53 protein-coding genes (1 of these 53 cut by a window edge) are annotated in these 55,909 nt (G+C 68.0%); 23 read left to right on the top strand and 30 right to left on the bottom strand.

The genetic code is table 11. The features are described 5' to 3' along the window. The 4 genes from ACZ5IK_RS14250 to ACZ5IK_RS14235 all read left to right on the top strand — a co-directional run. On the top strand, positions 1-676 hold the 3' portion of the coding sequence (locus tag ACZ5IK_RS14250) for a PfkB family carbohydrate kinase (protein ID WP_465488073.1). The gene continues 203 nt to the left of window position 1, outside the view; only the last 676 of its 879 coding nucleotides appear in the window; its start codon lies off the left edge, out of view; it ends in the stop codon at positions 674-676. Continuing rightward, complete coding sequence (locus ACZ5IK_RS14245; protein ID WP_465488072.1) at positions 673-1,320, top strand: nucleoside/nucleotide kinase family protein; 648 nt, start codon at positions 673-675, stop codon at positions 1,318-1,320. The genes ACZ5IK_RS14250 and ACZ5IK_RS14245 overlap by 4 nt, the downstream gene beginning before the upstream one ends. Next, positions 1,317-2,063: an SDR family oxidoreductase gene (locus tag ACZ5IK_RS14240; protein WP_465488071.1), complete on the top strand. Its 747-nt coding sequence runs from the start codon at positions 1,317-1,319 to the stop codon at positions 2,061-2,063. Before ACZ5IK_RS14245 ends, ACZ5IK_RS14240 begins: the two co-directional genes overlap by 4 nt. 184 nt (positions 2,064-2,247) lie before the next feature. Then, on the top strand, positions 2,248-2,655 hold the full coding sequence (locus ACZ5IK_RS14235) for a VOC family protein (RefSeq protein WP_465488070.1): 408 nt from the start codon (positions 2,248-2,250) through the stop codon (positions 2,653-2,655). Here ACZ5IK_RS14235 and ACZ5IK_RS14230 read toward each other — a convergent pair. From ACZ5IK_RS14230 to ACZ5IK_RS14220, 3 genes are all read right to left on the bottom strand, one after another. Next, on the bottom strand, positions 2,652-3,323 hold the full coding sequence (locus ACZ5IK_RS14230) for a DedA family protein (RefSeq protein ID WP_465488069.1): 672 nt from the start codon (positions 3,321-3,323) through the stop codon (positions 2,652-2,654). The genes ACZ5IK_RS14235 and ACZ5IK_RS14230 overlap by 4 nt on opposite strands. A gap of 150 nt (positions 3,324-3,473) precedes the next feature. After that, positions 3,474-5,750 (bottom strand): MFS transporter, encoded by a 2,277-nt coding sequence (locus ACZ5IK_RS14225; protein ID WP_465488068.1) that lies wholly within the window; start codon positions 5,748-5,750, stop codon positions 3,474-3,476. Between the two features lie 3 nt (positions 5,751-5,753). Next, entirely contained in the window at positions 5,754-6,272 is a 519-nt protein-coding gene (locus ACZ5IK_RS14220) for a MarR family winged helix-turn-helix transcriptional regulator (RefSeq protein WP_465488067.1), read from the bottom strand. 234 nt (positions 6,273-6,506) lie between these two features. On the opposite strand from ACZ5IK_RS14220, the gene ACZ5IK_RS14215 reads away from it, so the two are divergent. Beyond that, positions 6,507-6,932 (top strand): PPOX class F420-dependent oxidoreductase, encoded by a 426-nt coding sequence (locus tag ACZ5IK_RS14215; RefSeq protein WP_465488066.1) that lies wholly within the window; start codon positions 6,507-6,509, stop codon positions 6,930-6,932. 61 nt (positions 6,933-6,993) lie between these two features. On the opposite strand, the gene ACZ5IK_RS14210 is transcribed toward ACZ5IK_RS14215, so the two are convergent. Further along, the gene (locus ACZ5IK_RS14210) at positions 6,994-7,521 is read right to left on the bottom strand and encodes a TetR/AcrR family transcriptional regulator (protein ID WP_465488065.1); all 528 of its coding nucleotides are present in this window, start codon (positions 7,519-7,521) and stop codon (positions 6,994-6,996) included. Between the two features lie 91 nt (positions 7,522-7,612). Here ACZ5IK_RS14210 and ACZ5IK_RS14205 point away from each other — a divergent pair, with 91 nt between their 5' ends. Together ACZ5IK_RS14205 and ACZ5IK_RS14200 are read left to right on the top strand one after the other, a co-directional pair. Further along, the gene (locus ACZ5IK_RS14205; protein ID WP_465488064.1) at positions 7,613-9,097 is read left to right on the top strand and encodes an MFS transporter; all 1,485 of its coding nucleotides are present in this window, start codon (positions 7,613-7,615) and stop codon (positions 9,095-9,097) included. Between the two features lie 18 nt (positions 9,098-9,115). Next, positions 9,116-10,504: an FAD-binding oxidoreductase gene (locus tag ACZ5IK_RS14200; RefSeq protein WP_465488063.1), complete on the top strand. Its 1,389-nt coding sequence runs from the start codon at positions 9,116-9,118 to the stop codon at positions 10,502-10,504. A gap of 68 nt (positions 10,505-10,572) precedes the next feature. Here ACZ5IK_RS14200 and ACZ5IK_RS14195 read toward each other — a convergent pair whose 3' ends face one another. From ACZ5IK_RS14195 to ACZ5IK_RS14180, 4 genes are all read right to left on the bottom strand, one after another. Then, on the bottom strand, positions 10,573-11,289 hold the full coding sequence (locus ACZ5IK_RS14195) for a DedA family protein (protein ID WP_465488062.1): 717 nt from the start codon (positions 11,287-11,289) through the stop codon (positions 10,573-10,575). A 54-nt stretch (positions 11,290-11,343) separates the two neighbouring features. Beyond that, the gene (locus ACZ5IK_RS14190; RefSeq protein ID WP_465488061.1) at positions 11,344-11,763 is read right to left on the bottom strand and encodes a hypothetical protein; all 420 of its coding nucleotides are present in this window, start codon (positions 11,761-11,763) and stop codon (positions 11,344-11,346) included. Positions 11,764-11,780: 17 nt separating this feature from the next. Beyond that, positions 11,781-12,983, bottom strand: a complete 1,203-nt coding sequence (nagA, locus tag ACZ5IK_RS14185; protein ID WP_101611346.1) for an N-acetylglucosamine-6-phosphate deacetylase — start codon at positions 12,981-12,983, stop codon at positions 11,781-11,783. A 91-nt stretch (positions 12,984-13,074) separates the two neighbouring features. Next, positions 13,075-13,650, bottom strand: coding sequence for a SigE family RNA polymerase sigma factor (locus ACZ5IK_RS14180; RefSeq protein ID WP_101611345.1), 576 nt, complete (start codon positions 13,648-13,650; stop codon positions 13,075-13,077). A gap of 163 nt (positions 13,651-13,813) precedes the next feature. On the opposite strand from ACZ5IK_RS14180, the gene ACZ5IK_RS14175 reads away from it, so the two are divergent. Beyond that, positions 13,814-14,098 (top strand): YciI family protein, encoded by a 285-nt coding sequence (locus ACZ5IK_RS14175; protein WP_465488060.1) that lies wholly within the window; start codon positions 13,814-13,816, stop codon positions 14,096-14,098. A 4-nt stretch (positions 14,099-14,102) separates the two neighbouring features. On the opposite strand, the gene ACZ5IK_RS14170 is transcribed toward ACZ5IK_RS14175, so the two are convergent. The 6 genes from ACZ5IK_RS14170 to ACZ5IK_RS14145 form a co-directional block, all read right to left on the bottom strand. Continuing rightward, the gene (locus tag ACZ5IK_RS14170; protein ID WP_465488059.1) at positions 14,103-15,107 is read right to left on the bottom strand and encodes a PDR/VanB family oxidoreductase; all 1,005 of its coding nucleotides are present in this window, start codon (positions 15,105-15,107) and stop codon (positions 14,103-14,105) included. Further along, positions 15,104-15,982: a metal-dependent hydrolase gene (locus ACZ5IK_RS14165; RefSeq protein WP_465488058.1), complete on the bottom strand. Its 879-nt coding sequence runs from the start codon at positions 15,980-15,982 to the stop codon at positions 15,104-15,106. Before ACZ5IK_RS14165 ends, ACZ5IK_RS14170 begins: the two co-directional genes overlap by 4 nt. Further along, the gene (locus tag ACZ5IK_RS14160; RefSeq protein WP_465488057.1) at positions 15,979-17,448 is read right to left on the bottom strand and encodes a flavin-containing monooxygenase; all 1,470 of its coding nucleotides are present in this window, start codon (positions 17,446-17,448) and stop codon (positions 15,979-15,981) included. The genes ACZ5IK_RS14165 and ACZ5IK_RS14160 overlap by 4 nt, the downstream gene beginning before the upstream one ends. A gap of 81 nt (positions 17,449-17,529) precedes the next feature. After that, entirely contained in the window at positions 17,530-18,003 is a 474-nt protein-coding gene (locus ACZ5IK_RS14155) for a pyridoxamine 5'-phosphate oxidase family protein (RefSeq protein WP_465488056.1), read from the bottom strand. A gap of 6 nt (positions 18,004-18,009) precedes the next feature. Further along, positions 18,010-18,900: an SDR family oxidoreductase gene (locus tag ACZ5IK_RS14150; protein ID WP_465488055.1), complete on the bottom strand. Its 891-nt coding sequence runs from the start codon at positions 18,898-18,900 to the stop codon at positions 18,010-18,012. Positions 18,901-19,048: 148 nt separating this feature from the next. Further along, complete coding sequence (locus ACZ5IK_RS14145) at positions 19,049-19,960, bottom strand: aldo/keto reductase (RefSeq protein ID WP_465488054.1); 912 nt, start codon at positions 19,958-19,960, stop codon at positions 19,049-19,051. A gap of 50 nt (positions 19,961-20,010) precedes the next feature. Here ACZ5IK_RS14145 and ACZ5IK_RS14140 point away from each other — a divergent pair, with 50 nt between their 5' ends. Both ACZ5IK_RS14140 and fbaA read left to right on the top strand, forming a co-directional pair. Continuing rightward, on the top strand, positions 20,011-20,832 hold the full coding sequence (locus ACZ5IK_RS14140) for an LLM class F420-dependent oxidoreductase (protein ID WP_465488053.1): 822 nt from the start codon (positions 20,011-20,013) through the stop codon (positions 20,830-20,832). 83 nt (positions 20,833-20,915) lie between these two features. Continuing rightward, the gene (gene fbaA, locus ACZ5IK_RS14135) at positions 20,916-21,947 is read left to right on the top strand and encodes a class II fructose-bisphosphate aldolase (RefSeq protein ID WP_378236838.1); all 1,032 of its coding nucleotides are present in this window, start codon (positions 20,916-20,918) and stop codon (positions 21,945-21,947) included. Between the two features lie 79 nt (positions 21,948-22,026). Here the strand turns inward: fbaA and ACZ5IK_RS14130 are convergent, their stop codons facing one another. Then, positions 22,027-23,244: a hypothetical protein gene (locus ACZ5IK_RS14130; RefSeq protein ID WP_465488052.1), complete on the bottom strand. Its 1,218-nt coding sequence runs from the start codon at positions 23,242-23,244 to the stop codon at positions 22,027-22,029. A gap of 231 nt (positions 23,245-23,475) precedes the next feature. Between ACZ5IK_RS14130 and ACZ5IK_RS14125 the strand changes: the two genes are divergently transcribed. Then, positions 23,476-23,883 carry a DUF3151 domain-containing protein gene (locus ACZ5IK_RS14125; protein WP_465488051.1) on the top strand — a complete coding sequence of 136 codons (408 nt, stop codon included), beginning with the start codon at positions 23,476-23,478 and terminating at the stop codon, positions 23,881-23,883. A 73-nt stretch (positions 23,884-23,956) separates the two neighbouring features. Here ACZ5IK_RS14125 and ACZ5IK_RS14120 read toward each other — a convergent pair whose 3' ends face one another. After that, entirely contained in the window at positions 23,957-25,183 is a 1,227-nt protein-coding gene (locus ACZ5IK_RS14120) for a lipase family protein (RefSeq protein ID WP_465488050.1), read from the bottom strand. Positions 25,184-25,317: 134 nt separating this feature from the next. On the opposite strand from ACZ5IK_RS14120, the gene ACZ5IK_RS14115 reads away from it, so the two are divergent. Beyond that, on the top strand, positions 25,318-25,899 hold the full coding sequence (locus tag ACZ5IK_RS14115) for a TetR/AcrR family transcriptional regulator (protein WP_465488320.1): 582 nt from the start codon (positions 25,318-25,320) through the stop codon (positions 25,897-25,899). On the opposite strand, the gene ACZ5IK_RS14110 is transcribed toward ACZ5IK_RS14115, so the two are convergent. From ACZ5IK_RS14110 to ACZ5IK_RS14100, 3 genes are all read right to left on the bottom strand, one after another. Beyond that, on the bottom strand, positions 25,896-27,215 hold the full coding sequence (locus tag ACZ5IK_RS14110) for a GGDEF domain-containing protein (RefSeq protein ID WP_465488049.1): 1,320 nt from the start codon (positions 27,213-27,215) through the stop codon (positions 25,896-25,898). The genes ACZ5IK_RS14115 and ACZ5IK_RS14110 overlap by 4 nt on opposite strands. A gap of 202 nt (positions 27,216-27,417) precedes the next feature. Beyond that, positions 27,418-28,671 (bottom strand): MFS transporter, encoded by a 1,254-nt coding sequence (locus ACZ5IK_RS14105; protein WP_465488048.1) that lies wholly within the window; start codon positions 28,669-28,671, stop codon positions 27,418-27,420. A gap of 438 nt (positions 28,672-29,109) precedes the next feature. Further along, entirely contained in the window at positions 29,110-30,240 is a 1,131-nt protein-coding gene (locus ACZ5IK_RS14100) for an LLM class flavin-dependent oxidoreductase (RefSeq protein ID WP_465488047.1), read from the bottom strand. Positions 30,241-30,363: 123 nt separating this feature from the next. Here ACZ5IK_RS14100 and ACZ5IK_RS14095 point away from each other — a divergent pair, with 123 nt between their 5' ends. Then, the gene (locus ACZ5IK_RS14095; protein WP_465488046.1) at positions 30,364-32,253 is read left to right on the top strand and encodes an FAD/NAD(P)-binding protein; all 1,890 of its coding nucleotides are present in this window, start codon (positions 30,364-30,366) and stop codon (positions 32,251-32,253) included. On the opposite strand, the gene ACZ5IK_RS14090 is transcribed toward ACZ5IK_RS14095, so the two are convergent. The 7 genes from ACZ5IK_RS14090 to ACZ5IK_RS14060 all read right to left on the bottom strand — a co-directional run bounded on the left by ACZ5IK_RS14090 (position 32,250) and on the right by ACZ5IK_RS14060 (position 39,933). Next, complete coding sequence (locus ACZ5IK_RS14090; RefSeq protein WP_465488045.1) at positions 32,250-33,287, bottom strand: LLM class flavin-dependent oxidoreductase; 1,038 nt, start codon at positions 33,285-33,287, stop codon at positions 32,250-32,252. The genes ACZ5IK_RS14095 and ACZ5IK_RS14090 overlap by 4 nt on opposite strands. After that, positions 33,284-34,861 carry a dipeptide ABC transporter ATP-binding protein gene (locus ACZ5IK_RS14085; RefSeq protein WP_465488044.1) on the bottom strand — a complete coding sequence of 526 codons (1,578 nt, stop codon included), beginning with the start codon at positions 34,859-34,861 and terminating at the stop codon, positions 33,284-33,286. Before ACZ5IK_RS14085 ends, ACZ5IK_RS14090 begins: the two co-directional genes overlap by 4 nt. Continuing rightward, on the bottom strand, positions 34,858-35,673 hold the full coding sequence (locus ACZ5IK_RS14080) for an ABC transporter permease (RefSeq protein ID WP_465488043.1): 816 nt from the start codon (positions 35,671-35,673) through the stop codon (positions 34,858-34,860). Before ACZ5IK_RS14080 ends, ACZ5IK_RS14085 begins: the two co-directional genes overlap by 4 nt. Continuing rightward, positions 35,666-36,616, bottom strand: coding sequence for an ABC transporter permease (locus tag ACZ5IK_RS14075; RefSeq protein WP_465488042.1), 951 nt, complete (start codon positions 36,614-36,616; stop codon positions 35,666-35,668). Before ACZ5IK_RS14075 ends, ACZ5IK_RS14080 begins: the two co-directional genes overlap by 8 nt. Further along, on the bottom strand, positions 36,613-38,220 hold the full coding sequence (locus tag ACZ5IK_RS14070) for an ABC transporter substrate-binding protein (RefSeq protein WP_465488041.1): 1,608 nt from the start codon (positions 38,218-38,220) through the stop codon (positions 36,613-36,615). Before ACZ5IK_RS14070 ends, ACZ5IK_RS14075 begins: the two co-directional genes overlap by 4 nt. Before the next feature lie 208 nt (positions 38,221-38,428). Then, positions 38,429-39,067: an HNH endonuclease family protein gene (locus ACZ5IK_RS14065; protein ID WP_465488040.1), complete on the bottom strand. Its 639-nt coding sequence runs from the start codon at positions 39,065-39,067 to the stop codon at positions 38,429-38,431. A 185-nt stretch (positions 39,068-39,252) separates the two neighbouring features. Then, entirely contained in the window at positions 39,253-39,933 is a 681-nt protein-coding gene (locus ACZ5IK_RS14060) for a hypothetical protein (RefSeq protein WP_414943406.1), read from the bottom strand. Positions 39,934-39,987: 54 nt separating this feature from the next. Between ACZ5IK_RS14060 and ACZ5IK_RS14055 the strand changes: the two genes are divergently transcribed. Further along, positions 39,988-41,274, top strand: a complete 1,287-nt coding sequence (locus ACZ5IK_RS14055) for an adenylosuccinate synthase (protein WP_101611320.1) — start codon at positions 39,988-39,990, stop codon at positions 41,272-41,274. Positions 41,275-41,372: 98 nt separating this feature from the next. Here the strand turns inward: ACZ5IK_RS14055 and ACZ5IK_RS14050 are convergent, their stop codons facing one another. Beyond that, positions 41,373-41,867: an OsmC family protein gene (locus ACZ5IK_RS14050; protein ID WP_101611319.1), complete on the bottom strand. Its 495-nt coding sequence runs from the start codon at positions 41,865-41,867 to the stop codon at positions 41,373-41,375. Between the two features lie 122 nt (positions 41,868-41,989). Between ACZ5IK_RS14050 and ACZ5IK_RS14045 the strand changes: the two genes are divergently transcribed. Together ACZ5IK_RS14045 and ACZ5IK_RS14040 are read left to right on the top strand one after the other, a co-directional pair. Beyond that, positions 41,990-42,925, top strand: coding sequence for an LLM class F420-dependent oxidoreductase (locus ACZ5IK_RS14045; RefSeq protein WP_465488039.1), 936 nt, complete (start codon positions 41,990-41,992; stop codon positions 42,923-42,925). A 141-nt stretch (positions 42,926-43,066) separates the two neighbouring features. Continuing rightward, positions 43,067-44,284, top strand: coding sequence for an MFS transporter (locus ACZ5IK_RS14040; RefSeq protein ID WP_465488038.1), 1,218 nt, complete (start codon positions 43,067-43,069; stop codon positions 44,282-44,284). Here the strand turns inward: ACZ5IK_RS14040 and ACZ5IK_RS14035 are convergent. Both ACZ5IK_RS14035 and ACZ5IK_RS14030 read right to left on the bottom strand, forming a co-directional pair. Next, positions 44,268-45,806, bottom strand: a complete 1,539-nt coding sequence (locus ACZ5IK_RS14035; protein WP_465488037.1) for an amino acid permease — start codon at positions 45,804-45,806, stop codon at positions 44,268-44,270. The two genes, ACZ5IK_RS14040 and ACZ5IK_RS14035, sit on opposite strands and share 17 nt — an antisense overlap. Positions 45,807-45,977: 171 nt before the next feature. Then, complete coding sequence (locus tag ACZ5IK_RS14030; RefSeq protein WP_410601343.1) at positions 45,978-47,096, bottom strand: glycerophosphodiester phosphodiesterase; 1,119 nt, start codon at positions 47,094-47,096, stop codon at positions 45,978-45,980. A gap of 176 nt (positions 47,097-47,272) precedes the next feature. Here ACZ5IK_RS14030 and purD point away from each other — a divergent pair, with 176 nt between their 5' ends. The 5 genes from purD to ACZ5IK_RS14005 all read left to right on the top strand — a co-directional run bounded on the left by purD (position 47,273) and on the right by ACZ5IK_RS14005 (position 52,106). After that, positions 47,273-48,535 carry a phosphoribosylamine--glycine ligase gene (gene purD / locus ACZ5IK_RS14025; protein ID WP_101611315.1) on the top strand — a complete coding sequence of 421 codons (1,263 nt, stop codon included), beginning with the start codon at positions 47,273-47,275 and terminating at the stop codon, positions 48,533-48,535. Positions 48,536-48,665: 130 nt separating this feature from the next. Then, a complete protein-coding gene (locus tag ACZ5IK_RS14020) occupies positions 48,666-49,052 on the top strand; it encodes a type VII secretion target (protein WP_020632344.1) in 387 nt (128 codons plus the stop codon). Beyond that, complete coding sequence (locus ACZ5IK_RS14015; RefSeq protein WP_465488036.1) at positions 49,003-49,644, top strand: DUF3558 domain-containing protein; 642 nt, start codon at positions 49,003-49,005, stop codon at positions 49,642-49,644. The genes ACZ5IK_RS14020 and ACZ5IK_RS14015 overlap by 50 nt, the downstream gene beginning before the upstream one ends. Before the next feature lie 10 nt (positions 49,645-49,654). Then, on the top strand, positions 49,655-51,331 hold the full coding sequence (locus ACZ5IK_RS14010) for a hypothetical protein (protein WP_465488035.1): 1,677 nt from the start codon (positions 49,655-49,657) through the stop codon (positions 51,329-51,331). A gap of 4 nt (positions 51,332-51,335) precedes the next feature. Continuing rightward, a complete protein-coding gene (locus ACZ5IK_RS14005; RefSeq protein WP_465488034.1) occupies positions 51,336-52,106 on the top strand; it encodes an ESX secretion-associated protein EspG in 771 nt (256 codons plus the stop codon). Between the two features lies 1 nt (position 52,107). Here the strand turns inward: ACZ5IK_RS14005 and ACZ5IK_RS14000 are convergent, their stop codons facing one another. Next, positions 52,108-53,994 (bottom strand): serine/threonine-protein kinase, encoded by a 1,887-nt coding sequence (locus tag ACZ5IK_RS14000; RefSeq protein WP_465488033.1) that lies wholly within the window; start codon positions 53,992-53,994, stop codon positions 52,108-52,110. Positions 53,995-54,191: 197 nt separating this feature from the next. Here ACZ5IK_RS14000 and ACZ5IK_RS13995 point away from each other — a divergent pair, with 197 nt between their 5' ends. Both ACZ5IK_RS13995 and ACZ5IK_RS13990 read left to right on the top strand, forming a co-directional pair. Then, positions 54,192-54,509, top strand: a complete 318-nt coding sequence (locus tag ACZ5IK_RS13995) for a hypothetical protein (protein WP_076156274.1) — start codon at positions 54,192-54,194, stop codon at positions 54,507-54,509. A 45-nt stretch (positions 54,510-54,554) separates the two neighbouring features. Next, the gene (locus tag ACZ5IK_RS13990) at positions 54,555-55,673 is read left to right on the top strand and encodes a transglycosylase SLT domain-containing protein (protein ID WP_465488032.1); all 1,119 of its coding nucleotides are present in this window, start codon (positions 54,555-54,557) and stop codon (positions 55,671-55,673) included. Positions 55,674-55,909 lie beyond the last annotated feature (236 nt).

Genomic DNA, 55,909 nt, shown 5'->3' with positions numbered 1-55,909 from the left:
CACCGACCTCGAGGCGCACGGCGTCGACCTCGTCGACCTCGATCCAGCACTGCCCGATCCGCCCGCGATCAGCGCCATCGTCGTCCGTGACTCCGACGGGGAACGCACCGTCGTCTCGCGCAACGCCCACGCCTCTGGACACCCCACCCCGGCGCAATTCGTCCTCTCGTTGCGGTCCTTGCACGCGCAACTACCGCAACCAGAGGACGAATTGCCCGGGTGCGTGCTCCTCGACGGGCACCATCCGGAGGTCGCCCTGGAGGTCGCGCGCTGGGCGCGGGAGCGCGGCGTGCCGGTGGTGCTCGACGCCGGGAGCTGGAAGCCGGTCTTCGCCGAACTCCTGCCGCTGGTCGACATCGCCGCGTGCTCCTCGCTCTACCGCGGGGACGATCCGCGAGCGCACGGAGTGCCGGTGGTGATCACGACCGCGGGCCCCGATCCGGTGCGCTGGTCGACGGCGGACGGCTCCGGTGAGATCCCCGTCCCCGTCACCCGGGCGCGTGACACGCTAGGGGCGGGCGACGTCTGGCACGGCGCTTTCGCGTACGCGGTCGCCAGGGACACAGGGGATGTCCCCGGCTGGATCGAGTTCGCCAACGAGGTGGCCGCCGAACGGGTGCGGCATGAAGGACCGAGGTCGTGGACGGCCGCGGTCGCGAAGAAAGGACTGCCATGACAGCCATGCCTCCGGTGTTCGAGGACCTGTTGAGCAGGGCTCAGACGCTGGCGAAGCCGGGGCAGCGCAGCGTGCTCGGGATCGTCGGTGCCCCCGCGTCCGGCAAGACGACCCTGGCCTGGGGCCTGGCGAAGGCGCTGGGCACGAGGGCGGCCGTGGTCGGGATGGACGGTTTCCACCTGGCGCAGGTGGAACTGCAGCGCCTCGGCCGCGCGGAGCGCAAGGGCGCGCCGGACACCTTCGACGCCGCCGGGTACGTGCACCTGCTGCGAAGGCTCGCCGAAGGCCGCGAGACGGTCTACGCGCCCGAGTTCCGCCGCGAGGTCGAGGAGCCGATCGCCGGTGCCGTCGCGGTCACGCCGGACGTCCCGCTGGTCATCACCGAGGGGAACTACCTGCTCATGCAGGACGACCCGTGGAGCGGCGTGAAGCCGATCCTCGCCGAGTCCTGGTTCCTCGCACCGGACGAACCCGAGCGCATCGAGCGGCTCGTTTCGCGCCACCGCCGCTACGGCCGTTCGCTGGTCGACGCGCGCCGCCGCGCACTCGGTTCCGACCAGCGCAACGCCGATTTGATCGCGTCCACCAGCGGCCGGGCCGACCTGGTCCTCGAAAATCTTCCGCTGGTCAACTTCGCCATATGAGTGGTGTTCTCATCGTCACCGGCGGCAGCAAGGGCATCGGCGCGGCGGTCTGTGAACTGGCCGCCGCGCGCGGGTACGACGTCGTCGTCAACTACGCGGGTGACGCCGAAGCGGCCGAGGACGTCGCTTCGCGTGCCCGGAAGCACGGCGTCCAGGCGATCGCCCAGCGCGGGGACGTCGCGTCCGAAGACGACGTGCTGGCCCTGTTCGACGCGGCCGCCGGACTCGGTCCCCTCGCCGGGGTGGTCGCGAACGCGGCCATCACCGGCAACACCCCCGGCCGCTTCGACGAATATGACGTCGACGTCGTCCGTCGCGTGGTGGATGTCAACATCACGGGCGTCTTCCTGTGCGTCCGCGAGGGCATCCGTCGGATGTCCACCCGGTACGGCGGCGCGGGCGGCGCGATCGTGACGGTGTCCTCCACCGCCGCGCGGACCGGCTCGCCCGGGGAGTGGGTCCATTACGCGGGGACCAAGGCGGCGGTCGAAACGATGACCTACGGCGTGGCGCAAGAAGTCGCGCGGGAGTCCGTCCGGATCAACGCCGTCGCACCGGGGATGATCCACACCGGCCTGCACGCGGCGGCCGGGCTGCCCGATCGGATGGACCGGATCGCCCCGACCATTCCGATGGGGCGAGCGGGCGAACCCGGCGAAGTCGCGGAAGCCGTGCTGTGGCTGCTTTCCCCGGCCGCGTCGTACACCACCGGAACGGTGCTGACCGTCGGCGGAGGGCGTTGACCCCCGGGGCCACGGACCGGTTACGAGCGGATATCGGGTCCGCGTGCGGTTCAGCCACTTTTTAACACGGTTTCCCGGCAGATATCACGATTCATGTGGGAAGTCGGCGGATCACCTCGTGGCCCCAGGCGCCTGTGTCACCCTGGTTGCGCCCCCAAGCTCTTGATCAGGACGGTCATCCCCGATGTCCAAGCTCATGTCTGTGCACCACCTGGCACTCACCGTGACCGACGTGGACCGGAGCGTGCCCTGGTACGCCCGCGTGCTCGAACTCGAGGAGTTCACGCGTCGCGAAGACCCCGAAACGGGTCTGCGGAAGGTCGTGTTGCGCTCGCCGAGCGAGGGTTTCGCGGTGGTGCTCGTCGAACATCAGGACACCGAGCGGCCGCGGTTCGACGAACGGCGGACCGGTCTGGACCACGTGGCGTTCAAGGTCTCGTCGCGGTCGGAACTGGCCGAGTGGGAAGCGCGGCTCTCGGAGTACGGCGTCGTCTACACGCCGTCGAAGGGATCGCGAACCCTGGCAGGCTCGTCGGTCATCGTGTTCCGTGACCCCGATGGCATCCAGCTGGAGATCTGGGCGGATGCCTAAGTGATCGCGGGGTCCTCGACCTCGTCGGCGGGGCGCCGCATCTCCTGGCGGTAGCGGATCACGCCGTAGGCCGTGCCCACCACGAAGAACGCGACGCTGATCCACAGGGCGGCCGTCTTCACCCACGGGAGTTCGTCCAGCAGGCCGGCACCGTAGTAGCCGAGCAGGACCAGCGTCGGGACCCAGAGCAGCCCGCCGAGCGCCGTCGCGAGGGCGAAGCGGCGCGGATCCATCCGCGCGGTCCCGGCGATGAGCGGCGCCAGCGTGCGGATCCACGGGATCCAGCGCGCGGCGACGATGGCGAAGAAACCCCTGCGATCGAGGAAGTTCCTGGCGCGTTCGAGATTGTGCCGGTTCAGCACCTTGCCTCCGCGCCGGGCGATCAGTTTCGTGCCCGTCGTCCGGCCGATGTAGTAGCCCACCTGGTTGCCGAGGATCGCGACGAGCAGCGCGGCCGCCGAGAGCAGCCACGCGTTCAGGTCGGAGCCGTGCTGCGCGAGGACGACCCCGGCCGCGAACAGCAGGGAGTCGCCGGGCAGGAACAGCCCGATGATCAGCGCGCACTCCACGAAGATGAAGCTCAGCACGATCACCCAGACGAGCACCGGCCCGGCGGTGTCGAGCCAGCTCACGCCGATGCCCGCGGCCTCGGTGTACACCTCACTCACGCCGCGAGCCTACGTGTACTCGGCGAACCGCATGCGGCCGAACCGTGGAATCGGGGTGTCCGAAAGTTCCGGTCACGCGCCCCACGGACGCAATGAACGGGACTTTCATTGCAAAATCTGCAATGAAAGTCCCGTTCATTTCACTCGCGCCTAGTGCTCGACGAGCTCGTCGAGCGCCTGGTCGTAGCTCAGCCGGACGTCGTGTTCGGCCTGGTCACCGCCCAGCAGCTCCACCCGGCTGGTGGCGGGCGGGTAGCCGCTGGCGATCACCGTGTACGTCCCGGCGGGCAGGTCGCTGATCGTGTAGTTGCCCTCCGCGTCGGTCCTCGCCACGGCGGCGACGCCGCCCGAGGAGTCGAGCACGGTGATCCGCGCGTCCGGCACGATCCGTTCCCCGTCGGTGCGGGCGACCCCGCTCAGCAGGATCGTGCTGACCAGTTCGACGTCGTGACGCAGCACGCCGGCGCCGGTGGCGGTCAGCGTCGCCGCGACCGGCCGGAACCAGCGACCGCTGGCGACGATCGTGTACCGCCCGCCCACGATCCCGGCGAAGGAGTAGACGCCGTTCTCGTTCGTGTGGGTCCTGGCCACCTGATTGCCGTTGTGGTCGATCAGGGTCAGCGCCGCCCCCGCGACGTTCGTCGCGTCGTCCCGGCGGACGTGCCCGCTGATCTGCGCGGATCCCGCCCGGTAGACGCCGTTCCCGTTCCCGTTGGTCATCGCGTGCTTGCCGGGTTCGGGAGTCACCGGAGCCGTGACGACCGTCTTCTCGGAGGCCGTCTCGACAGGCGCGGGCTCCTCTTCTTCGAGAAGAGCTTCGCCGCCTTCGAGAGCCGATGCCGCCGAAGGAGCCGAGCCGCCGAGCAGCGGGATCTCCTTCATGAACATCAGCACCAGCGTCGCCAGCAGCGCGACCGCGCCCGCCACGTAGAACACCGTGGTGATCGACTCGGTGAAGCCGATCAGCACCGGGGTCTTGATGGCCTCGGGCAGGCTCGCGATACCGCTCGTGTTCGACTGGATGTCGCCCAGCGCCGCGGCGCCTTCCCCGGTCGGCGCGTTGCCGCCGAACGCCTTGGTGATGTTGCCCGGCAGGACGTTGAACAGGATCGTCAGGAACACCGCGACACCCGCGGTACCACCGATCTGCCGGAAGAACGTCGCCGAAGCGGTCGAGACGCCCATGTCGCTGCGCGGGCCCGCGTTCTGCACCGCGATGATCAGCGTCTGCATGCAGGCACCGAGGCCGAGACCGATGATCGCGGCCGCGACCAGCGGGTGCCACAGCGCGCTGTTGTACTCGACCTGCGCGAAGAAGAACGCGCCCGCCGCGATCAGCAGCGTGCCGACCACCGGGAACACCTTGTAGCGGCCGGTCTTGCTGGTGATCTGGCCCGAGATGATCGAACCGCTCATGATGCCCGCCATCAGCGGGATCATCAGCAGACCCGATTCGGTCGGCGAGAACTCCTGAACCACCTGCATGTACTGCGGGATCATCATGATCGCGCCGAACATCGCCACACCGACGATGACGCCGCCGATGATCGCGACCGTGAAGGTCGAGTTCTTGAACAGCCGCAGCGGGATCAGCGCGGCGTCCTTCATCAGCTTCTCGATGAAGATGAAGGCGACCACGCCGATGGCGCCGATGACGTAGCAGATGATCGCGTTCTGCGAGCCCCAGCCCCACTTGTTGCCCTGCTCGGCGACGATCAGGAACGGCACCACGGCGACGACGAGCGCGAGCCCGCCCCACCAGTCGATCTTGTGGTCGTGGCGCTGGTGCGGCACGTTGAGCACCTTGGCGACGACGAACAGCGCGACGATCGCGATCGGCACGTTGATCAGGAAGACCCAGCGCCAGCCGGCGATGTCGTAGCCGAAGACGCTGCCGAGCTTGTCGAAGTCGGCGAAGAACCCGCCGAGCACCGGGCCGAGCACGGTGGAGATACCGAACACGGCGAGGAAGTAGCCCTGGTATCGGGCGCGTTCCCGCGGTGGCACGATGTCGCCCATGATCGTCATCGCCAGCGACATCAGACCACCGGCGCCGAGGCCCTGGATCGCGCGGAACGCGGCCAGCTCGTACATCGACGTCGCGAACGCCGAGGCGATCGAACCGATCAGGAAGATCGAGATCGCCGCGATGTAGAACGGCTTGCGCCCGTAGATGTCGGACAGCTTGCCGTAGATCGGGGTGACGATCGTCGAGGTGATCAGGTAGGCCGTGGTGATCCAGGCCTGCAGGTCGAACCCGTTGAGGTCATTCGCGATGCGGACGATCGAGGTGCCCACGATCGTCTGGTCGAGCGCCGCCAGGAACATGCCCGACATCAGGCCGATCAGGATCGTGACGATCTGACGGTGACTGAGCCGGGGCCCCTCTTCGTGGACCGATGGCGGACTTTCTACTGCGGAACTCATTGTTCAGGCCCCCTTGGCCTTCGACGCCGACGCGGGGTCGGCGAACTGTGGAGATGTTTTTTCGATGTCGTCGTTCAGCCGGTGGAACAGCGAGTTGAGGGTTTCCCGGTCCGCGTCGGACCAGTCGCCGAGGACCTCGGCGAGCCACTGATTCCGTTGCTTGCGGTTCTCCTCGAACACCCGAAGCCCCTCGGCGGTCGGTGCGAGCAGGCAGGCGCGGCCGTCTTCGGGGTCGGCCAGGCGCTCGACCAGCCCGTGCTGGACGAGCGAGCTCGACTGCCTGCTGATGGTCGAGATCTCGGAGTGCAGGAACTCGGCGAGTTTGCTGGTCCGCTGGGGCCCGCCGTGGATGAGGCAGAAGAGGATCGCGTACGCGGCCCGCTCGATGCCGTCCGGCCCCTGCTTGGACACCTGGGACTTGGCCCGGTTGACCAGGCGGACGAGCCGCACGAGCTCGTGCCCGAGGGTGTCGGCCAGATCGAGGTCGGACTTCGACCTGGTGCCGGGTGTCGTGGGTGTCATGGTGGTCTCTCTCGCCGGTTGCTTGGTCACTGCAACTAGTTGCCTAGAGCAAGGATGTTCCTCTCAAGGGTGCTTCGCAAGGAGAAAACGACCTGGTGTGTCGGACAACACTTTAGTTGCCGCATGCAAGCACATTTATTCGTGCATATTTGTCCGGTTCGCCCGTCTTGGAGCGCTGAGCAGGGGTTTTGTCGCCAAGGGAACAAGCCGGGCCGGTCGCGCTTTGATGAAGTCATGACCGACTCCGCGCTTCTCGCGATCCTCGCCGGCCACAACCTCGGCACTCTCGCCACCATCAAGCGGGACGGCAGGCCGCAGCTCTCGACCGTCAATTACCTCTACGACGCGGACGCCGGCGCGATCCTGATCTCGATCACCGCGCCGCGCGCCAAGACCAGGAACCTTCAGCGCGACCCGCGGGCGACGTTCCACGTCGCGACCGAGAGTGGCGGCAGCTACGTCGTCGTCGAGGGTCCTGCCGTGCTCACGCCGACCGCCGCTTCGCGCGACGACGCGACCGTCGACGCGCTGGTGGATCACTACCGGCGGGCTCGCGGCGAGCATCCGGACTGGGACGAGTTCCGGGACGCCATGGTCGCCGACCAGCGGGTCCTGCTGACCATCCCGATCGAGCGCGTCTACGGCCTCGACCGCGTTTAGTCCTCTAGTTGCGGTCCTTGCGCGTGCAAGGACCGCAACTAGAGGACTAAACGCGAGGGGATCAGCGCTGGATGCGGGCCTTGATCTCGTCGATCCGGTCGAGGAGGGGGCTCGGGTCGTCCCGGCCGAGTGCGGCCCGCAGGTAGAGGCCGTCGCCGACCAGGATGACCAGCTCGGCGGTCAGCGGGTCGTCGACGTGCTCGCTGATCAGGTCGTGGACCCGCTGGTTGTAGACCTGCACGACCTCGGAGACCCGCGGCTCGTTGAGCATGATCCGGATCGTCGCCATGGTCGTGCGGTGCAGCGGCTTGCGCTGGGTGACGTCGGTGATCGCGGTGCGCAGGTACCACGAGACGACACCTTCGGGTGCGTTTCGTGCCCGCTCGAGGTCCTCGTCCGAGAGCCGGGCCAGGCGCTCCATCATGCCGTCGACCAGGGCGTCCTTCGAGCCGAAGTGGTAGAGCAAGCCACCCTTCGACACTCCGGCGTGCGCGGCGACGGCTTCCAAGGTGATGCCGCCGGGGCCCTGCTCGATGAGGATCTCTTCGTACGAGTCGAGGATGCGTTCCTTCGCCGTGGGCTTCGCCATATCAGTTGACTATACCGTCCGGACGGTTTACCTTCGAACCAGGCGGTAACTGTACCGTCCAGACGGTTTACCTATTTGAGGAGAGTGCGCCATGGCGGGGCGCAAGCAGTGGTGGGCGTTGGCGGTACTGGTGCTTCCGGTGCTGCTGATCAGCGTGGACATGACGGTGCTCGGGTTCGCGCTGCCGTTCCTGTCCGAGGATCTGGCGCCGACCGGTGCGGAGCAGTTGTGGATCGTCGACATCTACTCGTTCATGCTGGCGGGCCTGCTGGTCCTGATGGGCACGCTCGGCGACCGCATCGGGCGCCGCAAGCTGCTGCTCATGGGTGCCGCGGCGTTCGGCGCCGCGTCGGTGCTCGCGGCCTTCTCGACCAGCGCGTTCATGCTGATCATCGCCAGGGCGCTGCTCGGGATCGGTGGCGCGACGCTGATGCCGTCGACGCTGTCGCTGATCCGCAGCATCTTCCTCGACCCCAAACAGCGCCGGACCGCGATCGCGGTGTGGAGCGCCGGGTTCTCCGGCGGCATGGCGCTCGGACCGGTGCTCGGCGGCTGGCTGTTGGAGCACTTCTGGTGGGGTTCGGTGTTCCTCATCAACGTCCCGGTGATGCTGGTGCTGCTGGTCGTCGGACCGTTCGTGCTGCCGGAGGCGCGTGACCCGAAGCCGGGCCGCTTCGACCCGTTGTCGGCGCTGCTGTCCCTGGCCGCGATGCTGCCGGTGGTCTACGGCATCAAGCTGGTCGCCGAACACGGCTTCACCCTCAAGGCCGCGATCAGCATCCTGATCGGTCTCGCGCTCGGTGTGCTGTTCGTCCGCAGGCAGAACCGCCTCGACGAGCCGATGCTCGACCTGAAGCTGTTCTCGAACCGGGCCTTCAGCGGGTCCGTCGTGACGAACATGCTCGGCGTGTTCGCCATGGTCGGCCTGTTGTTCCTGGTACCGCAGTACCTGCAGCTGGTGCTCGGGCTGACCCCGGTCGTCGCCGCACTGTGGATGCTCCCGGCGACGGTCGCCGGGATCACCGGCGCGCTTCTCGCGGCTTGGCTCGCGAAGCGGATCCGGGTGTCCGTGCTGGTCAGTGTCGGTCTCCTGGTCGCCGCTGTCGGGTTCCTGGCGTTGACGCAGGTCTCGTCCGGCGGCGGGCTCGCGTACGTCGTGGTGTCGTTCACGCTGCTCGGGGGCGGTGTCGCCCTGTCGGAGACGCTGACGAACGACCTGGTCATCTCGGCCGCGCCTGCCGAACGGGCCGGGGCCGCGTCGGCGATTTCCGAGACCGGCTTCGAGCTGGGCGGCGCGCTGGGCACCGCGATCCTGGGTAGTGTCGCGACCGCGGTCTACCGCTCCGGCCTGCCGGAGGGCACGCCCGAGGCCGCGCGGGACACGCTCGGTGGCGCCGTCGCCACCGCGCAGCAGCTAGACCCCGCGCAGGGGCAGGCGTTGCTGACGTCGGCGCGTGAAGCCTTCACCCAGGGGATGCACGTCACCGCATGGGCAGGCGTCGCTGTGCTCCTCTATACGGGTGTTCAAGCGTACATTCTGCTCAATCGGAAGAAAGATTCCGCAGTGCGGATCTGATGAGCCTACGATAAGGGTATGAGCAACGACGCCTTGGTCATCCGGCTCCGCGAGCATCTCGGCGAAGCCGCGGTACTCACCGACTACGACGTCACGGCCGCGTACTCGCGCGACATGATGCCGCTCGCCGAGTCGGGCAGGCCCCTCGCGGTGGTGCTGCCCGCCGACACGGCGGGGGTGCAGGCCGTGGTCAGGGCCTGCGCGGAGTTCGAGGTGCCGATCGTGCCCCGCGGCGCCGGCAGTGGTCTGTCCGGCGCCGCGAACGCGATCGACGGCTGTGTCGTGCTGGTGCTGACCAAACTCGACCAGGTCGTCGAGATCGACGAGGGCAACCGGCTCGCCGTCGTGCAGCCCGGCGTGGTGAACCTCGATTTCCGTACCGCGGTGGAGAAACACGGCCTGTTCTATCCGCCGGACCCCTCCAGCTATGACTGGTGCACCATCGGCGGCAACCTGTCCACCAACGCCGGTGGCCTGTGCTGCGTGAAGTACGGCGTCACCACGGATTCCGTACTGGGCTTGGAAGTCGTGCTCGCCGACGGGTCGCTGCTGAAGACCGGGCGTCGCACGGTGAAGGGCGTCGCGGGCTACGACCTCGCGCGGCTCTTCGTCGGCAGCGAGGGCACGCTCGGGGTGATCACACAGGCGACAGTCGCGCTGAAACCGTTGCCGCAACTGCCTTCCACGCTCGTCGCGGCCTTCAACAGCACTGAGGCCGCCGGGGAGGCCGTCGCGCGAGTCGTGCGCGAGGGACTGGTGCCGTCACTGCTGGAGATCATGGACGCGACGTCCATCAAGGCCGCCGAGGCCTATCTCAAGACCGACCTCGGCACCAGCTCGGACTGCAAAGCCTTGCTGCTCGCGCAATCCGACTCCGGCGGCGAGGTCGCGCGGAGGGAACTCGCGGCGCTGGAACAGATCTGCGTCGACTGCGGCGCGGATCTGGCCTACGCCACCGAAGATCTCGAAGAGGGCAAGATGCTGCTGCAGGCGCGGCGGGTCGTGCTCACCGCGCTGGAGCTGTACGGCGTCTGGCTGACCGACGACGTCTGCGTGCCGCGCACCCGGATCGCCGAGCTGATCGCGGGCTGCGAGCGGATCAGTGAAGAGGTCGGGCTGCGGATCGCCGTCGTGGGCCACGCCGGCGATGGCAACATGCACCCGACGATCGTCTACTCGCCGGACTCCGAGGAGGAGTTCGCCCGCGCACGGAAGGCTTTCGACGCGATTCTGGAGGTCGCCCTGTCGCTGGGCGGGACGGTCACCGGCGAGCACGGCATCGGCAGGATCAAGCGCGAGTGGCTCGTGAAGGAGATCGGCGAAGTCGGCCTTCGCGTGCATCGCCAGATCAAGCAGGCTCTCGACCCGGGGAACCTCTTCAACCCGGGTTCGATGTTCTCCCTCTGAACGCCAGGAAAGGCCCGTTACTTGCAAAATTTGCAAGTAACGGGCCTTTCCTGGCACGTCGGAAGGGGTCAGTCGCGCACGCGCGGGATCTGCTGCGTCGCGTCCATGTCCACGGCCGGAGCGGCGTCGGTGCCCGAGTGCTTCTTCTCGCGGCGCGCCTTCAGGTACTCGATCACGATCGGCACCACCGACACCAGCACGATCAGGATGAAGATCGCGTCGATGTTCTTCTCGATGAAAGCGACCCCGCCGAGCAAATGGCCGAGCGCGGTGATCCCGGCGGCCCACAGGATGCCGCCGATGACGGTGTAGGTGAAGTACTTCTTCGGGTCCATCTTGCCGATGCCCGCGATCCAGGTGATGAACGTCCGCACGAACGGCACGAACCGCGCCAGCACGACCGCCTTCGGCCCGTGTTTCTCCAGGAAGGCGTGTGTCTGGTCGACGTACTTCTTGTTGAAGAACTTCGAATCCGGCTTGCGGAACAGCCAAGGCCCGATCTTCCAGCCGAGGCCGTAGCCGAGCATGTTGCCGATCAGGGCGGCGAGCGTGACCAGCACGCACACCAGCCAGAGCGGGGCCTTGATCGAGCCGTTCGCGATGAGCAGGCCCGCGGTGAACAGCAAGGAGTCTCCGGGCAGCACCGGGAAGACGCTGCTTTCGATGAAGATGATCAGGCAGAGCACGGTGATGACCGGGACGGTCAGCCCGCTCAACAGGATCTTCGGGTCCAGCCACTCGGGCAGGAGCCCCATCGTCGTCACGGTGTTCTGCGCCAGGATCACACCAAAACGGTACAGGGTGACGCAGAGTGCCTTAACCCGACGGGAGAGGGCGGCTCAGATCAGGGTGAGCAGCCCGATCACCGAACCGGCGGCCAGTCCCAGGAGCACGGCCAGCAGCAACACCCAGTACGCGGGCAGCGGGGCACTGCCGGGCGAAGGTGCCGGAGGCGGTGTCGGACGCTCCGCCATCCTGGCCGTTTCCGCGTTCTCCAGCGCGACGCGCTCCCGTTCGAGCGAGTCCGCGCTCGCACCGGAAAGCAGGCCGTACTGGAGAGGCAGCTCGTGCTCCCCCGGAGCGGCCTCGACAGTGTCAGAGTCATCCGAATCACTCTGCGTGTCCGAATTGCTCTCTGTGTCCGGTTCGACCGGTTTCTCGGTGGAAGCCTCGGTGATCCGCTCCGCCGAAGGGGCGAAGACGGCCTGAGCGCGCAAGGCGTCGGCTAGGAGCTTCTCCGGGTCCTTGGGCTCGCTCATCCAGGCTCCCTTCGCCGCTACCCGTCGCTGACCGACACACCACCTTCGACCGCGCCGCTCAGCGGGGCCGTGGCGCTCAATGTAGCCGCAGCGTCGTCCTCGACCCACTCGCCCTGGCGCAGCACCTTGACCGGTCGCAGGTCGCGGTCCAGCACGACGACGTCGGCCGCGAGCCCGGCGCGCAGCGACCCGGTCCGGTCGGCGATGCCGAGCAGTTCGGCCGGTCGGCCGGAGGTCGCGCGGACGGCGTCGAGCAGGTCGATGCCCGCGCCGCGGACCAGGTTGCGGAAGGCCGCGTCCATGGTCAGCGTGCTGCCCGCCAGTGAACCGTTCCCGGCCAGCGTGGCGACACCGTCGCGGACGTCGACCTCGAGGCGGCCGAGGATGTAGCTGCCGTCGGCGGCGTCGGTGGCCGACATGGCGTCGGTGATGAGCACCGTCCGGCCCTTGCCCGCGTGGTGCGCGGCGAGCCGCAGCACCGTCGGGTGCACGTGGACGAGGTCGCAGATCAGCTCGACGGTGATCCGCTCGTCGTCGAGGAGGGCGCCGATCGGGCCCGGCTCGCGATGGTGGAGGGGACGCATGGCGTTGAAGAGGTGGGTCGCGACGGAGGCGCCCGCGTCGATCGCGGGGATGATCTGGTCTTCCACGCCGTCGGTGTGCCCGATGGCGGCGATGACGCCCGATTCGGCCAGTTGCCGCACCGCTTTGACGCCACCGTGCAGTTCCGGGGCGAGCGTGACCATCCGGATGTCGCCGCGGCCCGCGCCGAGGAGCGCGTTCACCGTCGCCGTGTCCGGCTCGATCAGCGTCGCCGGGTCGTGTGCCCCGCACCGCGCTTTGGAGATGAAGGGTCCTTCAAGGTGAATCCCGGCAAGTTCACCCTCTTGGACCAGCTCTCGGAGGGCCGCGATCTGGTCCCTGAGCACCGGGATGGGATCCGAGACCAGACTGCCGAGCATGGTCGTGGTCCCGTGGCGCCGGTGCGCGCGGACAGCGCGGAACAGCTCCTCGGGATTTCCGCTGGAGAACGACCCGCCCCCACCGCCATGGCAGTGGGTGTCGATGAAGCCGGGGATGACCAGGCCCCCGTCGACATGGACGCGGTCGATGTCCGGGGGTGTCCCGGAACCGACTTGGACGATCGTGCCGCCGGCGATAGCCAGCCAGCCGTCGTCGAGTACACGGTCCGGGGTCACTACCCGGCCGCCCACGATCACGAAATCTCCGGCGCCTCTCACGCCCCCCAGCATATATTGGTCTGGACCAAGCATGGCGGCACAACCCAGCGGTCGAGATTAAAGCCGGGTGTCAGTTCGGCGACTGCATCGCTTTCTGCAGTGCCTCCAGCGCCCGGCTGGCGGTTGACTTCACGGTACCTTTCGAAATACCGGCGGCCTCGGAAATCTCGGCCTCACTCAGCCCACCGTAGTAACGGAGCACCAGAACTTCACGCTGGCGGGGCGGCAGTTTGGACAAAGCGCTCACAACGGCCTGATGTTCACTCGACAGCATGGCGAGGCTTTCGGCCGAACGCGCGTTGACGGCGTGCGGCGCGACGTACTCGCGAGCGGTCTTGCGGCGGCGCAGCACACTGCGTGATCCGTTGACCACCGCGGTGCGCAGGTAGCCGACGGCCGCGGCGGCGTCCCGCAGCTTTCCCCAGTTGCGATGGAGCCCGGTGAACGCCTCCTGGACGACGTCCTCGGCCGTGGCCGGTTCGTCCACGAGCAGGATGGCCAGCCGGACGAGCCGCATCCGGTGCTGGCGATAGAGATCCTCAAGGGTCAGCGGCGCCGCCGGCGGCGGTGGTGTGACCGGTCCGTCCATGGTGCGCAGATGGCCGAGGGTCACCTCGACACTGCGTTCCGCGTTGCCCTCGAGCATGTACCCCTACCTGTTCATTTACCCCTTTGAAGCACAACCTGTGCGTGGCGCCCGATCAGCGTATCGGGTGGGGCGAGACTCCCGCCTGATCGGATCCTGAGAACGTGGGCGGGGGTCGGATAGCGTCTACCACCGACCCGTTGAAGCGATCTTGGAGACGTCGATGGCCTGGTTCCTGGTGGAGATCCGGTACGTGCAGGAAAAGCTGGAGGACGTGCGGCCCCGGCACCGGAAATTCCTCTCCGACCTCGCAGAACAGGGTGTCGTCGCGCTCGGCGGCCCGCTGGGCGACGGCTCGGGCGGCATCTCGCTCTACCAGGCGGCCGACGAGGCGGCGCTGGCCGAGATCATCGATCAGGATCCGTACCACCTCGAAGGCGTCGTCGCGGAGCGAACCGTGCGCGAGTTCAATCCGGTGATCGGCGCCTGGCTGCCGCAAGAAGCCTGACAGCTCAGAGGTCGAGGGTGACCGGCTCGCGTTCGACGCAGATCCGGACGCGGTCGCCGGTCACCGTCGGCAGCTCGCAGGTCCCGCAGAAGCCCTGCCTGCACGAATACGCGATACCGGGCACGGTTTCGCGCAGGACGTCGAGCGTGGTCCGGTCGGCCGGCACGTCCAGCGTCCGGCCGCTGCGGGCCAGTTCGACGCGGAACGGCTTGCCGCCGACGATCGGCGGCGTCGAGAACCGCTCGAAGAACACCGGTCCCGAAGTGCGCAGCGCAGCGTCCGTCCGGACGCCGACGATCATCGGAACCGGGCCGCAGCAGTAAATCGGGGCACTCTTTTCTGCCCCTTCGAGCAATTCCGCGCCCGAGGCGGGGATCCCGTAGTCCGTGTCCGGCCGAACCCAGACACGATCGCCGAATTCGGACAACTCATCCAGGAACGGCATCGAAGCCTCGTCGCGACCGGTGTAGACCAGCCGCCAGTCCGCGCCGGACGCGGCCGCCTGCCGCACCATCGGCAGGATCGGCGTGATCCCGATACCGCCGGCGATGAACAGGTACGCCGGGCTCGCGACGAACGGGAACGCGTTGCGCGGGCCGCGCGCGGTGACCCGCGCGCCCTTCTTCAGGGCGTGCACGGCCGTCGATCCCTCGCCCAGCAACCGGACGCCGACGCGGTAGGCCGAGCGGTCGTCCGGATCGCCGCACAGGGAGTACTGCCGGACCAGCCCCGGCCGCGGCGAGAGGTCGACGTGCGCGCCGGGCCGCCACCTGGGCAGCGGTTCGCCGCGTTCGTGCACCAGCCGCAGGCTGACCACGCCGTCGGCTTCGGCACGGAGATCGTCGACGACCAGCGGGAGATCGCGGTCGACGGCGGCCACCGGCGGACGGCGGCGTCCGCTCACGCCGCTGAGCCTGCGGTACGCCGCGACGACACCGGTCAGCGACGCCATCGCGTGGTCGGTCCGCCCGCTGCCGTCGAGCCGCAGCGGGCGCGTCGGCGGCGTCACCGCGGTTCGTCGGCCGCCAGCGCGGCCGGGGAACTCGCGAGGTACGCGACGGCTTGGTCGGTGTCGCCGGTTTCGGTGGGGTGATAGGACTTCTTGAAGTACGGCTTGATCTCGCGCCGCAACTGCTTGCCCGAAGGCAGCAACCCGAGCTTCGCCACTCGCAGATATGTCCGGAAACTTGTCTTGCCCGGCCGCGTCGGGTCGTTCTTCATGAGGAACCTGGTGCCGCGCAGGAAGACCCACGCGAGCACCGGCGTCACGACGAGCATGCTGCGCACGCGACGGCCGTAGCGGCCGTCGAGGTGCATGAACAGGTCGAAGGCGACCGAGCGGTGCTCGACCTCTTCGGCACCGTGCCAGCGCAGGAGATCCAGCATCGTCGGGTTGGCGTTCGCGTCGTCGAGGGCCTTGGCGTCGAGGATCCACTGGCCGAGGAACGCGGTGTAGTGCTCGATCGCGGCGATCACCGCGAGCCGCTCGATCAGCCATTCTTCGCGCCGTTTGGCGGAAAGCTCGCGGTCGCCGAGCAGACGGCGGAACATCCACTCCATCTGCGCGATGTACGGCCGCACGTGGACGCCCGCCGCTTCGAGGTGTTCCGCGGCGCCGTCGTGCGCCTCGGCGTGCATGGCTTCCTGGCCGATGAAGCCGAGGACGTCCTCCTTGAGCCGCTCGTCGCGGATCAGCGGGACGGCCTGCTTGAACACCTCGACGAACCAGCGTTCGCCCTCCGGCAGCGCCAGGTGCAGCACGTTGATCGTGTGCGTCGCCTGCGGTTCGCCCGGGATCCAGTGCATCGGCAGCGAGGCCCAGTCGAACTTGACGTCGCGCGCGTGCAGGACGATCTGCTCGTGGTCTTCGTGCTGAGCCGTCACGACGCCCTCCCGCTGAGTTCGTAGTCGGCGGGATCGACCTTGCGGGTCTCGAGCCAGTAGCGCCAGGTGAATCCCGGCCAGATCGTGCGGTTGACGCCCTTCGCGTCGAGGTACCAGCTCTTGCAGCCGCCCTGGGTCCACACGCCCTTGACGAGCTTGTCCTGGATCCCGCGCTGGAACTTCTCCTGGACACCGGCGCGGACGTCGAGCGCGGCGGCGCCCCGCGAATCGGCGAGCTTGATCGCGTCGACGACGTAGCGCGCCTGCGATTCGATCATGAAGACCACGGAGTTGTGGCCCAGCGCGGTGTTCGGGCCGAGGAGGAAGAACAGGTTCGGGAAGCCGGAGACACTGATGCCCTTGTGCGTGTGCATCCCCTCGGTGGCCCATTCCTTGGCGAGGTCGCGGCCGCCGATCCCGGTGATGTCCAGGTATTCCAAGGCATCGGTGACCTTGAAGCCGGTGCCGTAGACGATCGCGTCGACTTCGTGCTCGACGCCGTTCCCGTCGACGACGCTGTGCGCCTTGACCTCGCGCACGCCATCGGTGTTGACGTCCACATTGGACCGGTCGAGCGCCGGGTAGTAGTCGTTGGAGATCAGCACCCGCTTGCAGCCCATGGTGTAGTCCGGGGTGACCTTCTTGCGCAGCTGGGGATCCTTGATCCCCTTGCCGATATGGCGCTTCGCGATCACCTCGCCGGCCTTCATGATCGCGGGGTGGCCGTTGAAGCCGACGGCGCGCACTTCGAGGAACCAGTACAGCGCGTTGCGGTAAAGCCTTTGCACGCCGGGAATCCGGCGGAACGCGGTCTTGGCCCAGCCCGGCATGGCGTGGTCGGGCTTCGGCATGATCCACGGCGGCGTGCGCTGGAACAGCGTCAGCTCGTCGACGTCCGGGGCGATCCTCGGGACGAACTGGACCGCGCTGGCGCCGGTGCCGACCACGGCGACCTTCTTGCCGCGCAGGTCGTATTCGTGGTTCCACTGCGCGGAATGCCAGGTCTGGCCCTGGAACTTCTCGATCCCGGGCAGCTTGGGGACCTGCGGGATGTGCAGGCCGCCGACACCGGAGACGACGAACTGGGCTTCGAACTCACCCGACTTCGTGTGCACGCGCCAGAGCCGCGCGGTGTCGTCCCAGTCGGCGCCGGTGAGCTCTACGCCGAACCGGATCTTGCGCCGCAGCCGGTACTTGTCGGTGACGTCCTTGAGGTACTGGAAGATCTCCGGGGCGGGTGAGAACGACCGCGACCAGTCCGGGTTCTGCTCGTACGAGAACGAGTACATGTGGGACTGCACGTCGCAGGCGCAGCCGGGGTACGAGTTGTCGCGCCACGTACCGCCGACTTCGTCCGCCTTCTCCAGGATCACGTAGTCGGTGATCCCGGCCTTTTCGAGCTGGATGGCCTGGCCGAGCCCGGAGAACCCGGTGCCCACGATCACGACCTTGAATCGCTCGGTCATCTGCTGCGCCCTCCGCGTCGAGGCTTCTTGCGCGGATGACGTTACCGGAAGTAACAGTTACTTTCTAGTACGACTTACCCGTCAGTATGTTCCGCCGAGCTTCCCGTGGTTCCAGCTCACGATCTTGGTCGGCGTGAAGATCAGCCCGATTCGCTTCGGTGCCTGCTTGCCGATGAAGCCGGCGAGCTCGTCGGGCACCGGGTCCCCGGGCTTCGCGCCCGCGTAGCGCTGCATGAGGTTGATACCCATCTGGGTGACCACGGCGGTATCGGTGATGACCTCGACGTCGGCTTCCAGCGAGATCCCGCGGAGCTTGTCGTAGCTATCGCCGTCCTCGATGAGCACCGTGGCGCGCGGGTCGCGCTCGAGGTTCTTCGCCTTCTGTGACGAGCCGTAGGTCCAGGTCGCGACGCCCGACTCGTGCGGGTAGTACCAGAGCGGGGCGAGATGCGGGCGGCCGTTAGGGCCGATCGTCGCGACGTTGATGACCTTCTGCTCGTCGAGGTACGCGGTGAGCTCGTCGGGGGTCATGCGGATCTGGTCGCGACGGGACATCTGCGGTCAGCCCTTCTTCGTGGCGGCCCGGCCTGCTTGACCGGTCACTGAAGATTCGTACGCGCCACGCTGCTCGATGTCCACGAGCGCGGCCGCGTCGGCCTTCTTGATCCGGCCTCGGGAGCCGATCTCGATGATCGGGGGCAGGAACGCCCGGATGAGCTTGAGCCCGCCGACCCAGCGCGGGACGTGGATGGTGCGGGCGCGCTTGTTGACGCCGGCCTGGAGGAGGTCGAGGGCGACCTTCAGCGGGTACGTCTTGCCGAGCAGGCCGGGCATGCCCGCGCGGAGCTTGCCGAACACCGGGTGCTGGTCGGCGCTTTCGACGAGGTCGGTGCGGATCCAGGTCGGGTGCGCGACGCCGACCTTCACGCCGAGGTGGGCGACTTCGGCGCGGAGGCTGTTGGAGAACGCCTCGACGCCCGCCTTCGCGGCGGCGTAGTTCGCCATGCCGGGCGCGTGGGTGATCGCGGCCAGCGAAGAGATCGCGAGCAGGTAGCCCTTGCGGTCGATGACATGCGGAAGGGTGACGCGGAAGGTGCGCCAGACGCCGAGGAGGTCGACCTCGATGACCTTCTCGAAGGCGACGGGGTCCACCGACCGGACGAAACCGGAGGTCGCGATGCCGGCGTTCGCGATGACGACGTCGATCCCGCCGAAGTGCTCGACGACGCCGGAGGTGGCGCGTTCGAGGTCGTCCCAGCTGGTGACGTCGGCTTCCCAGGCGTGGGCGTTCGCGCCGATCTTGTCGGCGACAGCCTGCTGTTCCTTGGCTTCGATGCCGACCAAGGCGACCTTCGCACCCTGCGCGGCCAGGCGTTCGGCGAGTCCCGCGCCGATGCCCCTCGCGGCGCCGGTGATCAGGACGACCTTGCCGTTAACGCTGTTCTTGGCCACGTTGCCTCCTCGTCCGAGCCCTAAGACTTTCGGACGGTACCCCAACCTACCCGGAGTAAGCTACCCGCAAGTAAGTCCGCGTTTCGTCCTCTAGTTGCGGTAGTTGGTGGTGCGAACTACCGCAACTAGAGGACTAAGTGCGGGGGTTTCAGCGCGAAGCGGTGGTGAGGGCGTCGAGTTCGTCGGCGGTGAGGGCGAGGTCGGCCGCGGGCAGGAGGTCGGTCAGCTGCTCGACCGAGCGGGCGCTCGCGATGGGCGCGGTGACGGTCGGCTGCGCGAACAGCCACGCCAGCGATACCGCCGCGACCGTGACACCGCGGTCGGCCGCGATCGTGTCCAGCGCGGCGAGGACCCGCTCGCCTCGTTCGTCCAAATAGGACGATGCGCGGGCGGCGCGAGGGCTGTCGCCGAGGTCGTCCTTCGACCGGTACTTTCCGGCGAGGAAACCCTTGGCCAGCGAGAAATACGGCAGGATGGTCAGGCCTTCGCGCTCGACCGTCGGCGCCAGGTCGTGTTCGTAGTCCCGCTCGACGAGGTTGTAGTGCGGCTGCAGCGCGACGTACTTCGCCAGCCCTTCGCGGTCCGAAGTGGACAGTGCTTCGCTCAGTCGTTCCGCGGAGAAGTTCGACGCCGCGACGTAGCGGACCTTGCCCGCGCGCACGAGCGCGTCGAAGGCCCGAAGCGTCTCCTCGACCGGGGTCTCCGGATCGTCGATGTGCGCGTAGTAGAGGTCGATGTGATCGGTCCGGAGCCGTCGCAACGAGTCCTCGGCCGCCGCCGCGATGTTCGCCGCCGAGAGTCCCTTGCGCTCGTCCCACATGCCGGTCTTGGTCGCGATGACGACGTCGTCGCGGTTGCCGCGCTCGGTCAGCCAGTTGCCGATGATCGTCTCGGAGCCGCCCTGGGAGTACAGGTCGGCGGTGTCGATGAAGTTGCCGCCCGCCGCCGTGTAGGCGTCGAGGACGGCGAAGGACTGCTGCTCGTCCGCGGTCCAGCCGAAGACGTTTCCGCCGAGGTTGATCCCTCGGACGTCGAGGTCGGTATTCCCGAGTTTCGCCATGTCTCGAACATAAGGGAAGACTTCGGCCGAGGCCGGTGTTAGCTCGGAACATGGGAATCGAACTCGGCAGGATCGGCATCTGGCAGCACGAAAGTGTGTTCACCCCGGAGCTCGCGCGCGAACTGGAGGAACTCGGCTACGGCGCCATCTGGCTCGGTGGCTCGCCGTCGGGCGACCTCGCGAAGGCGGAGGAGCTCCTCGACGCGACGAAGACGATCAAGGTGGCCACCGGCATCGTCAACATCTGGAAGGACGACGCGGCCACGGTCGCCGAGTCGTACAAGCGCATCGCCGCGAAGCACCCGGATCGCTTCCTGCTCGGTGTCGGCGCCGGGCATCCGGAGCACACCGCGGAGTTCAAGAAGCCGTACGTCGCCCTCGTCGAGTACCTCGACGCTCTCGACGCAGCCGGAGTGCCCGTCGAAGCCCGCGCGCTGGCGGCCCTCGGCCCGAAGGTGATCAAACTCGCAGGAGACCGCACAGCGGGAGCCCACCCGTACCTGATGACGCCCGAGCACACGCGTCAGGCGCGTGAAATCCTCGGCGAAGGACCGCTGCTCGCGCCCGAGCAGAAGGTCGTCCTCGAGACCGATCCGGCGAAGGCCCGCGCGATCGGGCGGGGTGGCGTCGGGTTCTACCTCGGCCTGGTCAACTACACGAACTCCCTGCGCAAACTCGGTTTCACCGACGAGGACCTGTCAGGCGAGGGCAGTGACAAACTGGTCGACGCGCTGGCCGTCCACGGCGACGCGGAGACGGTCGCCCGCGGTGTCACCGCGCACCTCGAGGCCGGGGCGGACCACGTGAACATCCAGGTACTGAACCAGGACCCCCTGCCGGTCTACCGCGCGCTCGCCGCGGTCCTTCTCTGACGCGACGGCTGTAGGCACCTCCCGGCCGACCTCGTACGATGCGGCCGAGAGGTGCACCAGCCTGCTTCGAGGAGGAGTAAACGATGCCCATCGCCACCCCCGAGGTCTACGCGGAGATGCTCGACCGGGCGAAGGCGAACGAATTCGCCTACCCGGCCATCAACGTGACCTCGTCGGAGACCCTGAACGCCGCGATCCGCGGGTTCGCCGAGGCGGAGAGCGACGGGATCATCCAGTTCTCCACCGGCGGCGCGGAGTTCGCGTCGGGCCAGAAGGTCAAGGACATGGTGACCGGTTCGGTCGCGCTGGCCGAGTTCGCCCAGGTCGTCGCCGCCAAGTACGACGTCAACGTCGCGCTGCACACCGACCACTGCCCGAAGGACAAGCTCGACGGCTTCGTCCGCCCGCTGATCGAGATCTCGGCGGAGCGCGTCAAGAACGGTCAGCTGCCGCTGTTCCAGAGCCACATGTGGGACGGCTCCGCGATCGACCTCGACGAGAACCTCGAGATCGCGCAGGAACTGCTCGCCAAGGCCGCGGCCGCGAACATCATCCTCGAGGTCGAGATCGGTGTCGTCGGCGGCGAGGAAGACGGCGTCGAGGCGGAGATCAACGAGAAGCTGTACACCGCCGAGGGCGACTTCCTGAAGACGATCGACGCGCTCGGTTCCGGCGAGAACGGTCGCTACCTGCTGGCCGCGACCTTCGGCAACGTGCACGGCGTCTACAAGCCCGGCAACGTGAAGCTGCGCCCGGACGTCCTCAAGGGCGGCCAGGAGGCGGCGTCGAAGAAGCTCGGCCTCCCGGCCGGTTCGAAGCCGTTCGAGCTCGTCTTCCACGGCGGTTCGGGCTCGCTGCCGGAGGAGATCCGCGAGGCGGTGTCCTACGGCGTCGTGAAGATGAACGTCGACACCGACACGCAGTACGCCTTCACGCGTCCGATCGCGGAGCACTTCTTCAAGAACTACGACGGCGTCCTGAAGATCGACGGCGAGGTCGGCAACAAGAAGGTCTACGACCCGCGTAGCTACCTCAAGGCCGCCGAGGCCGGCATGGCCGCGCGCATCGTCGAGGCCGCTCAGTCGCTGGGTTCGGCGGGCAACAAGCTCTCCTGATCCGCTTCACTCGCGTGCAATGAAAGGCCCGTTACTTGCAAAATTTGCAAGTAACGGGCCTTTCCTTGCGTCTTGAACCTCAGGCGGCCGGGAGCTCCGTGCGCTTCCGGCGCTTCTCCAGCAGCGAGTTCACCGCCCGCGTCCCGGGCCCGGCGGCGGCCCACAGCACGCCCACCCCGACCAGGCAGACCGCGGCCGTCCAGTACGCGACCGGCGGCGCCGACTCCGTATGCGCGTCGCCGAGGATCCACGGCCGGAACTGCGACTGCACCCACAACATCCCGTACCCGAAAGCCGTCACCAGCAGCGCGCCGACGCCCGCCGTCAGCAGCGGATGCCCCCGCCCGATGCGGAACGCCAGGTCCACCGCGAGCCCGACGGCGAGCAGGTAGAACGGCACGACCGAGATCGGGAAGCCCATCCCGAGCAGCAGCGGCCACATCACCAGCCGGTAGCCGAGGTAGGCGGCGGCGACCGTCGTCCCCGCCCAGCGGAAGCCGGTCGTGTGCCGCGCCAGCGCGAAGATCAGCGCCATCACGCCGATACCCCACAGCGGGTAGACCCAGTCGTCGATCGGCATCGTGAAGTACTCGACGGCCACCCTGTCGACCGGATGCCCGATCTGGTTGGCGGCGAAGTTCAGCAGTTCCGGCTCGGCCTCGGGCGCGCCGCGCTCCCAGGCGCGCAGCCCGAGGATGCCGTACTCCTGCTGGCCGTTCGGGAAGAACGTGTTCTCCAGGAAGAACGTCCACAGTCCGATCAGGACGCCGGTGCGCATCCGGCCGGGCTTGGCGTACTTCAGCCAGCCCATGATCACGCCCGCCTGCATGATGCCCGTTCCGATGTAGAGCATCATGTGCGACGGGCTCCACGCGGTCAGGTCGAGACCGTTGACGCGGTGGTTGATGACGTCCAGCGGCGCCGCGATGAGGAACACCACGAGCCCGATCTGCATCAGCCGCAGCGAGCGTCGATCGGCGCCCATCCCGGTATAGCTGTGGATCGCCACGAGCACCATGATGATCACGGTGCCGACGGTGTTGATCAGATGCGGCGGGGCGAGGTCGTCCCGGAGCCACATGAAATGCCACGACATGTCCCAGGACGAGCCCACCATCTTGAAGGCGAACGCGGCGAGCCACATGCCGTAGCAGAAGTTCAGCACCCAGTCCGGCGTCGTCTGTCCCGGCGCGCCTCGGTGCCAATGAAGCTTGAAGAACAGCTTCGTCTTCGCGATCGGACTGCGGGGGATGACACCCGGCGAGAGGTCCCCGGTCACTTCTGTCGCCTTTGTCATGCCGGTATCTTCCCTGCTCCAGGTCACGAGATGGGCATTTGGGGTCGAAAATCGGGGTTCACCCGTAGGGGTGGCGGATTTGCGGTCGGCGTGCGAAGCAGGGCAAGGTGTGCCGCCATGATGCCGAAACGACTTGTCGCGGCGGTCCTCGTCGCCGCTCTGGTACTGGCCGGTGGGGGCATTCTCGGGAGCCTGTTCTTCTGATCACAGGGCACGAGCACAATGGCCGGTATGACGAACCTCCTCGGCCCCCAGCCGACGCATCTCCCCGAGCACACCGCGGCCCAGGCGGCCCTGGACGCCGGGAGCGACCCGGCCGCCGTCGCCGCCGAGCACCCTGACTACAGCGAGGCGTGGGCCTCGCTCGCCGAGAAGGCTTTCGAAGCCGGCGAGACCGTCGCCGCCTACGCGTACGCCCGCACCGGTTACCACCGCGGCCTCGACCAGCTCCGCCGCGCGGGCTGGAAGGGACACGGCCCGGTGCCGTGGGCGCACCGTCCGAACCAGGGCTTCCTGCGCGCGCTCGCCGTCCTCGGCAAGGCCGCCGGAAAGATCGGCGAGACCGAAGAGTACGACCGCTGCCGGACCTTCCTCGGCGACTCGGACCCCGCCGCCGCGGAGGCGACCGGCCTCAAGTGACCAACGTGTCATGAAAGGGGCTTTCAGGACGAAAAACGTCTTGAAAGCCCCTTTCATGACACTCGAGTGCCCCCTAGAACAGCCCGCAGTTCCCCACGGCCGGGAGCCCCGCGAAGCGCCCCTCAAGCCAAGCGAAAGCCTCCGGGAACGCCCGGATGGCCCCGCCGACGTGAGTCGGAACCAGCGAAGTCGAGAACTGCACCTTCGCGCCCTTCGCGCACCACGAGCGCGCCATGGTCCGTCCCTGCGCGTAGGGCACGATGTCGTCGAGTGCACTGTGGACGACCAGCGTCGGCACGCCCGGCTTACGCGCTCCGATGAGCTGCTCGTCGACCCGCGTCTTGAACGGCTCCTCGCCGAGGTACGCGGTCAGCGGCCTGCCGTCCTTGGTCAGGTTCTTCGACTGGGTGAACGCGTACCCGAAGATCGCGCCCACCGTGCACTCCTGCTTGACCTTCTCGAACGCCTCGACTCCCTTCGCGTTGAGCAGGGCCGGGATGTTCAGTTCCGGATACGCCGCGTCCATGCTGACCAGCGTGAATCCGAGGAATCCGAACGCGTAGTGCCCGTCGATGTTCTTGCCGACTTCGGCCAGGTCCGCCGGGACGGCGCCCGCGTAGGAGCCCTTCAGCTTGAGTTCGGGCGCGTATGACGTCTGCAGTTCGGCGGCGGCCGCCGACGCTCCGCCGCCCTGCGAGTAGCCCGCGGTCGCGACCGGGCCGTTGTCCGGCAGGTTCGCTTCGGGCAGGCGCTGTGCCGCGCGGATCGAGTCGAGGACGGCGTTGCCCTCGGCGGCGCGGTTGACGTAGGTGTGGACGCCGGGGGTGCCGAGGCCCTCGTAGTCGGTGACGACGATGCCGTAGCCGCGAAGCAGCAGCTCGGCGATGAAGGGACCTTCGTACTCCATGCCCGCCGAGAGGGCCTTCGACGGCGCGCACTGGTCTCCGACGCCCTGCGTCCCGGCCGCGTAGCCGATGAGCGGGCGCTCGCCCGGTCCGGTCCACGCCTTCTTCGGGGTGAGGACGGTGCCGGTCACGGCGTTCGGCTTGCCGTGGGTGTCGGTGCTGCGGTACATGATCCGCTGGACGTCCGCGTCGGCCTTGATGAGTTTCACGGGATCGACGTAGAACACGGACGGTTCGTGCCGGATGATGTCGCCGGGAGCACCCGCGGGCAGCGGCGACGGGGGATCGTAGAAGGACGGGGCGGCGATGGCCTGCTGTGCCCCGAAGGTCAGCAAGGCCGCGACGGTGGCCGCTGAGACGGCGGCGGCCACACCACGCCGGGAACCTGGACGCATGCTTGCTCCTCGTTGAGCAGAAACATTTTCGACAGGGGTGTCGAAAAAGAGAGTCAGTGAGGTGGCGCACGATGTCAAGTCCGGCGCCGAGAGGGAGGCCCCGCAAGCTCCCGGTCGGCGAGCAACGCGCGCGGGTGCTGGGTTCGGCGGCCGGTGTCTTCGCGGCGCACGGCGCGCAGGCCGCGACGATCGAGCAGATCGCCCGGCGCGCGGGGGTTTCCCGCCAGGCCGTCTACGAGCAGTTCGGCGACCGCGCGACACTGTTCGCCCAGGTCGTGGCCGACATCGAGGAGCGGGCCTTCGAGGCGATCGGCGCGCCCGCCCTCGACCTTTCGCAGCCGGAACTCCGGTCGTGGGCGCGTGCCAACTACGCCAACATGTTCGCCTTCGTCGCGGCGAACCCCGAGGCGTTCCCGGTCCTGCGCGAGGCGGAACGCATGGGCGATCCGGCCCTCACCCGGCTTCGGGTACGGCTCGCGGGCGTCTACACCGAGGCGAGCAGGCAGCGCTGGGCGCGCCACGGCGTCGACTCCGGCCGCGCGGACAAGGCACTGGTCACCCTGTTCTTCGCGATGACCGAGGCACTCGTCCAGGCGAGCTGGGACGGTGAGCCGCCCGACGCGGACGCGCTCATCGACCTGCTCACCGAATTCACCGTCGGCGGCGTGGTCCGCCTCAGGACCGCGGCCGCCGACGTGATGGAACGGTTGCGTTAGGCCGCGACAGCCTCCAGAGGCCTTCCAGCCTCTTCGGCGACCGCCGCCAGGTCCGGTGAGGACACGACGCGGTTGCGGCCGTTGCGTTTGGCCGCGTAGACGGAGGCGTCGGCCGACGCCATGACCTCTTCGATGGTCCTGCCGTCGAGCGGGAACGTCGCGACGCCGACCGAGGCCGTCCGCTGCTCGATGACCACGGAGTTGCCTTCGTTGTCCTGGGTCTTGATGACCATCTCGCTGATCCGCTGCCGGATGCGCTCGGCGACCGCGACGGACTCCTGCTTCGACGACGATGTCAGGAGCACCACGAACTCTTCACCGCCGAAGCGGCCGGCGAGGTCCTGCGTCCGGGTTTCGGCTTTGACCAGCGCCGCGACACTCTTGAGCACGTCGTCGCCCGCCAGGTGACCGAAGGTGTCGTTGATGCTCTTGAAGTGGTCGAGGTCGATCATCAGCGCGCCGAACTGGCCGGCCTCGCGCTCGGCGCGGGCGACCTCGCGGACGGCGCCCTGCTGCCAGGTCGTGGCGTTGAGCAGCTGGGTCTTCTGGTCGGTGGTCGCGAGTTGTTCCAGCTGCTTGATCAGCACCGAACGCTGCAGCAGGTACAGCGGCAGGAAGACGAGCAGGACCAGTACGGGCTGCTGCGGCAGCACGGCGAGCACCAGCGCGCCGATGCAGACCGTCGAGGCTTCGAGGATGTTGTCGTCCCAGGAGCCGAGGAGCGTCTGGACGGTCGCCTTCTTGGGCGCCGCGTAGTACAGGCCGGTGCCGGTGAAGACGGCGTTCATCAGGAAGAAGGCGAGGCTCGCGACGCAGATCGCGGTCACCGACGCCGGGTCGGCGCCGACGGCCTGCACGGCCGCCCAGGATGCGAACGCGGTCAGCGTCATCGATGTGGCGTTCGCCACAGTTCGATGGGGGTTGACCGTGCGAAGACCTGCCCAACTGCGGTATCCGAGGTGAAGATAGATCACGGTTACGAGAAGCGCGGTCAAGTGCGGCGGCAGCAGGATCGCGCCCGGCAGCACCCAGACCGAGGTCATGTTGATGTGCGGAGTGACGCTCATGCTGCGCCGCTGCCGCTCGATCCGGCGAGTCGCCTCGGTGTGCGCGATGGCGAGTCCCGCGAGCAGAAAACAAAGCAAGACCTGCGAAGACGTGATGGCGATGGATGCTGCGAAGACCCCCGTCAGTGCCAGCATCGTCGCCACGGAAAGCCCTGTGTAGGCGATCCAGTGCTTAGGCCTCTTCCACAGCTCCCACGTCGCTACCGTGAGAGCCGAACGATGTCCAGCGCGTTCCTCCGATGTGATCATCTTTCCCCCTGACTCTTGCGTCATTCTCCGAAACCCCCTACTTACGGACAGCTTCTACCGACTTGCGGGCTGTCGACAAGCTCCCTAGGTGTGTACTTTTCTCTGAGAGGTCGAGGGAAAGGTGCCAGCGATGGCCGGTAGGGATCAGTGAACTGGGGCGCGCGCCAGATGGCCGCGCGATCGGGCCGGCGCGTGGAACACCTCAATGTTCCGCGCGTGCGGCGTCTTTTTCCTGCCACCGTTCCGGATCACCGTTGAGGCTCCGCCGCCAGCTCAACGCCAGCGGGATCGTCAGCAACAATCCCGCAAGCCCGAAGACGCCGACCGTCGACTGCGGGCCCACCTGATCCGCCAGGATGCCGCCGATCAGCGGGCTCACGCCCATCGTCGTGGTCAGCCCGGTGTTCGACAGCCCCATCACCTGTGCCCGGCTCTCGTCCGGCACGGCCAGCGTCAGTGACGCCGTCGCCTGCATCAGCGCCACCGTGCCGAAACCACCGCAGACCACGAACAGCAGGATCGACGACAGCGGACCCGGCTGCAGGAAACACAGCAGCAGCGGGATCGCCGTCAGCGCCGAAAGCGGTCCGATCAGCTTCGGTCTGGCGTGCGCCGGCACCCAGCGCGAGTAGATGAACGCGCCGATCACGCTGCCGATCGGGTCGGCGGCGAGCAACAGGCCGATGACTTCGGGGCCACCGCCCGACGAGGCGACGTAAGGCGCCGCGATGCCCTCGTACACCGGCAGCAGGCCCATCAGCCAGGTGAACAGCAGCAGCGAGCGCAGCCCTGAGCTGGCGAAGACGATCTTCCCGCCCGAGCCGATGGACGCGAAGAACGACTTGCGCTTCTCGCCGGACGCCGCGGCCGGGCGCGAGGCGAGGCCGAACCGGACGAACAACGCCGAGATCAGGAACGTGATCGCGTCCAGTGCGAGGGCGATGTGGGGTTCGAGCGCGGTCAGCAGGAGACCGCCGCCGGCGAATCCGGCCAGCTGCGCCGATTGGACGGTCATGCTGCGGATCGCCATGCCGACGACGAACCGGTCGCCTTCGAGGATCTGCGGCAGCAGGGCCAGCTGGGCGGCCTTGAACGGCGGATTCAGCAACGAGACGGCGCCGACGAGGACGCAAAGGACCCAGAACGGCAGGACCGGGACGGCGACCAGCGCGATCAGCGCGGCCCGCAACAGGTCCACGACCACCATCACGGTCCGCCGGGGGAAGCGGTCCGCGAAGCCGGTGAGGAAGACGCCGCCGAGCAGCGAAGGGGCGTAGGTCAGCGCGTACGTGAGGCCGGTCAGGGTCGCGGAGCGGGTTTCGGTGAAGACGAGGACCGAGAGCGCGACTCTGGCGAGTTGATCGCCGAAGATCGAAAAAAGCTCCGCGAACCAGAGCGAACGGAACTCGGCTACACCGAACACCTCACGGTAGGTGACCCGTCCGGCCGAAGCCATGTTGCCCCCAATAGGGTCCTTATTACGCGACAAACTCGTGACCGAGAGTAACGCGGTCACGAGCTCGTCACGAAGCGTCATTCGTTCACGTAAGTGTCTCCTGACTGTTGGTGATTGGCTAGGTTCTTTCGCCGGGTTTCTGGAGTTAGAGATCTTTTTCGGTGAAGGGCGCGCTGACGTCGCTGATGTCCCTCTGGTCGGGACTAAGGTCCAGACCAGCGACTTTCGGTTGTTTCGGGTCTGTCGTCAGTGAAATCCGGACTCGGCCGCGTCATCCGGCTCGGGATTCCCGCTCCACGCCGACCAGCCGGAGAGAGATCCGCACCGCCGCGCTGCCGAAGGCGCCCGACCGCGCTCCGACTCCGCTGAGCAACCGAACGCGACTTCGGCGCCAACCGCCAAACGGATGATCGAACCGCACTCGGTGGAGTGAACGGCTCAGCCGTCGACCGCGAGCACTTCCCGGACCGGGGCCACCTTCGCCGCGTCCCGCTTGGCGACCTCCTCGCGCACGATCGGGATGACGTGACGGCCGAAGTCGATCGTGTCGCCGAGCATGTCGTAACCGCGCGCCGAGAGGATGTCGACGCCGAGGTCGTAGTAGTCGAGCAGGGCCTGCGCGACGGTTTCGGGCGTGCCGACCAGCGCGGTGGAGTTCCCGGCGCCGCCGGTCGCGGTCGCGGTGGGCGTCCACAGTGCCCGGTCGAACCGCTCGCCCTCGGCGGCGACCGCGAGGAGCCGCTGCGAACCTGTGTTCTGCGGATTCGTGAGCGAATGCCGCCGGGTGAGCTGCTTCCCTCCGCTCGTCCGGGCCTTGATCGCGTCGACCGTGCGGTACGCCTTCTCCCAGGCGAGTTCCTCGGTCGGCGCGATGATCGGGCGGAACGCGACCTGGATCCGCGGGACGTCGGTCCGTCCGGCGGCCTTCGCCGCGGCCTTGACCGACTCGATCTGCTCGGCCGTCTGTGCGAGGGGCTCACCCCACAGGCAGAAGATGTCCGCTTCGGCCCCGCCCGCCGCGTACGCCGCCGGAGACGACCCGCCGAACGAGACGCCCGGCCGCGGCTGCTGCGCAGGACGGACATCGAGGACGAAGTCGGCGAAGCGGTAGTGCTCGCCTTCGTGGTCGAAGGGCTCCTCGGAGGTCCACGCCTGCTTCACGATCTGGATGTACTCGCGCGTGCGTGAGTACCGCTCGTCCTTGGTGAGGTAGTCGCCTTCGCGCTGCTGTTCGTGGTCGCTGCCGCCGGTGATGAAGTGGACCGTGAGCTTCCCGTCGGAGAGCTGATCCAGCGTGGCGAACGTCTTCGCCGCGAACGTCGGATACGAGACGTTCGGCCGGTGCGCCAGCAGGATTTGGAGCTTGTCGAGCTTCGCCGCGACGTAGGCGGCCGCCTGCGCCGGATCCGGCCCGCTCGAGCCGTACGCGAACAGCACCCGGTCCCAGCCGAAGTCCTCGTGCGCCCGCGCCAGGCGCAGCGTGTAGTCCTTGTCGAAGACGCCGCCCGACCGTGTCTGCGTCTCCGAACCGTCGTTGGTGCCTCCGATACCCAGGAATTCGACCGGCATCGTCCGTCCCTCTCGTCCGTGTCCCCCTGCACGACGAGTACGCCCGGGTTCCTCGATATGGCAACGAGTTCCGCTCCGTGAGAACCCGCACGCGCCCCGGGATCCCGGCGTAACTTCGGCCTCGTGAGTACTCCAGACGTTCCCTACGTGCTCGCGGTGGTCGGCGCCGGTCCGCGTGGGGTCGGCGTGCTGGAACGACTCGGGGCGAACGCCGCCGAACTGCTCGGCGGGCGGCGGCTGGTGGTGCACCTCGTCGATCCCTTTCCCGCCGGGGCCGGGCGGGTCTGGCGGTACGGGCAGTCGCCGCTGCTGCGGATGAACTCCATGCCCGAGGACGTCACGGTCTTCACCGACGACACCGTCAAGATCGACGGTCCGATCCGGCCGGGGCCGTCGCTGATCGAGTGGGCCCGGCAGGTCCGCGCGGGCACGCTCGACGCCGAGGTCGACGAAAGTCTGCGCGCCGAACTGGACGCGCTGCAGAGCGATCACTTCCCGACGCGACGGCTGCAAAGCGCGTATCTCGCCTGGTTCCACCGCAAAGTGCGCTCCGAACTCCCCGACGGGATCGAGGTCGTCGAGCACCGGACTCGCGCGGTGCGGCTCGAAGACGGCGAGCCGCAGTCGCTCTGGCTGGAAGACCGGGCGGATCCCCTGAAGGTGGACGCGGTCCTGTTCACCGTCGGACATCTGGACGCCGAGCCGAACGCCCGCGAGACCGAACTCGCGGAGTTCGCCGCCCGTCACGATCTCGCGTACTACCCGGCCGGATACACCGCCGACGTCGACTATTCGGCGATCGGACCCGGGGAAACCATGCTGGTGCGCGGATTCGGTCTCGCGTTCGTCGACCTGATGCTGCTGCTGACCGAAGGACGCGGCGGCCGTTTCGAAGAGCAGGCGTGCGGAGGGTTGAAGTATCACCCCAGCGGCGCCGAGCCTGTGCTGCACATCGGGTCGCGCCGCGGGGTGCCGTATCACGCGAAGATCGGTTACCGGCTGGGCGGAAAGCCGTTGCAGCTTCCCCGGTTCTTCGACGCCTACGCCATCGAGAAGCTCTGCGCCGTGCCCGGCCGGATCGACTTCCGCCGCGACGTCTGGCCGCTGATCTCGAAGGAGATCGCCTGGGCCTATTACAGCGAGTTGTTCACCGCCCATCCCGATCGGGTGCGCATGGAGTTTGCCGTCTTCGCCGACGCTTTCGCGGACGCGGCACCCGGTGACCTCGGCGCGCTGGTGGCGCGGGCGGTCCCGGCGCCGGACGACCGGCTCGACCTCGACCGGCTCGACCGGCCGATGGCGGGCTCGGAGTTCGGCACCGCCGAGGAATACGGCAAGGAACTGCGCGAGTACGTCGAGGCGGACTTGAGCCGCCGGGCCGACGCCGAGTACAGCGCGGATCTGGGCGCGTTCATGGCGCTGCTGTCCGTGATGGGCCAGCTTCCGGCGCTCGTGCAGACCGGGCGGCTCGACGCCGCTTCCCAACTGTCCGATTTGGACGGATGGTTCCTCGGTTTCTTCTCCTACTTCGCCAGCGGGCCGCCTCCGCGTCGGCTGGAAGAACTGCTCGCACTCCAGGAAGCCGGACTCGTCTCCTTCTTGGGCGCCGAAATGCGGGTGTCGGCCGACGAGGAACGGCGGGCGTTCGTCGCGTCCGGTGCGAGTTTCCCGGGAGAGACCGAGGCGCGGACGCTCGTCGAGGCGCGGTTGCCCGAGCCGAGTATCGAGCGCGCCTCGGATGTCCTTTTGCGACAGTTGCGCGACAGCGGCGCGCTCGGGGAGGAAGCGGTGCTCGACACGGTCACCGGTGACCGGCTGCTCGCCGGCCGGATCCACACCCGCGTCTCCGACGGCCGGATGCTCGACGGCGAGGGCCGTCCGCATCCGCGCCGGTTCGCGCTCGGCCCGCACACGTCCGCGCGGTCCGCGGGGGCGTTCACCCGGCCGCGGACCAACGCGCTTCCCTTCCGGCAGAACGACATCGTCGCTCGCGAGATCTTGAAGCTGACCTAGCCCTCCCATCCACGGGAGGGCAGTTCCTTCCGCACGATCGGGATGACGTCGGCGGCGAAGAGCTCCAGGACGTCCCGCGCCTCCTCGGACGTCAGGCCGTCGACGGAGACCGCCTGCACCTCGTGCCCGAACGACGCGTGGTAGTCGCCGATCTTGTCGATCACCTGTTCCGGGCTCCCGACCAGCGCCGAACCGTTGGTGATCTTGTCCTCCAGAGAGGTGAACTCCGACTTGTTGTGCTGGTACGCGGGCGTTCGCATCAGCGCCTCGAAGTACGGCCGGTAGCCGTCCAGGGCCGCCTGCGACGTCTTGGCGACGTACAGCCCGCCCGCGCCGGAACCGACGAGCGCGTCCGCCGGGTCGTGACCGTACTCGACCCACCGTCGCCGGTAGTGGTCGATCAGGTCGGCGTATTTCTTCTTGGGGTGGAAGCCGTTCGCGGTGAACAGCGGGTCACCGAACTTCGCCGCCAGTTCGGTCGACTCGGTGCTCGACGCGCTCCCGTGCCAGATCCGCGGCCGCGGCGAGAAGGGGCGGGGCTGCGTCGTGACGTCCGTCAGCGGCGCGCGGAACTCGCCCTCCCAGGTCACGCCCTCCTCCAGGAAGAGGCGGCGCAGCAGGGCGAACTTCTCCGCCTGGTACTCCCACTGCCGGTCCTCTTCCAGGCCGAACAGCGGGAAATGCCGGGGATCGTTGCCCTTCCCGATCATGAGTTCCAGCCGCCCGCCGGAGAGCTGGTCCAGCGTCGCGTAATCCTCGGCGACGCGGACCGGGTCCAGCACGCTGATCACGGTCAGCGTGGTCAGCAGCCGGACCCGTTCGGTGCGTTCGGCCACCGCGGCCAGGATCACCGGCGGCGCCGAGGAGAGGAACGGTTCGCCGTGCCGTTCGCCGACACCGTACGCGTCGAAGCCGAGTTCCTCGGCGAAAATCGCTTCGTCGACAACTCGACGCAGACGTTCGTACTGGGTCGGCGTCGCCCCGGTCACCGGGTCGGGGTGGTTCGCGACGAGGGAAAAGAGCCCGAACTTCATCGTGCCTCCAACGGTTTCCGGCCCGGGATCGCGGCCAGCAGCTCCCGGGTGTAGTCCGCGCTCGGCCGGTCGAGGACGTCCTGCGCCGGGCCTAGTTCGACGAGCTCGCCGCCGCGCAGTACGCCGACGGTGTCCGCGATCTGGCGGACCACCGCGAGGTCGTGCGAGATGAACAGGTAGGTCAGCCCGAGTTCGTCCTGCAGGTCGGCGAGCAGCCGCAGGATCTGCGCCTGCACCGAAACGTCCAGCGCCGAAACGGGTTCGTCGGCGACGATCAGCTCCGGGCGCAGGGCGAGCGCCCGCGCGATGGCCGCCCGTTGCCGTTGCCCGCCGGACAGTTCGGCGGGTTTGCGCTCGAGCACCGAGGACGGCAGCGCGACCTGGTCGATCAGTTCGGCTGCGCGGGCCCGGCGTTCCGCCTTCGTGCCGACACCGAAAGCCCGCAGGGGCTCGGAGACGACGTCTTCGATGCTGAACTTCGGGTTCAGCGAGGCGTACGGGTTCTGGTACACCAGCTGGAACCGGCGCCGAAGCCGCCGCAGTTCCTCGCCGCGCAGCGTGGTGATGTCCTGCCCGTCGAACTCGACCGCCCCGTCGGACGGGGTCTCCAGGCGGAGGATCATCCGTGCCGTCGTCGATTTGCCCGAGCCGGATTCGCCGACCAGCGCGAGCGTCCGCCCGCGGGCGATGTCGAACGAGACGCCGTCGACGGCTCGGATCGCCCCGAAGCTCTTGCCGAGGTCGCGGGCCGAAACCAGGACGTCGGACGACGGTGGTTTCGGTTCCCGCAGCGGCGTGTCGGAAAGGCTGGGCGCGGCGGCGAGCAGATCCCGGGTGTACTTCTGTGACGGGGCGGAAAGGATCTCGCCGGTCGTACCCTCCTCGACGACGCTTCCCTGGGACAGCACGACGATCCGCGACGCTCGGTCGGACGCGACACCGAGGTCGTGGGTGATCAGCAGGACGGCGGTGCCCGCTTCCGAGGCGAGTTCTTCGAGGTGGTCGAGGATCTGCCGCTGCACGGTGACGTCGAGCGCGCTGGTCGGTTCGTCGGCGATGATGAGCTTCGGCCGCCCGGCCAGCGCGGAGGCGATCAGCGCGCGCTGACGGAGTCCGCCGGACAACTCGTGCGGATACTGCCGCGCGCGTGCTTCGGGGTCGCTGATCCCGGCCTTGCGCAACAGCTTCACCGCCTCCGCACCCGCGGTCCGCTTGTCTGCCAAGCCGTGGATCAGCAGCACCTCGGCGACCTGGTCGCCGATCCGGTGCACGGGATTGAGCGAGACCGTCGGATCCTGGGGGACCAGGGCGATCTCGCGACCGCGCACGGAACGCCACGCGCGGTCGGAGAGTTTCGTCAGGTCACGGCCGTCGAAAGTGATCTCGCCGCGCTCGATCCGCCCGCCACGCGGCAGCAGCCCGATCGCCGCGTGCGCCGTCGTGCTCTTGCCGGATCCCGACTCGCCGACGACCGCGACAATCTGTCCCTTGTGGACGGAAAGGTTCACCCCGTTCACAGCGGATATGTTCTTGTAGGAAACCGCGAGATCCCGGATGGTCAGCAGTTCGCTCACCGCTCGTCTCCTTCGATCGCTCGGGACAGCCGGTTCGCGGACAGCACCACGGCCGCGACGGTGAGTCCGGGGAAGGTCGTCATCCACCAGGCGGTGGCGAGGAAGCCGCGGCCGCCGGCCACGAGCGAGCCCCACTCCGGGGTCGGCGGGGTGGCGCCGTAGCCGAGGAAGCTCAGCGCGGACACCTCCAATACGGCCGTGCCGAAGGTGAGCGTCGCCAGGGCGAGCACCGGGCCGAGCGCGTTGGGCAGCACATGCCGTCCGAGCACCCCGGTCCACCGCACGCCTCCGGCACGAGCGGCCTCGACGAACACGCCGCTGCGGACACGCAGTACTTCGGCACGCATCAGCCGGGCGAACTGCGCGAGATTCGCGACGCCCACCGCGATCGCGATGTTGGTCGTCCCGAAGCCGAGCGCGGTGACCAACGCGAGCGAAAGCAGGATGGACGGGATCGCCAGCAGCACGTCGACACAGCGCATGATCGCCGAATCGAGCGCACCGCCCCGGAAACCGGCGAGCAGGCCGAGCGCGGAACCTGCCACGAGCGCGACGAGGACGGCGATCACGGTCGCCTGCAGGGAAAGCGCGGCGCCGTGCACCACCCGCGCGAAGATGTCCCGCCCGGTTTCGTCGGTGCCGAAGAGATGCGCGAGCGAAGGGCCCTGCATCTTCTCGGCGGGGACACCGGCGAGCGGATCCTGCCCGGTGAACAGGTCCGGGACGAGCGCGGAGAGCAGCGCGAACGCGAGGATCGCGATCGCGACCACCAGCCCCGGCCGCTGCCGGGTTCGGGTGAGAACGTCAGGCATCGGCCGTCTCCCGGTGTCGGATTCGCGGGTCCAGCAGCGGATAGACGAGGTCGACGGCGAGGTTGATGACGACGAACACCAGCGCCGCCAGCACGATCACCGCCTGGACCACCGGGATGTCCTGCGCGGTGACCGCCGACGACGTCACGCGCCCGATGCCGTCACGGGAGAACACCGTCTCGGTGATCACCGACCCCGCGATCAGGTTTCCCGCGACCACCCCGGCGATGGTCAGGGTGGGCACCGCCGCGTTGCGCAGAAGGTGTCCGAAATGGACTCTCAAGCGGCTCGCCCCTTTCGCCAGCGCGATTTCGGTGTAGGGCTCGGCGAGTTGCGTGCGGAGGCTCTTCGCCAGCACCTGTCCGATGATCGCGCCGGTCGGGATGGCGAGGGTGATCGCGGGCAGGATCAGCGACTCGAAGCCGTTCGATCCCAGCGCGGGCAGCAGCCTGAGCTGGAAGGAGAAGAACTGGATGAGCAGCAGCCCGACCCAGAACGGCGGCAGCGAGATCCCGAGCGGCGGAAGCGCGAGCAGGATGTTGCTCAGCCAGCGATGCCGGGTGTAGGTGCCGGCGATCGCGACTCCGCCGCCGAACAGGATCGCGAGCACCAAGGCGAATCCGGTGACCGCGAGCGTCGGCGGCAGCGCCGAGACGACCATGTTCGTGGCGTCGTCCCCGGTGGCGATCGAGCGGCCGAAATCGCCCTGCAGCGCGGCGACCAGCCGTTTCCCGTACTGCAGCGGCAGCGGGTCGTCGAGTCCGTACTCCGCCTTGGCGAAGGCGAGTTGCTCCGGTGTCACGGAGAGACCGGCCTCGCCCCCGCCGAGCTTCGCGCTGACCGCGTCGCCCGGCAGGAGGTAGAGGATCACGAAGGACACGGTGAACGCGGCCCACAGGACGAAGACCGCCTGGAGGATCCGCCGGAGCAGATACCGCGTCACGAGCCGGACACCCAGGCGTCGAACAACTGCAGCCGGGACGACGCTTCGAAGCCGACGCCGTGCGCGTTCGGCCCGTGCGCCAGCACCTGGGTCAGCTCGAACACCGGAGCCGAGTAGCCGTGCTCGATGATCGCGCGCTGTGCCTCTTCGGCGGCGGGCTTCCGCTTGGCGGGGTCCACAGTGGACGACTGCGCGTCGAGCGGCGCGTCGACCGGATTGCCCGCGGGGAGCTTGCTGCGGTTGTTCGCCTTGGTGGAGAACAGGTTGCGCAGGATGTCCGGATCCGCGCGGGTGGTGTTGTACCAGAGGTACTCGTAGTTGCCGCTCTGCGTGACCTGCACGGTCTCGGCGGTGGTGCGCTGTTCGATCTGGAGGTCGAAGCCGATCTTGCGCAACTGCTGCTGCACGAGTTCGAGCACGCTCTTGTTCTGGTTGAACACCAGGGAGAAGAGCACCTTCGCGGTCAATCGTTGGCCGTTCTTCGTGCGGATCCCGTCCGGGCCGGGCACCCAGCCCGCGCTCTCCAGCAGCGACGTCGCCCCGGCCGGATCGTAGGCCAGCAGCGGGGAAAGGTCGGCGTAGAACGGGGTCGCCGAGCCGAGGATGCTGGTGGCCGGCTTGTAGTTCGGCGTCAGGACGGTGTTCGTGACCTCGGGCCGGTTGATGCCCTTGACCACCGCCTGGCGGACCTTCTCGTCGGTGAGCACGCCCTTGGTGACGTTGGCGTGCAGGTTGAACACGACACCGGGATTCGGGCGGGTGGGCTCGGTGAAGCCGTTCCCGGTGAACTGCGGTTCGTCGACCGGCTGGACGTCGGTGATGGCGTCGAGCTGCGCGGACGCGAGACTTCCGGTGCGGACGCCGGGTTCCGGCACGATCTTGTAGGCGATCTTGTCGAGGTACGCCTCGCCCTGGTGCTTGAACAGCGACGACCCCCAGCCGTAGCCCTTGCGTTTGGCGAGGACGATTTCCTGGTTCTGCTTCAGGCTTTCGAAGACGAACGGGCCCGAGCCGATCAGGCCGTCCCCTTGGCAGCGCTGGTCCGCGGTCTTCTTGTACGCGGCGGGCGCGAGGATGCCGAGCGACATCGTCGAGCTGGCCTGCAGGAATTGGGCGCTGGGAACGGAGAACTCGATCTTGATCGTCTTCGGGTCGACGACCGTCGTGCCCTTGTACACGGCGAGGTAGCCGGAGCCGAGCTGCGATTTCGGGCCGAGGGCCTTGACCGCGTCGAAGCTCGTCTTGACCGCGGCGGCGTCGACGGGGCTGCCGTCGGAGAACGTCGCGCCGTCGCGCAGCTGGAAGGTGAACGCGGTCGAATCCGCGTTGCTCTCCCACTTTTCGGCCAGCCAGGGCTTGATCTCACCGGTGGACGGATCCTGATCGGTCAGCGAATCGACCAGCTGACGGCCGACGTTGAGCGACGCGTTCGTGCCGACCTGCTGCGGGTCGATGCAGTCGGGGCTCGACGAGATCCCGAGGCGCAGCGTGCCCCCGGGTTTGGGCGGCCCGGCATCGGCCCCCGTCGAACCACCTGCGGACGAGCAGGCGGTGAGGACGAGGGCGGACAAGGCCAGCAGGGATGTGGCGGCGGTACGGGACACCGGGTGGCCTCCAGCGGGAACGGGGCGCGCTTTTTCTTGCGCCGACCCGATTCACGCTAATCACGCCACTTGAGGGCGGCCCACATGCTGAGCGCCACTCCCAGCCCGCGAAACGTCCCATGATCTCGCTTGACAGCCCCGAATGCGCGTGAAGGCCCCCTTCACGCGGCTCAGCCGAGGGAAGGGGGCCTTCATGCGGGAAACGGCTTCAGCAGCGGTTGAGCATGTCCGTCAGCGCGGTCTTCTCCGCCGACTTGATGGTGAGCTTGTACTTCGCCTTCACCGTGGTCCACATCTTCGCGTAGGTGCACCAGTAACCGGTGGACGGCGGCTTCCAGGCGTCCGGCGACTTGTCGCCCTTCTCCTGGTTGACGTTGTCGGTGACGGCGATCAGCTGCGGCGCGCTGAGGTCGTTCGCGAACGCCTGCCGCTGCGCGGTGGTCCACGACGACGCACCGGTGCGCCACGCGGCCGAAAGCGGCACGACGTGGTCGATGTCCACATCGGACGCCGCGGTCCAGGTGGCGTCGTCGTACGGGCTGAACCAGCTGCCGGAGACCGCGGCGCAACTGCCGTCCTGCTGCACGTTCGTGCCGTCCCGCTTCAGCACGACCTCGCGGGTGTTGCAGCTGTTGCCCTGGTCGGACCAATGCGGGAACTTGTCGCGGCTGTACCCGCTCGACGAACCGTCCGGCTGGACGGTCAGCGCGGCGAGCTGCGTTTTGGCGGTCGCGGTCGACGGAATACCCGGGGGTGTCGCTTCGGCGACGCCGACGACGCCTGCCGAGACGATCGCCGAGACGGCGAGGACGGTGAATGAGCGACGAACAGCAAGCGCAGTTGGCATATTGCTGCCTCCGTGTCAGGTGTGGGGACCAAGTCACCTTGCGACACGGATATGACCTGCGCAACACCATCGGGTGACACCCGGCTGGCCATTCGTGAACAGAGGGTGTCGCGAGCAGGCAGGACTCGGCGCACGCCGCCGAAAAAGATTCGGAAAGTCCAGCGGATGGTTCTGGGCCGAACGGGCTACACCAGCCCGCGGACCAGCCGGAGGTCCTCGGTGTGCCGGTACCAGGTCCACCGGCTCATCGCGCGCGGGTGGACGACGCCGTCACTGCTCGGCCGGGTCGGGATGCAGCCGAGCTGGAACGCCCGCGCGTACTGCGTCGAAGGCCGTTTGAACAGCGTCCCCTTGGTCACCCGGACCATCAGGCCCGGCCCGCTCGCGTCCGGTTCGACCTCGATCGAGCGCGCGGGCCCGCGCAGGACGGTGTGCTCGTCGCAGTAGGCCACCCCGCGCACCATCCCGACCACGCCGCGGCCGACGAGCACGCCGCCGGTGTCGTCGCGGATCAGCGGCACCGGGTCCACCTCGCCACGCAGCGCGAGCGCGAGGGCACGCAGCGGCTGGGTCGGCAGGCTCCAGACGCGGGCGACGTCGGAGTCCGGCGAGGACGGCACGAATCCGAGCGACACGCCGGTGAGCTGTTCTTTTCGCAACAGTCGAAGCGCGACCGCCGCGAGGTCGGCGTCGGTGCCCGCGACCACCAGGTGATCGTGTTCCCCCAGCAAGGGGTCGATATCCGCCTTGCCTGGACGGCTCGGGACGCGCACCATTTCGACGTCGTCGATCTCCGGGAGTGTGGGCTCGCCCTCTGGACAGACCACCACTATTCCGCGCACCCGAAGGCCCTCCGTTACGCTCATGCACCGGCATTTACCAGCGCCAAACCACAAGTCGCCGAACACCTGGAGTGTCACATGCCGGCCATCGTGCTGATCGGGGCCCAATGGGGGGACGAGGGCAAGGGCAAGGCCACCGACCTGCTCGGCGACCGCGTCCAGTGGATCGTGCGTTACCAAGGCGGTAACAACGCGGGCCACACCGTAGTCCTTCCCGACGGGCAGAACTTCGCACTGCACCTGATCCCGTCGGGGATCCTCACGCCGGGCGTCACCAACGTCATCGGCAACGGCGTCGTGATCGACCCGGGCGTGCTCCTCGACGAGCTCGCCGGGCTCGAGGAACGCGACGTCGACACCAGCAAGCTGCTGATCTCCGCCGACGCGCATTTGATCATGCCGTACCACGTGGAGATCGATAAGGTCACCGAGCGTTACCTCGGCAGCCGCAAGATCGGCACCACCGGCCGCGGCATCGGCCCCTGCTACCAGGACAAGATCGCCCGTGTCGGCGTCCGGGTGCAGGACCTGCTCGACGAGAAGATCTTCCGGCAGAAGGTCGAGTCGGCCCTGGAGTTCAAGAACCAGGTGCTGGTCAAGGTCTACAACCGCAAGGCGCTCGACGCCGACCAGGTCGCCGACGAGGTGCTGGCCGCTGGCGAGAAGTTCGCGCACCGCATCGCCGACACGCGCCTGCAGCTCAACCAGGCCCTCGAACGCGGCGAGATCGTGCTGCTCGAAGGCTCGCAGGGCACCCTGCTCGACGTCGACCACGGCACCTACCCGTTCGTGACGTCGTCGAACCCGACGTCCGGCGGCGCGAGCGCGGGTTCGGGCATCGGCCCGGGCAAGATCACCACCGTGCTGGGCATCCTCAAGGCCTACACGACCCGCGTCGGCTCCGGCCCGTTCCCGACCGAGCTGGACGACGAGTCCGGCGAGTACCTGCGCAAGCAGGGCGGCGAGTTCGGCGTCACCACCGGCCGCTCGCGGCGCACCGGCTGGTTCGACGCCGTCATCGCGCGCTACGCGGTGCGGGTCAACGGCATCACCGACTACTTCCTCACCAAGCTGGACGTGCTGTCCGGGCTGGAGAAGGTGCCGGTGTGCGTCGGCTACGAGGTCGACGGGTTCCGCACCTACGACATGCCGATGACGCAGACCGACGTGCACCACGCGCTGCCGATCTACGAAGAGCTGCCGGGCTGGTTCGAGGACATCTCGGGCTGCCGCACCTTCGAAGAGCTCCCGGCGAACGCGCGGGCGTACGTCGAGCGGCTCGAGGAGCTTTCGGGCGCGCGGATCTCGGCGATCGGCGTCGGCCCGGGCCGGGAGCAGACGATCGTGCGCCACGAGTTCGTCTGACAGGTCCTCTGAGTGCCCTCAAGCGCGCTATGAAAGGCCCGTTACTTGCAAATTTCGCAAGTAACGGGCCTTTCATAGCGTCTCGGGCGCCCCAAACCTCAGGCGAGCGAGGTCTTCACCGGAGTCTCGTTCCGGAACAGGTCCAGCACCGGGCAGTGCTCGTCCACCTGCCGCTTCAGGTCCTCGTAGGCTTCCGCCCCCGCAGGCCCGCTCAGCTCGACCGAGACGCGCACGTCCCCGAAGCCCGGCCGGGTCGACGAGAACCCGAAGAACCCGTGCAGGTCGATGTCGCCGTCCACGGTCACCTTCACGCCTTCGAGCGGCACGCCGAGCTTCGCCGCCCAGAACTGGTACGTGATCACCTGGCACGAGCCCAGCGCGGCGAGCGCGTATTCGACCGGGTTGGCCGCGGTGTCGCCCCCGCCGAGTGCCGCGGGCTCGTCGACGGTGAACGCGTGGTCGCGCACCCGCACGTCCACCTGCGTCGCGGTTCCGGGGTTCAGCGCGTTGGCGACGCTGAACGAGACGGCGGCGTTGCGCGGGTCGGCGTCGACGGCGGTCTTGGTTCCTTCGATGACATCGGTCAGCGACATCGGGTCTCTCCAGGATCGAGGTGTCGGACAGCGCCCAGGGTGCGGCAACGCGCGAAACCGCGCGCGTGATCTCAGCTGGTGAACGGCGAAATATCCTTTCGACACCGTGGTTAGCGTTGGACATGACCATCGGAGTGGCACTCCCGTCCGGGGACACCGCGAACGCCGTCAACATCGTCGACGAACTCGTCACGCAGACCCAGCAGGCCGCCGACGCCGGGCTGACGTCCGCCTGGTTCTCCCAGCAGATGGAGCACGACGCGATCACCGTCGCCGCCCTCGCGGGCCGCGCCGTACCGGGGATCACCGTCGGGACCGGCGTCGTCCCGATCTATCCGCGACATCCGCTGCTGATCACCGGCCTCGCGCAGACGGCGCAGGCCGCCACCGGCGGCCGGTTCGCGCTCGGCCTCGGAACCGGCGCGAAGAACTGGCTCGAACCTGCGTACGGCATCGAGTACCCGTCGCCGATCAAGCACCTGCGCGAGTACCTCACGATCCTCCGGCAAGTGCTCGAAGGCGCCGAAGTCGATTTCGAGGGTGAGACGGTCAGCGCGCACGCCAAAGGCTTCGCCGCTTCGCTCTCGGTCGCGGGCTCTTCGGACATCCCGCTGATCATCGCCGCGATGGGGCGGCAGGCGCTGCGCGTCACCGGTGAACTCGCCGACGGCACGATCCCGTTCCTCGCCGGGCCGAAGGCGCTCTCGGAGCTGATCGTCCCGGAGATCACCAAGGCCGCCGCGGGACGTCCGGCGCCGCGGGTCATCGCGATGGTGCCCGTGGTCGTGACCGATGACCCCGACGCCATCCGCGCCATCGTCGACAGGCAGTACGCGTTCTTCCGCGACATCCCGTCCTATCGCGCGGTCTTCGACGTCCAGGGCGTGGATTCCGCCGGTGAGCTGGTGATCGCCGGGGACGAGGAGACGGTCGCGGCCGAGATCCGCCGGTACTTCGACGCCGGGGCGACCGAGGTCGTCGCGACCCAGAGCGGCATTCGGAACTCCGAGGAGCGGCTTCGTACTTGGCGCGTTCTCGGGGACCTCGTGAAGCGCTAGCCCGCAGTGTCAGGAAAGGGGCTTTCAGGACATTTTTCGTCCTGAAAGCCCCTTTCCTGACGTCCAGGGGTCCAGTGGCCTTGCTCACAGCGTTCGTATTGTGCATACTCGTGCGCATAGCGAACACAGCTGGAGGTCCCCATGTCCCCTGCCGCGGCCCGTTCGTGGGTGGTACCGCTCGCCTGGACGGCGGTACTGCTCGACGGATTCGACCTGGTCGTCCTGGGTACGGTGCTGCCCGCACTGCTCCGTGACCACGTCTGGGGGCTGACGCCGGGTACGGCGTCGGTGATCTCGACGTTCGGCCTGATCGGCATGATGATCGGCGCGATGGCGATCGGCACGATCACCGACGTCATCGGCCGCCGGAAGGCGCTGATCATCGCGGTCGCCGCCTTCTCGGTGTGCACCGCGCTGTGCGCGATCGCGCCCTCGGCGTTCGTCTTCGGCCTGTTCCGCTTCCTCGCCGGGCTGGGCCTCGGCGGCTGTCTCCCGACGGCGATCGCGCTGGTCACCGAGTACGCCCGCAAGGGAAAGGGTGGCAGCGCGACCACCACGGTGATGACCGGCTACCACGTCGGCGCGGTGCTCACGGCGCTGCTCGGGATCTGGCTGATCCAGCCGCTCGGCTGGCGCGCGATGTTCGTCGCCGGCGCGCTGCCCGCGCTCGTGCTGGTACCGCTGATGATCAAGTATCTGCCCGAGTCGGAGTCCTTCGAACGGGCGAGGGAGACGCAGGAGAAGTCGGCGACGCAGGTCGTCGGCGGACTGTTCCGCGGCGGGCTGCTGCGGGCCACCATCGCGTTCTGGGTGACGTCGTTCATGGGACTGCTGCTGGTCTACGGGCTCAACACCTGGTTGCCGGAGATCATGCGCCAGGCCGGTTATCCGCTGGGCGCGGCGCTCGGGCTGCTGCTCACGCTGAACCTCGGCGGTGTCGTCGGCCTGCTCGTCGCGGGCCGGGTGGCGGACAAGGTCGGCGTGCGGCCGGCGGTGATCTTCTGGTTCCTCGGCGCGGCGGTGTTCTTGGCCCTCCTGAGCGTGAAGCTGCCCGCCGTCGGCCTGTACGTGGCCGTGTTCCTCACCGGTGGGTTCGTGTTCAGCGCGCAGGTGCTCGTGTACGCGTACATCGGGAAGACGTACCCGGATTGGCAACGCGCCACCGGGATCGGCTGGGCCGCGGGTGTCGGCCGCATCGGCGCGATCAGCGGCCCGATCCTCGGCGGCGCGCTGTTGACCGCCGGGATCGCGTACCCGTGGGGTTTCTACGCTTTCGCCGCTGTCGGTGCGCTGGGCGCGGCCGCGGTGACCGGAGTCCGCGCCGGCCGCGCCCAGGAGACCGCTACCCCAGTTCCTTGAGTTCCTTCTCCACGGCGGCGAGCTCCGCCTCCGAACCCTGCACCTTCGGGCCGGTGAACCACTTGCGGGCCGAGGCGAACCACCACACGGCCGCACCACCGAGGACGACGAGGAAGGCGATCGGCGTGTAGTTGAAACTGTCGATGGTGATCGGTGATCCCTGCGGGAGCATGAAGAGCACGAAGATGAAGCAGACCCAGACGGTCGCGACGATGCCGACCGGTTTGCCCCAGCGGCCGAGGTTCCACGGTCCGGGTTCGAAGTCGTCGCCCTTGCGCACCCGCAGGAACACCGGGATCACGTAGGCCACGTAAAGGCCGACGACCGCGATCGAGGTCACCGCCGCGTAGGCGGTCGCGCTCCACAGGTACGGCAGGGCGAGCAGGAGCGCGCCACCCGCGGCCAGCCACACCGCGTTGGTCGGTGTCTGGGTGCGTTTGTTGATGCGGTGCCAGAACTTCGACCCCGGGATCGCACCGTCGCGGGCGAAGGCGTAGATCATCCGCGAGTTCGCGGTCACCGACGCCATCCCGCAGAACAACTGCGCGCCGATGCAGATCAGCAAGAGGAACTTGCCGGTCGTCGCGCCGGTCGCGTCGATGAAGATCTGCGCGGGCGGCACCCCGGTCTCGGAACCGGCGGCGCCCTCGTAGTCCTGGATGGCGAAGGTGAGGCCGATGAGCAGGATCCAGCCCGCGACCAGGGAGACGAGGATCGAGTTGACGATCCCGCGAGGCCCGGCCTTCGCCGCGTTCTTGGTCTCTTCGGTCATGTGGGCCGAGGCGTCGTACCCGGTGAGTGTGTACTGCGCGAGCAGCAGGCCCAGTAAGAAGACGTAGACCGGTGACGCCCAGCCCGTGTTGTTCACGAACTCGCCGAAGACGAACGACGCGTCCTGGTGCTTCTCGGGCACGATGACCAGCACCCCGACGATGACCAGCACGCCCGCGAGATGCCACCACACGCTGACGGTGTTCAGCAGCGCCACGATCTTGACGCCGAAGGTGTTCAGCAGGCCGTGGATCACCAGGATGATCGCTAGCAGCAGGATCGTGTTGCCGGGTGTCGCCTCGAAGCCGAACTGCAGGTCGAGGAAGGCGTTGAGGAACAGCGCCGCGCCGAAGTCGATGCCCGCGGTGACCGCGATCTGCCCGATGAGGTTGAACCAGCCGGTGAACCACGCCCACGCCGCGCCGTTGCGCGGGGCGAGCTTCGCGGCCCAGTAGTAGAGCCCGCCCGCGGTCGGATAGCTGGAGCAGACCTCGGCCATGCCCAGCCCGACCAGGATGACGAACAGCCCGACCAGCGGCCAGCCCCAGATCATCGCGGCGGGACCACCGGTCTTCATGCCGAACCCGTAGAGGGTCAGGCAGCCGGAGAGGATCGAGATGATCGTGAACGAGACGGCGAAGTTGGAGAAGGTCGACATCGTGCGCCGGAGTTCCTGCGCGTAGCCGAGTTGGTGGAGCCGGGCACTGTCTTCGTCGGCGGGTTCGGCGGCACGGGCGTCTGAGACATCCATCGGGCACCCACTTAAAAGGTATGCGGACAGACCATTGAGATCCGCCGAAATTAGGCCCGCCGACCTGCGCATGTCAAGGTCCCGTCAAGAAACCCGCCCCAGATGCCATGAAAGTCCCCTTCATTGCAAAATTTGCAATGAAGGGGACTTTCATGGCACTTCAGGTGAGGCTCAGCGCCCCCGGAACGCCTTCACGGCCTCCAGCGCCGTGTCCGGGTGGTCGGCGAAGTACCCGTCGACACCCGCCTTGAGGAACGCCTCCTGCTCGGCGAACGCGTCGCCGTACTCGGCGAGGTTCGCCGACGAGCGCAGGTTCTGCGGGAGGAAGTTGTTCTCGTTGCGGAACGTGTACGGCCCGACCTTCAGCCCGGCCTGGTGCGCGTCGGCGACGAGTTTGGTCGGCGCGCCCAGCGCCCCGTTCACCACCGGGATGACCTGCGCCTTCTCCGGACCCAGGTAGTCCGCGTACTTCGAGATCTCCTTCAGGCCCGCCGGGGTGACGAGGTCGGCGTACGTCCGCGGGTCGCCCTTCGCGACGAAGTCGGCCGGGGCACCGGTCGCCGAGGTCAGCTGCAACAGCGGCACCCGGACCTGACGCGAAAGCGCGATCAGGTTCGACACCTCGAACGACTGGATGATCACCGGCGCCTTCGGGTGGTTGAGCCCGTTGCGCTTGAGCAGCTCGACCAGCTTCGGCTCGGTCGGGTTCTTGATCGAGGAGAAGTACGTCGAGTGCTTGATCTCCGGGTAGGTCCCCAGCTCACGGCGCAGTTCGCGGCCCAGCCGGCGCGTCAGGTCGAGCACCTCCTGGTAGGTGGCGATCCGGTACCGGCCGTCGTAGATCTTGTTGTTCGGCCGCAGCTGCGGGATCCGCTCGGTCGCGCGCAGCGTCTTCAGCTCGGCGAGGGTGAAGTCCTCGGTGAACCAGCCGGTGAACGACGCGCCGTCGATGACCTTCGTCGTCTTCCGGTTCGCGAACTCGGGGTGCTTCGCGACATCGGTGGTCCCGCCGATCTCGTTCTCGTGCCGGGCGACCAGCTGGCCGTCCTTGGTGGGCACGAGGTCGACGTCGACCCAGTCGACGCCCTGGCGGTAGGCGAGCTCATACGAGGCGAGCGTGTGCTCCGGGCGGTAGCCCGGCGCGCCGCGGTGTCCGACGATCACCGGCCCATCGTGACCCCTGGCCTGTGCTGACACATCTTGGGCACCCGGCTCGGCGGCGCCGGCCAGCCCTGTGACGCTGAGTACGGCGAGACCGGACAGGGCGAGCACGCCCAGGCGCTTTCGCATGGTGGGTAACCTCTTTCGCTTGAACTCGGGGTACCGCGCCACCCTTGACGCAGGAGGCGTCCGGACGGCGAAGACGGACCGGCGGAGCGCTGACCGCCGGGTGAACGCCGGATGGAACCACCCGCTCGAGGACGGCGACGTGTTCGGGGCTCACCGGCACGGTTACCCTGTGCGTCGTGCGCGTACTGGTAATCGGGTCCGGCGCCCGTGAGCATGCACTTGTCCTCGCGGTCGCGGAAGACCCTTCCGTCACCGCACTGGCCTGTGCCCCGGGCAACGCCGGCACCTCTTCGGTGGCCGAGCAGCTCGGTGTCGACGCGGCCGATCCCGAATCGGTCTCCGCCCTGGCCAAGCAGTGGCAGGCGGACCTGGTGGTGGTCGGTCCCGAGGTCCCGCTGGTGGCGGGTGTCGCCGACGCGGTCCGGAAGGCGGGCATCGCCTGCTTCGGCCCATCCGCGTCCGCGGCCAGGATCGAGGGCTCGAAGGCGTTCGCGAAGGACGTCATGGCCGTCGCGAAGGTGCCGACAGCGCACTGTGAGGTCGTCGACAACCCGGCCCGCCTCGACGCCGCGCTCAGCCGCTTCGGCCCCACCTGGGTGGTCAAGGACGACGGCCTCGCCGCGGGCAAGGGCGTCGTGGTCACCACGGACGTCGACGTCGCGCGCAAGCACGCCCTCATGCTGCTCGACGGCGGTCACCCCGTACTCCTGGAGTCCTTTTTGGACGGCCCGGAGGCCTCTCTCTTCTGCTTCGTCGACGGCCGCACGGTCGTCCCGATGCTGCCCGCGCAGGACTTCAAGCGCGTCGGCGACGGCGACGCCGGTCCGAACACCGGCGGCATGGGTGCGTACGCGCCGCTGCCGTGGGCGCCGAAGGACCTGGTCGACGACGTCGTCGAGCGGATCGTCCAGCCCGTGGTCGACGAACTCGACAACCGCGGCGCCACCTTCTCCGGCCTGCTCTACGCCGGTCTCGCGCTGACTTCCGAAGGCCCGCAGGTCATCGAGTTCAACTGCCGCTTCGGCGACCCGGAGACCCAGGTCGTCCTGGCGCTGCTGCGCAGCCCGCTCGGCCAGGTCCTCCACGCGACGGCGACCGGCAAGCTCGCCGACCTGCCGCCGCTGGACTGGGACTCGGGCGCGGCTGTCACCGTCGTGCTCGCCGCCGACGGCTACCCCGGCAAGCCCAGGACCGGTGACGTCATCACCGGTGGCGAGATCGAAGGCGTGCTCCACGCCGGGACCCGCCGCCGCGACGACGGCGCCGTGGTCTCCTCCGGTGGCCGCGTGCTGTCGGTCGTCGGCACCGGCAAGAACCTGAAGGCCGCCCGCAAGGACGCCTACGCGACTGTCGAGAAGGTCCACCTGGCCGGCTCGCACCACCGCACCGACATCGCCCTGCTCGCCGCCAAGGGAGAGATCGCCACCCCGGTCTCCTGAATTCGGGCGGAACCGTCCCGGTCCTGGGTACGTCTAACCCGGTATTTCCTGTGAAGCTTAGGCGCGCGATACATAGGCGTTGGTAGCCTCGACGGGACGGACGGTCACCGTGCGTATCAAGGGGTGGGGAATGGCAGCATCGGGCAAGATCCAGGACCTCACGTCGGCGGTCCCGACACCGCCGTCGGTGGCCGACATCAGAGTGGATCCGTCGAAGCTGCTCGAAGTGGCGAAGATCGTCGAGGAGCAGGTCGACGCGCTGCAGGACAAGCTTCTGACCCGGCTGGACCAGCTGCGCATCGACACCCCGGCCAACGACACCGTGAGCGTGCACTCGACCAGTGTCTGGAACGAGCTGGTGGCCGACGGCGACCAGTCGTACGCCGCGCAGGTCAAGGCCTACGTGGCCGGTCTGCGGGGACTGGTCAACCAGCTCCGCACGGCGGCCAAGGAGTACAAGACCAGTGATGCGGACAAGGCCGCCGCGTTCGGGGACCGTGGTGTACACCGGGCGTAGGCCTCGCGTGCTGGTCTCCGGTGGGGTGCTCACCCTCGTGCTGGCCGGATGCGCCACGGACACGGGTGGGCAGGCTTTCCCCAAGGAACCGGCGCTGGCGTCGGCGACGCAGGGCGCCAAGGCGTCCGCGCTGCCCGCCAGGCCAGCCGAACTGAGCTTGCAGGGTGTCGATCCGTGCGCCCTGGTCACCACGCCGCAGCTCGACCAGCTCAAGATCAACAGCAAGCCGCGCGCGGCCGCGGAACCGATCGACGGCCCGACCTGTGTCTTCGACGCGGACGCGGCGGAGCCCTTCCACACCTATTACGTCCGCACGGTCACCGCGGACGTCGAAGAGTGGTTCACGGGCAAGCGCCGCAAGAACAGCATGACGACGGAACCGAAGGCGGTCGGCGGATTTCCCGCCGTCACGAGCTACCGCGACGCCGGGAAACCGGGCGATTGCGAAACGCTCGTCGGTGTCGCCCGGGGACAGACGCTGGCGGTGCGGGCCGTCACCGTCACCGCCGGCGCGTTCACCATGCCGCAGCTGTGCGAGATGTCCGCGCAGGCGGCCGATCTGGCTTTGCAGACCTTGAAAGCACGCAACTAGGGAGGGCGCCGTGAACGTTTCCGACCTCGCGGGCAAGCTCCGCGATCTCCGGTTCGACGGCTACACCGACACCGGGATCGCGACCGAGATCGAGCGCTTCCGCAGCGGCGACGGCACCGGCAGCATCGGCATCGCCGTCGACGCGCTGAAGTCCGTCGCGTCGGCGCTCGCCGACACCGACAAGACGCTGCGCGACGAGCTGGGCAAGCTCGGCGTGGAATGGCAGAGCGAGGCGGGTGGCGCCGCCGGTCAGGTGTTCACCGAGCAGGCGGGCTTCTCCCAGGACGCGAACTCGAAGGTCTCGCACTCCGCGGAGATGATCTTCGCCCAGGGTGAGGCCTTCAACCGGACGCTGCACAAGCTTCCCGACCCGGAAGTGGTCAGGAAGGGCGCGGGCGGCTTGACCCTCGGCGACGTCGTGCTGAGCCTCATCGGGTTCGAGACCGACCACGCCAAGAGCGTCAGCGCCGCGAACAACGCGCGGGCGCAGGCGCAGGAGGCGTTGAACGACTACGCCAAGACGAGCGGCGAGAACCTGCTGACGACCGACACGCTGGCCGATCCGCAGACGATGAACCTGACCCAGAACACGACCGCCGCCGGAACGGGCGGCGGTTCGGGCACGCTCGACCTCGCGGGCACGGCCACGGATCTGACCCCGGACGGCAGCGTGCGGCCCGCGTCGGCCGCCGTCGAGTCGAAGTACGTGCCGCCGGTCGTGCAGCCCGTCAGTAACCCGAAGTCGCCGTCCTACGACGCGCCGACCCCGGCCTACGGTGTCGCCGTCGGCAGCCCTCCTGCCCGGAAGACCGGCTCCTCGGTGTCTCATGGCGGCGCCACGGCCCCCGCGGCCGCCGCCCCGACAACGCCGTCCGGCACTTCGAGGCCCGCGCCCGCACCCGGTAGCGGCTGGGTGACGCCGAACCGGCCTTCCCCGCAGCCCGAACCGGGCAGGCCGTCGTACCCGATCACCGGCTCGCCCGCCTCGCCGCCGTTCATCCCGCCGGGTGCGCCGAACCTGCCTCCCGGCTCCACGAACGTCCCGCCGGGCCAGTCCACCGGAAGCCTGCCGCCGAGCAACAGCACGACGTCCGCGCTGCCGCCGGGCAAGTCGTTCGGCACCGGCCCCGGTGTCGACGGCGTTCTCGGCAAGGGCCCCGGCTCCAGCTCCGGTCCCGGCGTCTTCGGTGTCGGCGGTGGCCAGGGTGGCGGAGACCAGGCACTCGGCAAGGGCCGTTCGGTCGGCGCCGGACCGCAGGCGCCACTGGCCGCAGGCAACGAGTCCGGCCGCGGCTTCCCCGCCGTCCCGAAGATCACCGGCCCGGCCGCGGGCGACCTGGGCGCCGGTGCGGCCGCGCTCGGCGCCGGTGTCGCGGGTGGTGCGCTGAGCGGCGACAAGGAACGTGATCGCCGCTCCCGTCAGGAAGGCGGCGGCGTCGTGAAGCCGACCCGTCAGCTACCGATCGGCGAGCTTCCCGAAGAGGAGGCCATGCGGCGCTCGGAGAAGATCGGCGCGAAGCAGCCGAAGGCCGAGTCGAAGTTCATGGAGCGCGCGGCCACTCAGGACGTCGAAGAGGACGCCGAGCACATCAGGCGTTACGGCGTCGACGACAAGGACCTGTTCACCGACGAGCGCATGGTGTCGCCCGACGTGATCGGTGACCACGGCAACCGGGAAGCGCGCTGAACCTGTGCCGAACGACAACGGCAGCCTGGTGCTGTCCGCACTCGAGTTCGAAATGCTCTGGGAAGCCGAACGGCTGCCCCGCCGCCATGTCGCACTCGACGTGCCGAGCCCCGGAACGACCCATACGGAGCGGGCGGCACTGATCGAAGAGGCTTGGGAATCCCTGCGCGAGCGAGGCCTCGCGCGGGGGCACCAGGCGTCGGGCGAGCTGGTCGACATGCTGAACCTGTTCGCGCACCCCCGGTTCGCGATCGACGTCTGGGTGTGGACGGATCGCGAGATCAAGGGGCAGGCGGTCAGCGTCGGCAACCAGGCCTTGCTCGGCGTGATCGACTCCGGCCAGGTGTGGCTGATCCCCGCCCGTGAAAGCTCCCTCGCCGAGGCCGCCGTCTCGGTCGCGGGCGATCTGGGCCCGGGCGTCGGCCAGTCGATCAGCATCCCGCACGACGTCCTCCGCGACGCCGATGCCGCCGCCCGCGGCGACGCGAAAGCGATGGTCACCGCCCTGGAAGACCTCGACGTCCCCCTGTGGCAGGCCCAGGAGGTGGCGGGCATGCTGCTCGGCCAGGAGGCACGCGGCCAGTTCGGCATCGAACGCGCGGGCCGGGACGGCCGCCCTCGCCGCGCGGGCAGCGTGGTCGCCTTCTACGACACGGACGCCGGGCGGTACCTGTTCCAGGTCGCGCGGAACCGGGACGGACGGGATTGGGCGACCATCACCCCGGCGGACAACCACCTGCTGGCGACGAGGATCCGGGAAGTCGCCGATTTCTGAGTCAGGGCTTGGGCAGCTTGGCGATCACGAGCTCGGCGAACTCCTCGGCTGTGCGGCACATCGGGCCAGGGTCGGCGACCTCATCTTGAGGTACGACGCGTACTTCGAGTTCCTCGGTGGTGAATTCGTCGATCTTGCGGTGGGTCCAGGTGATCGTGCAGTCGTCCATCACACCGGGGCCGTTGCGAGAGCCTTCGTAGGCGGGCTTTCCCGCGATCTCGATTCGCTTCTGGCCGGTCGCGCCGTGAGCTTCTCCCTCGCCTTTTTGCAGTTTGAGATAGAAACTGTTCTTCTTGCCCACCCAGTCGCATTCTTGGAAATTCAGTATTAAATTCTCGAGAGGCTCCCGTGCGATCGACGTGACGTCGGCGCCGGGTATTGTTCTGCACAAGTCGATGGCCAGAGCGGAATCGGGTGGTGTCGGGCGGAGCGGGGCGGATCCGGAGCGAATCTGGTCGAGAACCACCCTAAGGGCTTCGAGTGGGGTCTCGCAGCTGTCCCCGGTGTCTCGGGAAGCCGAGGTCGCGATCCCGAATCGTGGCATCGATTCGTTCACGGCGATCAGCCTGCAGGTCTTGCCGTCGAGATGCTTGACGACATCGGTTCCGAGTAGCTTCACTCGTTCACCCTTGTAGTCGGTCAGCCTTGTCGCTAGTCCTATGTCGATCCTGCTGCTCTCGGACTTGTCTGCAGTTTCGCCGATCGAATGAGCGCAGTGGTAGAACCTGAGTCCGCTTTCTGGTTCTTTTACCGGCCCACTGTTGGGTAGTGAGTTGTTCTTCAGCAGTTTGCAGGTGTCTATGCGACCAATGTGCTCGGGGCTGAACGGTGTCGGGGCCGGCGGATGTGCGGCCGACTCCGGAGACGATTGAGCTTTCGCTGCCCCATCATCACGGCTGACCGCGATGAAACCAGTTGTCGCAGCGATTGCGACGACCGCCGTCACCGCTCCGGCGATCAGCAACGGCGTCCGGCGTTTCCGTGGCCGTGGCACGTCGGCGGGAAGGGACAACGCTGTGCTGACGTCTGCTTTCTGGCGAGCGATCGAGGCATGCACCGCCGCAGGCCAGGGCGTCGCGCTGGGAGTGATCGGCCCCAAGAAGTCCAGGATCTGTGAGGGCGTCGGTCGTGCAGCCGGATTCTTGGCCAGGCAAGGATCGGCGAGCCGTCGCACGTCCGGATGCACCATCCGCAGGTCAGGGTGGCTGTGCACGACGTTGTAGAGCGTCTGCGGGGTGGAAGCGCCGGCGAACGGGCTTCGTCCGGTCGCGGCCATGACCAGCAAGGCGCCGAGAGAGAAGACGTCACTCGCCGGGGTGATCGGGTGCCCGTTCGCCTGCTCGGGTGACATGAACCCGGGCGAGCCGATGATCGACCCGGTATGCGTGATGTCCGTTTCACCCTCCGCGGCGCGGGCGATGCCGAAGTCGATGACCCGCGGACCGTCGTCGGTGAGGATGACGTTGCTCGGCTTCAGGTCGCGATGGATCAAGCCCGCCCGGTGGATCTCCATGAGCGCGGACGCGAGACCGACGGCCAGAAAACGCAGAGACGCGGGTGGTAGCGGTCCGGCGGCGTCGACAGCCTCCTTCAGCGAAGGACCGGCGACGAACACCGAAGCCAGCCAGGGCGTCGCGGCATCGGCGTCGGCGTCCATCACAGCTGCGGTGTAGGCGCCCGAGACCATTCGCGACGTCTGGACCTCTCGCCGGAATCGCGAACGGAAGCCCTCGTCGTGGGCGAATCCCGGATGGACCTGCTTCAAGGCGACAAGACGACCGTCTTGCGACACCCCCAGCAAGACCCGGCCCATGCCGCCTTCGCCGAGCGAAGCGACCAGGCGATAGCGCCCGACTTGCCGGGGTTCACCCGGATTCAACGGTTTCACGAAGTCTGCCCTCCCCGGACGCATGCTACAAAGCGTGTCCGGGAGGTCGCAGGTTTATCGGCGGGTGGAAGTCGGCGTGGAAACGCACACGGCCCGCTGTCGAGGTCTTACAGTATGCGCGGGAACCGTCCTGATCTCCGAAGCGTCAGATCGGGCGGACACAAGTTTCCGTGTTGCGCTGAAGGGGATGACGAACCGTGCCTGTGTACGACCCGGAGTCGATGGGGATCGCCGCCGGTCAGGTGGAGAAGCTCAAGGACGAGTTCGAGAAGTCCAAGAAGCAGGTCACCGGCGTCGACGACGAGAAGGAAAGCCCGTTCGGCACGATGGGCGGTTCGGGTGACGTCCACGGCGCTGTGGGCTCCTTCAAGGACGGCGTGCACAACGAGTTCGATTCCGCGGGGAAGCTGATGGAGGCGACCGCCTTCGTGCTGCGCAAGGCCGCCGGGCTGATCCAGGAGACCGAAGCCGTGCACGTCGACAACCTCAAGCTGCACGAGCACGGCAAGCAGTGAGCACGCGAAAGACGGCCCTGGGGGGCCTGATTCCTAGGGGGCGTTATGGGCGATATTGATTTCCCGCCGAACTGGCCGCAGGTCGTCGAGAAGGCGAAGCAGGTCGAGGGCATCAAGCCGGAGGCCATTCAGAAGGCCGCGGACCAATTCCATGCCGCCGCGTCGCAGGCCGGTGACCACAGCGCCTCACTGAAATCGTCCACCGACGCGTTGAACGGTGGCGTCTGGAAAGGGCCCGCGGCCGACGCCTTTTTCGACTACGTGAAGCAGATCACCTCTGCCGGGGATCGCGTCAAAGGGCACCTGGACGAAATCAGCAAGGACCTGGGCGAACTCCAGGTCCAGCTGAGCGACATCAAGGGCAAGATCGAGGACGCCAACAAGACGGCGCACGACACGATCCAGAAGTGCATCAACACGGAGAACCCGAAGGTCGCGGCGGCTCGTCAGCAGGCCGCTGACGCCGCGAATCCGGACAAGAAGGTGCAGCCGCCGAACCCGAGCGCCGACCAGATCATCACGGCGGCCAACGCCGCCAACCTGAAGACGGCGAGCGGAGCCGTCGAATCCATCGGTGGACTGCTGACCCAGGCGGACGGACTGATCAAAAAGTCCCAAGAGCTGATGAAGAAGGACGTGGAGGGCGGCGGCTACTCCAAGGTCCCGATGCCCGGCAAGGACGGCTCCGTCCCCAAGCGCACCGGTGGTCTCCACACCGGAGGTGGCGGTGGAGGGGGCGGCGGCGGTGGTGGCGGTGGGGGTGGCGGCCTCGGGTCGAGTGGCGGTCCGCCGTCGACGACCCCGCCGGGCAACGTCCAGCAGTGGATCCAGGAAGCCATCAAGATCCTGCAGGCGGCCGGCATCCCGGTGACCGAAGCCGACATCAACAAGATCTGGACGATCATCGAGAAGGAGTCCGGCGGTAACCCCAACGCCATCAACAACTGGGACTCCAACGCGGCGAAGGGGACTCCGTCCAAGGGCCTGATGCAGTGCATCGACCCGACCTTCAACGCGCACAAGCTTCCGGGGCACGACGACATCTACAACCCGATCGACAACATCATCGCGGGCGTGCGGTACACGTTCTCGCGGTACGGCGGGTTCGAGGGGCACCCGGGTCTGAAGTCGATGGCCGGTGGCGGTGGATACCAGGGCTACTAAAGACTTCGTGAGTAGTAGGGACGGTTAGAGCCAAGGGTGTCTTAGGTACCTACTGGATTCTGCGTGCGGGTGTTCGCAAGTTCGTGCTGCCCAGGGGGCGTGTCGCGAAAGCCACTTTCGGGACACCAGACGTCGCGAAAGTGGCTTTCGCGACACACCTGCAGGGCTTCGTCACTATGTGATCCGAAGCCAGCCACGAGGCAGGACCGACTCACCGCACCGTGCCCCCCTACGCG

Source organism: Amycolatopsis sp. NPDC031561 (assembly GCF_055580625.1).
This window is presented reverse-complemented; position numbering and strand designations above follow the sequence as displayed.

Bases quoted from the DNA above. Each gene is read 5' to 3' on its own strand.
- ACZ5IK_RS14245 (WP_465488072.1), top strand. From the start codon at position 673: ATGACAGCCATGCCTCCGGTGTTCGAGGACCTGTTGAGCAGGGCTCAG.
- ACZ5IK_RS14240 (WP_465488071.1), top strand. From the start codon at position 1,317: ATGAGTGGTGTTCTCATCGTCACCGGCGGCAGCAAGGGCATCGGCGCG.
- ACZ5IK_RS14235 (WP_465488070.1), top strand. From the start codon at position 2,248: ATGTCCAAGCTCATGTCTGTGCACCACCTGGCACTCACCGTGACCGAC.
- ACZ5IK_RS14225 (WP_465488068.1), bottom strand. From the start codon at position 5,750: ATGAGTTCCGCAGTAGAAAGTCCGCCATCGGTCCACGAAGAGGGGCCC.
- ACZ5IK_RS14220 (WP_465488067.1), bottom strand. From the start codon at position 6,272: ATGACACCCACGACACCCGGCACCAGGTCGAAGTCCGACCTCGATCTG.
- ACZ5IK_RS14215 (WP_465488066.1), top strand. From the start codon at position 6,507: ATGACCGACTCCGCGCTTCTCGCGATCCTCGCCGGCCACAACCTCGGC.
- ACZ5IK_RS14210 (WP_465488065.1), bottom strand. From the start codon at position 7,521: ATGGCGAAGCCCACGGCGAAGGAACGCATCCTCGACTCGTACGAAGAG.
- ACZ5IK_RS14205 (WP_465488064.1), top strand. From the start codon at position 7,613: ATGGCGGGGCGCAAGCAGTGGTGGGCGTTGGCGGTACTGGTGCTTCCG.
- ACZ5IK_RS14200 (WP_465488063.1), top strand. From the start codon at position 9,116: ATGAGCAACGACGCCTTGGTCATCCGGCTCCGCGAGCATCTCGGCGAA.
- ACZ5IK_RS14190 (WP_465488061.1), bottom strand. From the start codon at position 11,763: ATGAGCGAGCCCAAGGACCCGGAGAAGCTCCTAGCCGACGCCTTGCGC.
- ACZ5IK_RS14180 (WP_101611345.1), bottom strand. From the start codon at position 13,650: ATGCTCGAGGGCAACGCGGAACGCAGTGTCGAGGTGACCCTCGGCCAT.
- ACZ5IK_RS14175 (WP_465488060.1), top strand. From the start codon at position 13,814: ATGGCCTGGTTCCTGGTGGAGATCCGGTACGTGCAGGAAAAGCTGGAG.
- ACZ5IK_RS14160 (WP_465488057.1), bottom strand. From the start codon at position 17,448: ATGACCGAGCGATTCAAGGTCGTGATCGTGGGCACCGGGTTCTCCGGG.
- ACZ5IK_RS14155 (WP_465488056.1), bottom strand. From the start codon at position 18,003: ATGTCCCGTCGCGACCAGATCCGCATGACCCCCGACGAGCTCACCGCG.
- ACZ5IK_RS14145 (WP_465488054.1), bottom strand. From the start codon at position 19,960: ATGGCGAAACTCGGGAATACCGACCTCGACGTCCGAGGGATCAACCTC.
- ACZ5IK_RS14140 (WP_465488053.1), top strand. From the start codon at position 20,011: ATGGGAATCGAACTCGGCAGGATCGGCATCTGGCAGCACGAAAGTGTG.
- fbaA (WP_378236838.1), top strand. From the start codon at position 20,916: ATGCCCATCGCCACCCCCGAGGTCTACGCGGAGATGCTCGACCGGGCG.
- ACZ5IK_RS14130 (WP_465488052.1), bottom strand. From the start codon at position 23,244: ATGACAAAGGCGACAGAAGTGACCGGGGACCTCTCGCCGGGTGTCATC.
- ACZ5IK_RS14125 (WP_465488051.1), top strand. From the start codon at position 23,476: ATGACGAACCTCCTCGGCCCCCAGCCGACGCATCTCCCCGAGCACACC.
- ACZ5IK_RS14120 (WP_465488050.1), bottom strand. From the start codon at position 25,183: ATGCGTCCAGGTTCCCGGCGTGGTGTGGCCGCCGCCGTCTCAGCGGCC.
- ACZ5IK_RS14110 (WP_465488049.1), bottom strand. From the start codon at position 27,215: ATGATCACATCGGAGGAACGCGCTGGACATCGTTCGGCTCTCACGGTA.
- ACZ5IK_RS14105 (WP_465488048.1), bottom strand. From the start codon at position 28,671: ATGGCTTCGGCCGGACGGGTCACCTACCGTGAGGTGTTCGGTGTAGCC.
- ACZ5IK_RS14100 (WP_465488047.1), bottom strand. From the start codon at position 30,240: ATGCCGGTCGAATTCCTGGGTATCGGAGGCACCAACGACGGTTCGGAG.
- ACZ5IK_RS14090 (WP_465488045.1), bottom strand. From the start codon at position 33,287: ATGAAGTTCGGGCTCTTTTCCCTCGTCGCGAACCACCCCGACCCGGTG.
- ACZ5IK_RS14080 (WP_465488043.1), bottom strand. From the start codon at position 35,673: ATGCCTGACGTTCTCACCCGAACCCGGCAGCGGCCGGGGCTGGTGGTC.
- ACZ5IK_RS14065 (WP_465488040.1), bottom strand. From the start codon at position 39,067: ATGCCAACTGCGCTTGCTGTTCGTCGCTCATTCACCGTCCTCGCCGTC.
- ACZ5IK_RS14060 (WP_414943406.1), bottom strand. From the start codon at position 39,933: ATGAGCGTAACGGAGGGCCTTCGGGTGCGCGGAATAGTGGTGGTCTGT.
- ACZ5IK_RS14055 (WP_101611320.1), top strand. From the start codon at position 39,988: ATGCCGGCCATCGTGCTGATCGGGGCCCAATGGGGGGACGAGGGCAAG.
- ACZ5IK_RS14050 (WP_101611319.1), bottom strand. From the start codon at position 41,867: ATGTCGCTGACCGATGTCATCGAAGGAACCAAGACCGCCGTCGACGCC.
- ACZ5IK_RS14045 (WP_465488039.1), top strand. From the start codon at position 41,990: ATGACCATCGGAGTGGCACTCCCGTCCGGGGACACCGCGAACGCCGTC.
- ACZ5IK_RS14040 (WP_465488038.1), top strand. From the start codon at position 43,067: ATGTCCCCTGCCGCGGCCCGTTCGTGGGTGGTACCGCTCGCCTGGACG.
- ACZ5IK_RS14035 (WP_465488037.1), bottom strand. From the start codon at position 45,806: ATGGATGTCTCAGACGCCCGTGCCGCCGAACCCGCCGACGAAGACAGT.
- ACZ5IK_RS14030 (WP_410601343.1), bottom strand. From the start codon at position 47,096: ATGCGAAAGCGCCTGGGCGTGCTCGCCCTGTCCGGTCTCGCCGTACTC.
- ACZ5IK_RS14020 (WP_020632344.1), top strand. From the start codon at position 48,666: ATGGCAGCATCGGGCAAGATCCAGGACCTCACGTCGGCGGTCCCGACA.
- ACZ5IK_RS14015 (WP_465488036.1), top strand. From the start codon at position 49,003: ATGCGGACAAGGCCGCCGCGTTCGGGGACCGTGGTGTACACCGGGCGT.
- ACZ5IK_RS13990 (WP_465488032.1), top strand. From the start codon at position 54,555: ATGGGCGATATTGATTTCCCGCCGAACTGGCCGCAGGTCGTCGAGAAG.